The organism is Thermophilibacter mediterraneus (genome assembly GCF_900119385.1).
Classification (GTDB): Bacteria; Actinomycetota; Coriobacteriia; order Coriobacteriales; family Atopobiaceae; genus Thermophilibacter; species Thermophilibacter mediterraneus.
In genome coordinates, this window is record NZ_FPKO01000009.1 from 57,034 (window position 1) to 110,288 (window position 53,255).

Here is a 53,255-nt window from a genome sequence, read left to right on the forward strand (position 1 = left end):
GAGAAGAACACCGCGACCTTGAAGCGGATGGTGAAGCCGCCGAGCGCGGAGAAGACGTAGAGGTCGCCGCCTCGCATGGCCTCGCGGATCTGGTCGATCATGAGCTCGATGAGCGTGGGCGTGGCAAAGTAGACGATGAGGGAGCAGACGATCACGGAGACCACGATGATGGTGAGGCGGCGCCTGAACTCGCCGAGGTGGTCCATGATGGGCATGCGCGCTGGTCCGATCGGCATGGGTTAGGCCTCACTCTCGTCGTCCGCGGCGTCGTCGTCGGCGCCGCTCTCCTCGGACTGGTCGCGCCCGGCACCGTGCCCCTCGCTCTCCTCGGCGCTGCCGGCGGCGTCAGCCGCGGGGCGAGAAGGACGGCGCATCGCGTAGAGGTCCGCCGCGGAGGGCTTGCTGGGGGTCGGCTCTGGCAGGGGCTCGTCTGCCGCCGCCTCGGCTGCGGGCTCTGCGGCCTGGCCGGCCTCGGCATCGGCGTCAAGGTCCTTCTCGGCGTCCGCACCCTGCTCGGCCTCGGCAGCCGCCGCGGCCTCCCGCTCAGCAGCCTCGCGGGCGGCCTTCTCCGCGGCGAGGCGCTTCTTGCGCTCGGCGAAGGTCTCGGTCCTGCGGGCGCGGGGGGCGTCCTCCCCCTCGGGGGCGTCGATGTCGGCGTCCTCGTCGAGCTCGGCGGCGCGGTTGCGGTTGGGCTTGCTCGCGTCGGCGTTCATGGCCTGCGTCGCCGGGTCGACGATCTCGCTCTGGACGACCTGCGAGAAGCCCTCCTGGGCGTTCCTGAACTGGCGCAGGGCGCGGCCGAGCGTCCTGCCCATGCCCGGGAGCTTGTCCGGGCCAAAGATCAGGAACGCGAAGAGCAGGATGAGGAAGAGCTCTGTTCCTCCGATACCAAACAAGTTCTGTCCTTCCCTCGTGCGCTAGCGGGTCTCGTCACTGATGTTGAGCTCGTCGGTGACCCCGAGCAGGCCCAGGACGCGCGCGACGTTTCTCTGCGGGCGGGCAACCGAGAGGCGGGTGCCCTGGTCGGCGGCGCGGTGCGCCGCGCCCACGAGCACGCCGATTCCGGTGGAGTCGATGTAGGGCACCGTGGCGAGGTCGACGACGATCTCGGCGTCGCCCGCCTCGAGGCGCTGGGAGAGCTGGGAGCGAAGCTCGTCGGCGTTGGAGACGTCGACCTCCCCCTCCACGAGCACGACCGAGCGGACGGACGCGCCCTGCGGCTCGCTGGTGATGGTGATGGAAAGGCTCATGGGGTCCTCCTCGTGGGCGGGCTACTCGCCCGCGTTGGCGTCGGTGCCGGAATCGGTCGAGGCGTTGGCGTCGGTGCCGGAGTCGGTGCCGGAGTCGCTCGAGGCGCCGTCCTCGGCGCCGCTCGCGTCCTCACCGGTCGCGTCCCCGGACTCGGACGAGTCCTCCTCGCTCGCGGACTGCAGCGAGGTGATGCGCGACTGCGCCGTTGAGGCGGCGCCGTACTCGCCGTCCGCGTCCGTCTCGACCGCCTTCTGGTAGGCGGCGATTGCCTCGTCGGTGCGCCCCTGGTCCTCGTACATGTAGCCGAGGTCGAGCCATGCGGGCGCGTAGTCGGGGCTCGCGGTGGTGAGCTCGACGAGCGCGGCGATGGCCTCGTCGGTCGAGCCCTTGGAGTAGAGCACGCTCGCGCGGGACGCACGGGCGGCCGGCGAGTCCTCGAGCGCGAGGTAGCGATCGTAGTAGCCGACCGCGCGGTCAAAGAGCTCGTTGGCGTGGGTGGTGTCCTCGTCGGTGGTGCCCACGGACTTCACGCCGCTCGCCCACTGCGCGCAGTAGCGACCGAGCGCGAGCAGCGTCGCCTTGTCCTCGGGGCTCTCCTCGAGCTTGCTCTCGAGGCTCGAGACGATGTCCTGGTAGCGGCCGTCGACGTAGGCGACGTCGTGCTGGGTCTCCTCGTCCTGCGAGGACTGCGTGGACTGGAACACCGAGGCGAGCGCGCCGGCGAGCGTCGAGCCGGCAAAGATCACGATGAAGATGACGATGACGATCTTCTGGGCGCGCGAGAGCTCTCCGGGCTTGCGCGGGGGGCGCGTCTTGGACTTGCCGTTCTTGCCGCCAGACTTCGTGGACTCCGTCTGGCCCTTCTTGGAAATCGCCATCGTGCTGCACCTCTCATAGCCTGCCGTGCCCGGGCATGCGCCCGCAAATTTCTAGCATAGGCCATGCCCGCCCTCCTCGGGCGGGCATGGCACACGTGCGGCGATAATAACAGAACTTTGTCACGCGCGGGTCAGGGCGCGGCGTGCGTGGCCTAGGCGCGCTCCGCCTTGGCGAGGCGGGCGGCGACGAGCTTGACCGCCACCACGAAGACGTCGAGCGCCTGGCCGAGCTCCTCGAGCGTGGGGTAGGTGGGCGCGATGCGGATGTTGGTGTCGCGCGGGTCGCTGCCGTAGGGCCAGGGCGCGCCGGCGCCGGTGAGCTTGACGCCGAGCTCGGCGGTGAGGGCCACGATCGCCTTGGCGGAGCCCTCCGGGCCCTCGAAGCTCACGAAGTAGCCGCCGTTGGGGTCCGTCCAGGTCGCCACGTCGAGGTCGGCGAGCCCCGCGGAGAGCTTCTCCTGGACGAGGGCGAAGCGCGGGGCGACGATCTCGGCGTGCCGCCTCATGTGCTCGCGCACGCCGTCGGCGTCGCGCAGGAAGCGGACGTGGGCGAGCTGGGAGATCTTCTCGGGCGAGACGCGCATGGCCGAGAAGGACCGACGAAGCTCGGCCATGTCGTCCGGGGAGGCCGTGACCCAGGCCATGCCGGAGCTCGGGAAGGTCACCTTGGCGGTCGACGCGAACTCGTACACGAGGTTCTTCTTGCCCTGCTCGCTGAGGACGTCGAAGATGTTGAGGAGCTCGTCCCCCTCGCCGCGGAAGGTGTGGACGGCATAGGCGTTGTCCCAGTAGATGCGGAAGTCGGGGGCGGCGGGCCTGAGCGCGGCGAAGGCGCACACGACCTCGTCGGAGTAGGTCACGCCGGTGGGGTTAGCGTACTTGGGCACGCACCAGATGCCCTTGACCTGCGCGTCCTTCTCGACGTACTCGCGGACGACGTCCATGTCGGGACCGTCCTCGCGCATGGGCACGGGCACGTTCTCGATGCCGAAGCTCTCGGTCACGGTGAAGTGGCGGTCGTAGCCGGGCGCGGGGCAGAGGAACTTGACCGTGCCCTGCTGGCACCAGGGACGCTCGCCGGCGATGCCGTGGACGTAGCCGTTCTCCACGCAGTCGTACATGAGGTTGAGGCTCGAGGAGCCGATCACGGAGACGTTGGCGGGGTCGACGCCAAGAAGCTCGGCCGCGAGCGCGCGCGCCGAGGGCAGGCCGTCGGGGGCGCCGTAGTTGTCCGCGTCGACGCCCTGGTCGCTGAGGTCTGACGCGCTGGTCAGAAGGTCGAGCATGGGCTTGGAGAGCGCGGTCTGCTCGGGGCTCGGCTTGCCGCGGGCCATGTCGAGCCTGAGGTCGAGCGCCCTGAGGTCTGCCGCCTGGCGCTCGAGGTCCGCGAGCGCGGCGTCGAGCTCCGCATCGGTCATCTTCTGATAGGCGGATGTCATGGGTTCCTCCTCTGTCGGCGTGGGTCATGCACAGTATAGATGCAAATGAGCCGCCGAGTGCCAGGTGCTACCATGGGGCGGGGGCTGCCGTCGCCACGCCCCCGCGTCACGTCCGCGGCTTCCCACAAGGAGACAGCATGTACGACGACCTCGGCTACGGAGCCGTCCCGCGCTCGGAGGACTACGGCGAGCTGCAGCGCGTGGTGAACGCCGTCTTTGCGCCGGGCATCTCGTCGAGGGCCACGGCGACCAAGCTCGACGTGGTGTCCCGCGCGGAGATCTTCGACCTCTGCGAGGACCTTCGCGAGGTGGTGGAGGCCCTGCCCTCGCGCACCTACACCCGTCAGCGCCTCTGCGACCAGATCAACTCCATCCTCATCGGCCACGGGTGGGGCGCGGTGTACGGGACGGTTGAGTAGCGGGCGCGCGGGCCCCGCGCCCTTCTCGCCCGGCATGCCCCGTCAGCGACCTTCGACCCAGAAGCGACTTGCCCCCGGCACTTCTCGCCAGCGACTTCTGCGCAACGCGCAGTGAGCTGGAGAGAAGTGCCGGGGGCACCCTCAGAAGCGTATGGGGAGAGCGCGGCCTACTCGTCGGCCTCGAGCGCCTCCGCGATCTCGTCGGTGACGTTCATGGTGTGGTAGACGTTCTGGACGTCCTCCAGCTCGTCGAGACGGTCGACGAGGCGCTGAACCTTCTTGGCGTCGGCCACGGAGACGTCGGTCGGGGTGGTGGGGACCATGGTGAGCTCGGAGCCCTTGACCTCGATGCCCTGAGCCTCGAGGCCCTTCTGGACGTCCTGCATCTTGTCGTAGGCGGTCCAGACGATCCACTCGTCACCGGCGTCCTCGTAGTCCTCGCCGCCGGCCTCGGCCACGGCCATCATGAACTCGTCCTCGTCGGCGGCGTTCTCGCGGTCGGCGACCTTCTTGTCCTCGGACTTGATGACCTTCTCGACGGCGATGGAGCCCTTGCGCTCGAACTGGAACGCGACGGAGCCGGAGGTGCCGAGGCTACCGCCGGAGTGGGAGAAGGCGGAGCGCACGTCGGCGGCGGTGCGGTTCTTGTTGTCGGTCAGGCAGTCGACGTAGACGGCGACGCCGGCGGGGCCGTAGCCCTCGTAGGTGATCTCGGAGTAGTTGGCGGCGTCGGAGCCGGAACCGAAGGCCTTGTCGATGGCGGCCTTGATCTTGGCGTTGGGCATGGAGACCATGCGGGCGCGGGCAACGGCGGCCGCGAGGGTGGCGTTGTTGTCCGGGTTGGGGTCGCCGCCGAGCTTGGCCGCAACGGTGATGTTGCGGGAGAGCTTGGAGAACAGCGACGAGCGCTTGGCGTCGATGGCGGCCTTCTTGTGCTTGGTGGTTGCCCACTTAGAGTGTCCGGACATGTACATCTCCTTCTTGCCCCGCGGCGGCTGCCCCCCGCACGCGAAGCCCTCGACGATGATTCGTGGCATGAAACATGCCTACGATAGCCAAGTGACGTGACGATGTAAAGGGGCACACGACAGTTGTGGAGACGCGTCCCACTCACAGGTCGTACTTCTCCACGACGCGACGGATGGCGCGACCCCAGCCCTCCCAGATCGCAGCGAGGAAGCCCGTCGTTGCCACGCCGTGCGTGACGTCGAGCGGCAGGCTCGCAGCGCAGGCCGCGAGCGCCGCCTGCCAGGTGAGCGGCTGCACGTAGCCGAGCACGTGATAGCCGTTGAGGATGAGGCCGTACACCAGGCCGGAGGCGAGCCCCCAGCCGTAGAGGACCCAGCGCCGGTCGAGGGCGCCGCGCTCGGCGAGGATCCCGCCCACGTAGCCCACGAGGCCCCACGCGTACATCTGCCAGGGCGTCCACGGCCCCTGCCCGAAGAAGAAGTTGGAGAGCAGCGCAGCGAGCGCCCCCACCACGAAGCCGCTGCGCCTCCCGAGCGCCGCGCCCGCGACGATGGCGATCGCCGAGACGGGCTTGACGTCGGGCAGCGGCGCAAAGAGCACGCGCCCCGCCGCGGCGAGCGCGGCGAGGACCGCCGTGGGCATGAGCTGGCGAAGCGCCGGGCGCGACGACTCGAAGCTCGCGAGCACGAGAACGACGGCGAGCGCGCACACCATGAGCGTGAGGCCCGCCGTGGCACGCACCCCCGCGGCCGCGAGCGCCACCAGCGCGACGGGGACCGCCGCGAGCGCGGGCATCTCGACGGCGCCAAAGAGGCCGGCGGTCGACGGGCGTGTTTGCTTCTTTGCGTTCATGGGTACCAGTTTGCCATAGCGCACGCCGCGAGCGAGGAGGACACCATGCTGTACATCGGCAACTTCAGCTACAACGACGACTCGGACGGCAAGGACAACTACTGCCTCATGCCCTGCGTCGTGCAGGCGGAGAGCGCCGACGAGGCGATGGAGAAGTTCGCCGAGCACTTCCAGTCGATCCGCAAGAACTCGGACCTCCTCGACGGGGCGCACGAGATCTTCCTCGACTCGCTCTGCGAGCTCGAGGAGGCCCCCTCCGACCCCGTCATCTGCCAGTGGCAGAAGATCGTGCCCGCCATGGACGGCCTGTGCTCCATCACGAGCGCACTGCCCGTGGTCGACGAGGACAACGACTTCGCCAACGCCTACGGCTGGGGCGAGGAGGACGAGGACGACGAGCACGGCCACTACGACGACCTGGACGACATCGACGAGGACGCCATGTCGGAGAGCGAGCCGTTCCTGCTGTTCTAAGTGCCCCGCGGGCGGCCTCTGCCCCGGTGGCCCGGGACGGGGCTCAGCCCCACAGCCAAGACGTCGCGAAGAACTCCCCAGTGGGCTCGGTCGCGGCGATCGCGCCGTCGAACATGAGCGAGACCCGGTCGGCCACGGCGCGGACGAACCCCATGTCGTGCGTGGCGAGAAGAACCGTGGCGCCGTCGTCGCGCGCCGACGCGAGGCGCTCGGCGAGCCGCTCGCGCGCGGCTCGGTCGAGGCCCTTGGTGGGCTCGTCGAGCAGCAGCAGGCGCGGGTGCACGAGCAGCAGCTTCTCGAGCGCGAGGAGATGCTGCTGGCCGCCGGAGAGGTCGTAGGGATGACGGTCGGGCGCGTCGGCGAGGCCCATGCGCCCGAGCGCGGCGTCGACCTCCGCGCGCGCGTAGCCGCCGGTGCGCGACCACTCTGTCAGCTCGTCGAGCACGGTCTCGCGCGAGAGCAGCGCCCGAGGGGACTGGGGCAGCAGCGCCTGGGATGCCCCGAGGCGGTTGCGCACGCGCCCGCGGGCCGGGCGCAGCACCCCCGCCGCCACGGAGAGCAGCGTCGACTTGCCACAGCCGTTCGACCCCACGAGCGCGCGGACCTCGCCCTCCCCCACCTCGAGGTCGAGCTCGCGCAGAACCCAGCCCCCCTCGCGGTCGTAGCGGTACCAGACGTCGCGCGCCGAGAGCGCAGGCGCGGCGGGGACCCGTGCGTCGGCACGCGGCGCGGGTGCGGCCAGCGGACGCTCGGAAAGCCCCTCGAGCGGGACCTCGCGCACGGAGCCTCCCGAGAGCTCGAGCGCGCGCGTGGCGTACTCGACCATCGCCGCGGGGGAGTGCGTGGCGACCACGACGGTCAGGCCCAGCTCGCGATTGGCGCGGAACAGCAGGCCGAGGAAGCGCTTCTCCGCGAGGGGGTCGAGCATGCTCGTGGGCTCGTCGAGCAGCAGCAGGCGCGGGCGCATCACGAGCGCGGAGGCGAGCGCGAGAACCTGGCGCTGGCCCCCTGAGAGCTGGGCGGTGCGCGCGCGGAACCACGGCTCGATGCCCAGGAAGTTGCAGCACTCCGCCACGCGCCGGCGCATCTCCGCCTCCGGCACGCCGAGGTTCTCGAGCCCAAAGGCCAGCTCGTGCCAGACCGTGTCGCAGACGACCTGCGCGTCGGGGCTCTGGAAGACGTAGCCCACGGCGCGCGCGGAAGCGACGGGGTCGAGCGCGCGAACATCCTCGCCGTGGACGCGCACCGACCCAAAGCGCTCGCCCCCCGGCGAGATCTCCGGCTTCGCCAGGCGCAGAAGCGTTGACTTGCCCGAACCCGTCGCGCCCACGAGCAGGCAGAACTCCCCCTCCCCCACCGAGAGGCTGGCGTCGCGGAGCACGGGCGCCGAGGCGCCCGCGTACGAGAAGGACACGCGATCGTACTCAAGCGCGCCCACGCGGACCACCTCCCCCGTCGCGGGAGGACGCCAGGGAGAGCGTCGCCGGGAGCGCCGCGAGGACGGCCCACGGCAGGTAGCGCCACCAGGGGCCCAGGTCGGACATGCGCGGGTAGAACCGCCAGCCGGAGCACGTCTCCCAGGTGCACCAGGCGCAGAGGGCGAGGAGCGCGACGATGCCCGCCAGGGCGGCGGCGTCGCACCCGCGCACCCGCTCGGGCCGGTAGCAGGTGCGCGGTCGGCCGGACTCCCACCCGCGGGCGCGCATCGAGTCCGCGCGCTCGACGGAGTCCTCGAGCGACCAGGCGAGCAGCATGGTCGAGGTGCGAACAAGCTCGTCGCGCAGGCCGAGGCGCGCGCCGGCGGCGGTGCAGGCGGAGGCGGTCGCGCGCATCGTGCGGGCGCGGGAGAGCATCTGCGGCAGGAGCTGCGACGCCATCGACGCCACGAGCGGCAGCGAGCGGGCACGGCGCGGCGAGAGCGCGAGGAGGCGGTCCTGCGTGAGCACCGCCGCGGCGCCCTCGAGCCACAGGGCGACAGCCACCATGAGCGCGCCCATCGTCGCCCCGTAGGCGAGGCTCTCCGCGTACACGCTGCGCGGCCCCACCTTGAGCAGGAGCGTGGATCCGGACGCCGAGAAGAACGGGTTGGCCAGGCACACGAGCGCGAGCAGGGGGAGCTGCCAGCGCAGCCCCCGGAGCGTGGCGCGGCCGCCGCGCGCGACCAGGGAGAAGGTCAGCGCGCCCGCGAGGGAGAGCGCCACGTAGACGGGCTGCACCGACAGCATCGACAGCAGGGCCGTCCCCGCGAGGAGCGTCGCGGGGACGGCCGCATGACAAGCGTCGAAGGGTGTGGGGCGCGCGGACGCCACGTTCTTCTCGCCGCGCTACTCGGTGAACTCGGTCACGTAGGTCCAGGTGACGACGTCACCGTCGGCAACCTCGAGCTGGGAGCAGCCCACCTCTGCCATCTCTCCGTTGACCTCGAACATCCAGCCGCTCATGTCGCCGAAGTCCCCGCCCGCAAGACCGCCTATGCCCTGAACGTACATGCCGTAGTCGGAGTCCGACGCGTTGACGTCGGCCCCGGTGGCGACCAGGGCGTCGTAGACCGTGGAGCCCTCGGGCACGTCGACCTCGGTGGTGGAGGACTCGCCCTCGCCCGCGGTGGCGTCGATGGTCACCGAGACGGAGACGGTCGCCTGCTGCTCCTGCGCCGCGTCGGTGCCGGAGCTCGCGGAGCCGCCCGTGGCGGGTGCGGTGCCGCACGCGGCCAGGCCCACGGCGAGCGCGAGCGCCGCGAAGACGGCGCCGAGACGCGCGATCGGGTTCTTCTCGACAGTGCTGTTCTTCTGAGACATCGTGCCTCGCTCTCTGCCCCCAGGGGGCGTCGGGAGGGCAAGGCAGGACAGGCGGCACGCGCGGCCGCCAACCTATGAACACAGTCTTGTGCTGTTCCGGAGTCAAACCGGAATCCTTTTTTCATCTACTAGGCGTAGCAGCTCTTCGAACCGTGCCCTCGATATGCAGTTGCGGGGCCTAGTGTAGCATGCGACGGGCCTCGGGTCGGCGCGGCGGGGGCGCCGGGGCCCAGGCGGCAAAGCGGCCCCGACGGAGCCCCTGCGCCGACGGGACCGCCCAGCCGAGGGCCCGCGGGGCACAGGGAGGCCCCAGCCGAATGCCCGCCCCGCTGGGCGTCACCGAAACGGAGCATCTGACGAAAGCCCCACCGAGCGCGCCGCCGAAACGGAGCGTCTGACGAAAGCCCCACCGAGGGCGCCGCCGAAACGGAGCGTCTGACGAAAGCCCCACCGAAACGGAGCATCTGACGAAACTGGGCCTCCTGAGGGCGCGATTTTTGCAAGATGCTCCGTCTCGGCGGCGCCCTCGGTGGGGCTTTCGTCAGACGGGGGGCAGGAACGACGCCGGAGCGCGGGGACCGGGGCCGAGCGGCGTGGGACGATCGCGCCTACATCCCCAGCAGGCGGTGGATCTCGGGCCGCAGGAGCTCGGCGAGAAGCGCGAAGCCCTCGTCGCTCAGGTGCAGGCCGTCGCGATAGAGGCGCACGTCGGCGTCGCCCCGCTCGTCGAGAAACGCGTCGAAGACGTCGAGGAACGCCACACGCCCGTCGCGGATGAGCTCGCGCTCCTGGGGCAAGATCATGCGCAGCAGGTCGTTGCTGCGCCCGCAGGGCTTGGCGCGGTATCCGTCGAGCTCCTCCACGCACGGCAGCGGGCTCCACAGCAAAACGCGCGCCTCCGGCAGGTTGCCCAGGACGAGGTCCACGAGGTCGCGCACGTTGCAGGCGACGTCGCGCGGGCTTGCCATCACGGTGTTGCCCAGGTCGTTGGTGCCCACCATCAGGACCACGAGGCGCGGGCGGCGCTTGATGACGGCCTCGTCGGCCATCCAGAGCAGCTCCTGCGAGACGGAGCCGGCGATGCCGCAGTTGTGCCTGACAGCCAGCTCGGGAAAGTGGAGGTCGACGGGGAAGAGCTCGGTGAGAGAGTCGCCGAGGAAGACCACGCCCCCTCCCTCGGCGTCCCTGCCGCTCCGAACGATCTCGAGCATGCGCTCGAGCTGGCGCTCTCGCAGCTGAAAGAAGCGGGGGTTGTAGGTCATGCTCTCCCTCATGGGACCTCCATGTTCACGGGGCGGGGGCGCCGATGCGCCGCGCACCATTGTCGCACGAAGCGGGGCTGCCGCGAGCGGGTGGGGCGGGCGCGCTCGCCCGTCCGCTCACGGCCGTCGGGTCTAGTTCTCTCAAATGTGGGTAAACGAGGCTCATTTACCCCCTCGACCGAATCGAGCCCCCATGTCCAGCGCACCGCGCACCCCACGCCTCGCGGCCCTCGCCCTCGTCCTTCTCGCCCTCGTCCTCTCCGTCCTCGCCCCGGCGCCCGCTCGCGCCGAGCCAATCCTCAAGCTCACCGACCCGGGCACCTCGCAGGGCTGGGTCGACCTCTTTGGCGACGGGTCCGGCCCGCTCTCCTACTCGACCGGGCAGTCCGGGCGCATCTGGGTAGACAAGTCCGTCTACGGCAGCTCCGAGGAGGCGCGAGCCGCGGGCCTGCCCGCCTCCCTCGAGGACGAGGAGCACGGCTTTCTCGTGGGCCTCTCCGCCCTCTCGAGCGCCGCGTCCTTCCGCCACGAGGGCGGGCCCGCCCACGACGTCGCCATCGTGGTCCCGCTCAACCGCCTGCTCGTTGACAGGACCTACGACGGGCGCGCCCAGGCGGCGCACCTCGCCGACGCCCTCAACGCAGCGATATCGCGCCTCATGGCCGAGAACGCCGACGGGGCGACGCCCACCCGCGTGAGCGTGGTCGGCTACAGCTCCGACGTGACGACGCTCATGCCGCTCGCGTCGTACGTGCCCGACGACCAGGGGCGCTACGTACGCTTTGTCCCGGCGACCGCCTCCTCCCCCGCCGCGCTCGAGGTGGTGGCGAGCCCCTCCGACCCGCACGTCGAGACCCGGAGCGGCTCCTTCGGTTCCGGCCTCTACCTGCAGCGGGCGGCGTACGTGGCGGGAGAGTCCCTCGTGGAGGCCGCCGACGACGCGGGCGCGTCGGGGCGTGCGCCCGTGATGGCGCTCGTGTCCCTCGAGGCGCCGTCGATGGCGAGCGCCCAGATCGACGAGCCGAGCGCCTACACGGGTGACCCGACGGGCTTCCTCGGCCCGCTGCCGGGCTCGCACGAGACCGGGTACGGCACGGACGCGCCGCTCGCGACGATGCTCACCGTGCGCCTCGAGGCCCGGCGCGTGGCAGCGGCGTGGGAGGGGGCCAGCGCGCACGGCGACCTCGAGCTCTACACCACCGGGCTCGACACCACGGACATGGCGGCCTACCTGCTCGAGACCGCGAGCGCCCAGGAGTCGATGACGCTCGAGGACACGGTCGCCGGCCAGCGGGTCGACCTGGCGCAGAACCTGCGCGATGCCGCCCGCGCCTACGGCGAGGCTGCCGCCGCGGGCGAGAGGGGCGTGTCGCTCGACCTCGTGGGGTCGAGCGGATCGGGCCTCGTGAGCGAGAGCGTGACGCTTCCCGTCGTGGACGGCCTCGTCTCCGCGGACGACGGCTACGCACTCTCCTCCGTCGACGAGTACCTCTCCGCCCGCAGCGCGCGGGCGCTCTCCTGGGCGCTCGACACCGTGGTCGACCGCATGCTCGACGTCGAGTACGACGCCCCCGCCTCGGGCGGGGAGGGATCGGAGCTGCCCGGCGGGAGCCGCGTGAGCGTGAGCGACCGCGTGGGGGCCGGCATGCTCGTCGGCCGCGTGGACGGCATCGCATACGGTGACGAGCTGCTCGACGGCGCGCTCGCCGCGCGTGCCGTCCAGATCAGCCTCGACAACCCCGTCCACATCGAGGCGACGCACGAGTTCGCCTACCTCATCAGCGCCGTGAACGCCCGCTACCACCTTGGCGGCGCCGCGTACGGCCTCTTCTACGACGCCCTCCTCGACCGCCAGATCTACTACGACGGCGAGACGTCCTTCTCCAACCGCGCCTCGTGGTACGTCGACGCCGACCACGGCATGGTCGCAGGCGACGGCCTCCCCTACCGCTTCGCCCGCGCCGACGAGGTGAACGCCATCGCCAACGGCACCTGGGAGCAGGACGAGGGCGTGCGCCCGCGCGTCGAGGCGTCGCGCGACGCCGGGGCCTCCGCCGTGTGCGAGACCTACTTCTACATCGGCAACCTCGAGAACCAGTACACGGGCGGGGACGCGGCGCTCTACGACTTCGTGGTCATGGTCGAGACCGACCTCGACACCGGACGGCAGACGCTTTTGCTCTCCGCGCCCGTCGAGGCCGTGCCTGCCCGCCTCGCGAGCGTGACCGTCCACGAGGACGGCTCCGCGACGATGGCGCTCGGGGACAGCGGGGACACCCGCCCCGTGCGCCTCGTCTACGAGGTGCGGCCCACCGCCCCCGTCGAGGCGCTCCTCGAGCGCATCGAGGCGGGCGGGACCGTGAGCGACGAGGAGCTCGCGCGGGCCGCGGGCGCGGGCGTCGCCCAGACGGCGTCGGGCGGGCGGCTGCTCTACGCGAGCGCCTTCGACGGCTCCGGCGCGCAGGCCGAGGCCGGCGCGAGCGCCTCGGCCTGGGTCGCCCCCGGCAACTCCTACTACTCATTCGCGCACGACGCGCCGCTCTTCTCGCTCAAGGGCGACCAGACGCTCCCCGCGTCGGGTCTCCCCGCGGCAGATCAGCTCGAGCCGCTCACGACCGAGCCCGTCGCCGGCGCGACCTACTACTACGCCAAGGTGATCTACGACGCCGCCCTCACCGCGCCCGGCGCGGAGGTGCCCGCTGAGCAGCGCACCGTCTACCTGCCCTACGTTGCCCCGAGCGAGCAGGAGGGGCGCCTCGCCATGGGCCGGGACGGCCAGTGGCTCGCACTCGCCGGCACGCCCAAGCACCTCGTCCCCATCGAGCTCGGATCTCACGAGAAGGACGTCAACGTCACGGGCAGCGCCCCGTACTCCGAGCGCCTGGGCATCGAGCAGACGCGAGACGACGGAATCCGCCTCCGGGCGCGACTGGGAAACAACGGCCTGCTCGTCCTGCCCCCGCAGGCAGGAAGCGCGGGGCTCGTAGTGGAGAAGAGCCTCGACGGCGGGGGGCACGCGCTCACGGACGCCGAGCGCTCCCGCGCGTTCGCCTTTGACGTCACGCTCGCACGGGCGGACGGCACGCCGCTCGACGCCCCCGTCCTGGTGACGGGGCCGTCCGGCGAGGCCGAGCTCGTCACGCCCGAGGACGGCCGCATCGCGCTCTCGCTGGCGGACGGCCAGTCCGCGCGGGTCTCGGGGGTGCCGGCGGGCACGCTCTTCTCGGTGAGCGAGCGGGCCGTCCCCGGGTTCTCGCCCTCCGTCGAGGTCGAGGGCGCGGACGGCGCGTCATCCTCCGGCGGCGCGGCGGCGGGCACGCTCGCGACCGGGACCACCACGGTTCGCTTCACCAACACGCGCATTGCCTACGGGAGCCTCTCCGTGGAGAAGCGCGTTGCCGGGGGCGACCACCAGCGCGCGTTCGAGTTCACGGTGACGCTCACCGACGGCGAGGGCGGAGAGCCGCTCTCCGGCGAGGTGACCTACGAGGTCGACGGGACCGGGAGGACCGCGACCCTCGACGCGGGCGGCTCGTTCGCCGACTCGCTCTCGGACGCTCAGCGGCTCACCATCGACGGGCTGCCCCAGGGGACCGCCTTCGAGGTGCGCGAGAAGGACTATACGGCCGAGGGCTACCTCACGATCGCCTCGGGCGATCGGGGCGTCATCGGCGACGAGCCGGCAATCGCGGCCTTCACCAACGTGAGCACGTCCGGCGCGCTCGGCATCGCCAAGGCGGTCGCCGGCAACGCGACGGACCCAGGGGCGACGTTCGACTTCATCGTGCGGGTGGACGGGCTCTCGAGCGGGCGCGCGTACGACATGACGCGCTACCGCAGCGACGGAACGGCGCAGGCAAAGGAGTCCGTCGTCTTCGACGACGACGGGTCGGCAACCGTCGACGGCCTACGAGGCGGTGAGGGCGTCCTCATCGAGGGGCTGCCCGAGGGGGCGGAGTACACCGTCACCGAGCAGGGGGCCGAGGACTACGTGACCTACTCGGGCACCGCCGATGACGTCGCAGGCGGCAGGGAGTCGAAGTCCTGCTCGGGCACCGTCGCGGGAGGCGGCGCCGTGAGCGCGGCCTACTTCCTCAACGTGCGCGACCTTCACGGCTCGCTCGAGATAGAGAGCCTGGTCAAGGGAGACGCGGCGCTGGACGAGGCCGCGGCGGGCAGGTCCTTCTCGTATACCGTCGAGGCAGCGACGCAGAACGGCTCGCCCGTGACCGGAGAGGTCGCCTATGTGCTCGGCGACGGCGCGGCGGGGACTGCCACGTTCGTGAACGGGCAGGCAACGGTCAGCGTGCCGGCAGGTGGGAGCCTGACCTTCGAGCGCTTCCCGGCAGGAGTCGTCCGCGTGACGCAGGCAGACGCCTCCGCGCAGGGCTACGTCACCACGCCGGACCTCTCCCAGGACGGCACGGTCGCCGGAGGGGCGCTCACCACGCTGACCTTCACCAACGAGAAGAGCTACGTGGCAGCCACGTGGACGCCCGACGCCAGCTCGACGCTCGTGGGCCGCGCACAGGCCACGGGCGAGTTCACCTACCAGCTCGCGAGGCGCGGCGACGGCGCAATCGTGGCGAGCGCCGCGAGCGTCTCGTCGCCTGACGGGGTGGCGTCGCCGCTCCCCTTCCCCGAGCTGACGCTCGACCGACCGGGGACGCACGAGTTCCTGATGAGCCAGGTGCTCCCGGAGAGCCCGGAGGCAGGCGTGAGCTACGACCGCCGCAGCTTTGCGCTCGAGGTCGACGTCACCGTCGACGCGCTCGGGCACCTCTCCGCAGGAGAGACGCGGGTCGCGCTGCTCGGTGACGACGGGGAGGAACCTGTCGCCGAGGCCGCCTTCGTCAACCGCGTGACCGGGGACGGCGGCGGCACGACCGACCCGGGCGATCCCGGCGACCCGGGCGATCCCGGCGACCCGGGCGACCCTGGAGACCCGGGCGACCCTGGAGACCCCGGCGACCCGGGCGACCCCGGCGATCCGGGCGACCCCGGCGACCCCGGCGATTCGGGTGACCACGGCGATTCGGAAGACCCGGGCAACTCGGGCACGGACGACGGCTCGACCGGCTCCTCCGGATCCGAGCAGCAGACGAGCGGAGGCACCGAGACGGTTCCGTTCACCTCCGACGCGTCGGTGCGGCCCGAGGTGCTTCTCGCCCTCGCGCTGCTCGGCGTCGCCATGATCGTCGCCGCCCGAGCCCTGAGGCGTCGGGCGTGAGGAAAGGGATGATCACGCCGAGACAGCATGACACCGTCGACCGAGAGGAACGCCCAGATGACCACGACACCCTTTGACGCGCGCATCGCCGCGCTCGACGCCGGCGCGCTGCCCGCGCTCTCGTGCGGAAAGGTCGACCTCGGCATCGCCAGGCTTCACTTCGAGCTGGGTGCCAACGCGCTCTCGCGACTGGGCGTTCGAGCGGTAGCCTGCGGCTCGGCAGGCCCGTCGCGTCCCAAGACCTAGAAGCCCGCCTCGATCTCGTGGATGCGCCCGTAGAGCCAGCGGTTGGTGGGCACGAGGATGCCGTGCCGCTCGGCGAGCCGGATGACGGTGCCCGCGAACTCCTCCACCTCGGTCGGCTTGCGGTTGACGCGGTCCTGCGCCATGGACGGCAGGCCGTCCGGGTCGAGCGACGCCACGAGGCCGGCCATCTGCGCGAGGTCTGCCTCCGTGACGTCCACGCCCTCGGCGCGCGCCACGGCCAGCGCCTCGCGCATCGCGGCCACGAAGCACCGGTTCTGCTCGCCGCCCGGCTCGCTCGCCGAGCCGTACGTGCCGCCATAGGCCATGCAGGTCTGGTTTATCCCGACGTTGAGCATGAGCTTCACCCACATGCGGCGGCGGATGTCGGCCTCCACCACGTGCGGGATGCCGGCGCGCCCGTAGAGGTCGGCGACGTCGCCCACCACGCCCGGCTCGGTCCCCTGCGCGGCACCGAAGCGGATCTCGCCGGGATGCGTGTAGGTCATCTCGCCGCCGATGAAGACGGCGTCCATGCCCTGCGCGACCGAGAGCACGGTGCGCCCCCAGCCAAAGCGCTCGGCGACGCGCTCCTCGCTCGTGACGCCGTTGAGCAGCGAGGCGATCGCCGTGCGCGGCCCCACGAGCCGCTCCATGGTGTCGAGCGCCCGGTCGAGCCCGGTCGCCTTGGTGGCGAGAATGACCAGGTCGACGGGGCCGGCCTCGCTCGCGGGCAGGGTGCGCACGCGCAGCGGCTCCCCGTTGACGGTGGGCACCTCCCCCGCGTGCCGGGCAAAGCGCTCGTCGTCCATCACGAACTCGACGGCGCCCGGCCCGAGGCTCTTCTCGGCGATGGAGCCGTAGAGCATCCCCACCGCGCCGCGCCCGATGATGGCCACGCTCTCGATTGCCATGCGCACCTCCCTGCCCCGCCATTCTTCTCGCTGAAATTGTAGCGCGCAGAGGGCCCGTGACCCGACGGGCTAGTGGGACCCGCCCACGACCTTGAGGCCCACCACGCAGCCGACGAGCCCCGCGAGCAGCAAGACCTTGGCCCACGAGAAGGGCTCCGCACCGGTGACGATGCCGTAGGCCACCGTAATCGCCGCTCCGATGCCCACCCATACGGCGTATGCGGTCCCGATGGGGATGGTGCGGACGGCATGGCTGAGGCCGATCATGCTCGCGGCGAGCGCCGCCACGAAGACGACCGAGGGCAGGAGCCTGGTGAATCCCTCGGCGCGGTCGAGTGCCAGGGCCCACACCGCCTCGAGCATCCCGGAGCACACGAGCACGACCCAGTCCATATAAGCCTCCCTCGGTAGATGCGCCGTCTTTGCGTTCCTGGTACGGCTGCCCTCGTCAGGGGCCCGGTGGGCCACAGGGCAGTGTAGCACGTCGCGAGCGGCGAGATGACGACCAGGGGGCGCGGGCCGTCCAACAGCCTATCCTGGCCTCAAATCATCCGGCATTTCTCAGTCCGTCTTTCATAATCGATGAAGTGAATCACTTTTGCCGAATATAAAAGACGAATTTGATATAGTTTTGTCGACTATAGAAGACAAGATGGATGAGGCGAGGTGCCATGAATCGAGAGGCGCTCAAGCGCATCATCTTCGACCGGCATGAGGTCATCCGCAACGCGCAAGTCGTTCCTCGCCGCTACTCGCTCGACCCCCAGGCAAACTACGTCATCACGGGCCTGCGACGCGCGGGAAAGTCGACCCTGCTCTATGGAGTGGCGCAGGGTCTTGTGGAGAGCGGTGTCGCGTGGGAGCGCATCATCTACGTCAACTTTGAGGACGAACGACTCGTAGGCTTCACCTCCGACGACTTTCAGGACATCCTGCTCGCTCAGAGCGAACTCAGCGACGAGCGAGGCTACTACTTCTTTGACGAGATTCAGATCGTCGCCAACTGGGAGAAGTTTGCCCGCCGCCTCGCAGACGCGGGCGAGCGCGTGTATATCACGGGCAGCAGCGCCACGATGCTTGGCCGGCAGGTCTCCTCGACGCTGGGGGGCAGGTACTTCACGCTGCACGTGACGCCCTACCGCTTCGACGAGTATCTCGATGCTCGTGGACAGGCTCACGAGGGGGGCGCGCTCTACGCAACGCGGGACGTCGGGCGCATCTCGCGTCACTTCGACGCCTTCTACCAGCAGGGAGGATTTCCCGAGTCGCTGCGCTACGCCTCCCCGCGCGAGTACGTCGAGAACGTCTACCAGAAGGTGCTCCTCGGCGACATCGCAGCCCGCTACAACGTGCGCAACGTCGACGCGCTGCGCGTGCTCATGAAGAAGGTCGCCGAGACAGTCCGCACGGGCGTATCGTTCTCCACGCTTCACAACGCCCTGAAGGGCATCGGGTACGGTATCTCCAAAGACACTGTCATCTCATATGTTGGCTACGCGAGAGAGGCATACCTCCTCTTCAGCATCACCAACGCAACCGCAAAGTTCGTTGAGCGAGAGGGGTCACCCAAGTACTACTTCTCGGACAACGGCCTTCTGAACCTGTTCCTCTTCGACCGGGAGACGGCCCTGCTTGAAAACGAGATAGCGGTTGCGCTCTACGACCGATTTGGCGAGGAGCTTCACTACGCAAAGTCCTCGCGAACGGGCGTTGACGTTGACTTCTACGTCCCCGAGGCCGGTCTTGCCGTCCAGGTTGCCTACTCGATCGCCGGCGAGGCGCGTGAGCGCGAGGTGAGCAACCTCATCCGGTTGGCGCGCGCAGACGATACGACCAAGCGGCTTGTCATTGTGACCAAGGAGGAAGAGGGGATCCTTGAGCAAGACGGGGCGCGCGTGGAGGTGGTGCCCGCCTGGAGGTTCCTGCTGAACGAGCGCGCGCAGGCGTAGATCTGTGGATTCGCTCGGGAGTCGGAGGACGACCGCATCTTGGGCAGATTTCCCTCAGGAATACTAGATGTGGTATCCCCGACCCGAAAGGATCGTCGTGCTTCTGAGCCTTCTCGCAATCGTCGTTGGTTTTGGCCTGCTCGTGGGCGGAGCCAACCTCCTCGTGGACGGCGCCTGCCGCCTCGCAGCGCGCTTCGGCATGCCCGAGCGCGTGGCCGGCCTCACCGTCGTCGCCATCGGAACCTCCCTGCCCGAGCTCGTCGTGAGCATCACCTCGGCCGCGGCGGGCCACGCCGACATGGCCTTCGGCAACGTGGTCGGCAGCTGCCTCGCCAACCTGCTGCTCATCCTCGGCCTCTCCGCCGTCATCGCCCCCGTCGCGCTCTCGCGCGGCACCATCCGCTTCGAGATACCGGTGGGCGTGGCGGCCTGCGCGCTGCTCGCGCTGCTCGCCAACACCGGCGGCGAGGTCACCCAGCTCGAGGGCGTCGTGCTGCTCGTGGCGTTCGCCGCGTTTCTCGTGCGAACCACGCAGATGGGCCTCAGGGAGGGCGCGGACGAGAAGGACGCGGGGCCGGAGGCCGACGGGGCGGAGGCCCCCGCGAAGAAGCCGAGCGTCGCGGTGGCGCTCTGGCTCGTCGTCGTGGGCGCGGTCATGCTCAAGGTGGGCGCCGACCTCGTGGTGGACAACGCCACGCTCGTCGCCAGCGCCGCCGGCATCTCCGAGCGCGTCATCGGCATCACCGTGGTGGCGCTCGGCACCTGCCTGCCCGAGCTCGTCACGAGCGTCGTCGCGGCACTGCGCGGCAACTCCGACATCGCCGTGGGCAACGTCACCGGCTCCAACATCGCCAACCTGCTGCTCGTCATGGGCGGCCCGGCGCTCGTCTCGTCGATTCCCTACGACGCGGCGTACAACCTCGACCTCGCGCTCGTCGCCGTGTTCTCGCTCGCGCTCGTGGGCTTTGCCTACGTGGGGCGCCGGCACGAGATGAGCCGCGTGAACGGCGTGATCTTCGTGGTGCTCTACGCCGCCTACATCGCGGCGTCCGTGCTGAGGTAGCGCGGGCCCGGAGACGCCCCTCCCTCACGCCGTGAGCAGTATCGTCGCCCCGAGGGCGATGTAGACGAGGCCGGAGACCACCGAGGTCACGCGCCCCGCGCGCGGGCTCGTCGTGAGCAGGCGCGAGAAGGGCGACGCCACGGCCACGATCACCACGGTCCAGAGCGTTGAGAGCGCCACGTAGGTGAGCCCGAGCGCCAGGAACGGCAGCGGTCCGAAGCCGTTGGGAGTGGCCACGAACTGGGGCAGCAGCGCGAGGAAGAACAGGATGATCTTGGGGTTGAGCACGTTGGTCAGCACGCCCTGGGCATAGACGCGCAGGGCCGAGGCGGCCGGCGCCCCCTCGTCCTTCTCGCCCACCGAGAGGGACGAGCCGCCGGAGAGGATGCTCCGCACGCCCATCACCGCGAGGTACGCTGCGCCCGCGACCTTGATCGCGCCGAACGCGACCGGTGAGGCCGCAAGCACGAGCGAGAGCCCTGCCGCCACGAGGACCGTGTGAACCACGAGGCCCGTGTTGATGCCGAGCGCGCTCGCCAGCCCCTCGCGACGTCCCCCCGCCATCGTGCGCGTGAAAATGTAGACGGTGTCGATGCCCGGCGTGAGGCACAGCGCCGCCGCGGACGCGACGAAGCCCCCGTATCCGACGATGCCCAGCACCCTGCGGCCCCGAGCCTAGAGGACCTTGGAGAGGAAGCTCTGCGTGCGCGGGTTCCGGGGGTTGCCGAAGACCTCCGACGGGGTTCCCTGCTCCTGGATGACGCCCTCGTCGACGAAGCAGACGCGGTCGGCGACCTCGCGCGCGAAGCCCATCTCGTGCGTGACGATCACCATGGTCATGCCCTGCTCGGCAAGCTCGCGCATGACGTCGAGGACCTCGCCGACCATCTCGGGGTCGAGCGCGGAGGTGGGCTCGTCGAAGAGCATGATGTCGGGGTTCATGGCCAGGGCGCGGGCGATGGCCACGCGCTGCTGCTGGCCGCCGGAGAGCGAGCGCGGCATGGCGTCCGCCTTCTCGGAGAGGCCCACGCGCGCGAGCAGGCGCTCGGCCTCGGCGGAGGCCTCCTCCTTGCTCATGAGCTTGAGCTCGACCGGCGCGTACATGATGTTCTGGCGCACGCTGTAGTGCGGGAAGAGGTTGAACTGCTGGAACACCATGCCCACGTGCTGGCGAATCTTGTCGACGTTGGCCTTGGGGCCCGTGATGGACTGGCCGTCGATGAGAATCTCGCCGGAGGTCGCCTCCTCGAGGCGGTTGATGCAGCGCAGGAACGTGGACTTGCCGGAGCCGGACGGGCCGATCACGCAGACGACCTCGCCGGCGTGGATGTCGATGTCGATGCCGCGCAGGACGTGGTTCTCGCCGAAGTCCTTGGTGAGGCCGGCGACGTGGATCTTGACCTCCGCGCTGTTCTGCTTCTTGCTGGCCATTACTTGCGCATCCTTTTCTCGAGCTGGGACGAGACGACCATGAGCACGCTGGTGATCACCAGGAAGATGACCGCCACCCAGGTGTAGGTGGCGAAGGTGTCCATCGTGCGGCCAACGTACACGCGCGCCTGGTTCATGATCTCCGGCAGGCCGATGGCATACATGATCGTGGAGTCCTTGAGCGTGATGATGCACTGGTTCACGAGGCTCGGCAGGCAGATGCGCACGGCCTGGGGCAGGATGATCTTACGCATGGTGGTGGCGTGGCCCACGCCGAGCGAGCGCGAGGCCTCCATCTGCCCCTTGTCAACGGACTGGACGGCGCCTCGGAAGATCTCGGAGATGTAGGCCCCGGCGTTGAGGATCAGCGTGACGATGCTCGCCGTGATCACGTCGATGCGGAAGTCCGGGAAGAAGAGCACCTGAATCAGCTGGGGCACCGCGAAGTAGAGGTAGAACGCCTGGACCAGCATCGGGGTGCCGCGGATGATCCAGATGTAGAACTTTGCCACGCCGCGAAGCACCTTGATGCGCGAGAGGTTCATCAGGCAGGTGAACACGCCGAGGACCATGGCGACGACAAGGGAGACGACGGTCACGTAGACCGTCGTCTGCAGGCCGTTCCAGAGCAGCGGCCACGCCGCCGACAGCGTGTCGATAAGGCTCGCAGGATCCATAACGCTCCTTAACTCAGGGCGCTGCGCGGCACCGTTGCAGCGCCGCGCAGCGCCAAATTACCCTCTTTCCCGGAGCGTCTAGGCCTCGAGATACGCGGCGACGATCTCGTCGTACTCCCCGCTCTCGCGGATGTTGGCGAGGCCGGCGTTGAACATCTCGAGCAGGTCGGCGTTCTGGCCCTTGAGCACGGCGAAGGCGTAGGGGGTGGCGAACTCCTCCTCCTCGGTGGCGATCACGGTGAGCCCGTTGCCCTGCGCCACGCCGTAGGCCATGACGGGGTAGTCCTCGAAGCAGGCGGCGGAGTTGCCGGTGAGGACGTCCTGGTACATCATGTCGGAGTCGGTGAAGTAGGTGATGGTGAGCCCGTACTCCTCGGCGATGGACTCGGCCCAGCTAGCGCTCTGCGTGGCCGTCTTGCAGGCGACGGTCTGGCCGCGAAGGTCCTCGAGGCTCTGGTAGTCCCCGCCGTCGCGCGCGGCCGCGCAGACGTAGGAGTCGTAGTAGGGGTCAGAGAAGTCGTAGCTCTCCTGACGCTCCTCGGTGATGGACATGCCGGCGATGACGCCGTCGGCCTGGTTGGACTCGAGGGCGGCGCAGGCGGCCTCGAAGCCGAGGGAGTTGACGTCATAGGCAAAGCCCTGGTCGGCGGCGACGGCGGCGAGGATGTCCATGTCGATGCCCACGAACTCGCCCGCCTCGTTGGTGAACTCGAACGGCGCGAAGGTGGTGTCGGTGGCGATGATGTAGGTCGTGCCCGAGGTGTCGTCGGAGGCGGCGCTGGCGTCATCGGTGGTGCCGGAGTCAGCGGAGTTGCAGGCCACGAGGCCCAGGACGGAGACGGCGCCACCAGCGATGCCGAGGAACGTGCGACGAGAGACGGAAGCGGACATGGCAACTCCTCCTTTGGAAAATGCTCGCAACGAAAAAGGGCCCCGCGCCTGCGAGGCCGCTCCTGTACTGTAGCTGAGCGTTATTTCGGTTCCTTTAACACTTTGCAGCAAAGTCCCACAGCGAACCGGGCTCCACTCCGGAGCGCGGCCGCTGGGGCCCGCGACGCCCTCCACCACGCAGCGCTCGGTGATGGCCGCGCCCTCGCCTCTCAGGGGTAGGGCAGACGTCAGTGGGCTCCGGGCAACCGAAGCCCAGAGCACGTGAAGAAGCTGTCCAGATCGGGAGGGTCCGCAGCCACGCTAGTCTGACGACCTGACCGGCACCCAGACCTCGCTGTAGGCGGTGCCGTCGGCGCGGACGCGGCAGAACGAGAACATCCTGAACCCGTCGAGCTCGTAGGGGGCCGTCGCGAGCCACGTGCCGTAGATGTCCGCCGTCGCCTGCTGCATGGCCTCGGGGAAGGGGCCGTCGCTCGGGAAGACCGCCCACGTGCCAGCCGCCGCCTCGAGCGTCGCGAGCCCCGCGCCGACCTCGGCCGCGGGACGCGTGGTGAGCACGCCAATCAGGTGCGTGAGCTCGCCCTCCTCGCGCTGGAAGTCGGTGTCGGAGTCCCACGAGACGTTCACCACCTCGCGCGGGTCGAGGTCCATGAGGCGACGCATCTCCGCGCGCTGCGTCTCAGTGATGCCCTCGGCGAGCCGCGCGATCGCCGGGTTCTCGCCCTCGTACTGCAGGGGCACCCGCGCCGACACGCCCGCGAAGCGAAACGTCGGCATGTCCACGATTCGGTACTCCACGGAACCTCCCTTGCCCCACATGCTGGCCTCCCATGGTAGCGCTTGAGGCCGCCGGGTCTTCTCGCCCGCGTCGCCTTTGTCTCCGTTCATCGGAGTATGCAAAGTTTACTTGTCATAGAATGCAAAGCGTACTATGCTTATCTTGCAAAGCGCGCTTGTCATTTTTGCAGCCGTCGACCGAGGAGGCGATGCCGTGCGAACGAGGATCAAGGAGCTGCGTCGGGAGCGGAGGCTCTCCCAGGCCGAGCTTGCCGACGCCGTGGGCACCACGCGCCAGACCATCACCTCCATCGAGGTGGGCAGGTACACGGCCTCACTGCCGCTCGCCCACAAGATCGCCCGCTACTTCGGGCTCACCATCGAGGAGGTCTTTGACTTTTCCGAGATAGACGAGGAGCTGTGATTCACATGAGCAAGCTTGACACCCTGCGCCGCGGCCTCGACCTCTTCCCCGGCGAGAAGGACCCCGCGCCCGGACGCTCCCTCGACGCCATGCGCGCGGACGCACGGCGCCGCCTGGGCCGCGAGAGCGCCTCGGTGGCCGTCATCTGCGCCTCGATCGTCGCCCTGAGCGTCCTCGCGGTGACCGAGAGCCTGCCTGCCCTGCGCGGCAGCACGCTCTCGTCCAGCTTCCTGGGCGGCGTCCTCATGGGCCTCTTCTGCGTCGCGGGCGTCGTCAGCGTCCGCCAGGTCGCGGCGCTCAGGCGCGCGCTCGCAGACGAGCGGGAGCTCCGCCGCTACTATGCGCGCGAGAACGACGAGCTCACGGCCCACATGGAGCGCGAGGTGGCACGAACGTTCGTGCGGGCCATCCCCGCCCTCGCCGTGGTGGCGATCTTCGCTGGGGCGCTCGTGAGCTTCGAGGCGATGGCGGCCGTGGCGGCGACGCTCGTCTTCCTCTCGCTGGCGCTGCTCGCCGTCAAGCTCTCGTACCGGGCGCGCTTCCGCGCGGAGGCCGAGACCGAGTAGCGCGCCCTGCCCGCTGCCGGCCGCTGCCGGCCGCACAATTCCGGAAATGTGCGCCAGCGGACGAGCGTCGGGGGACAAAAGCCCTGTTGGAGGTTCTTCTCGCTTAAGAAAACGCCGTCGTAGCAGGCCGCATTTCGCACAGTTCCGGAATTGTTCGGCCGGCAGCGGGCGACGTCTGGAACCCTTCAACCGAGAAGCACAAGCCGGGTTCGCACGCTCGATGCCGGCAGGAGGCCAAAGGAAGGGCCCGCTCCGTCGCCTCGTCCCGCGCAACGAAGCGTTGCTTGGAGCGGGGCCTCCGTGCGGCGATACTGGTGCCAGCAACCAAGCCGAAGGGAGGCCTCATGGCCATCAAGGACGTGCTGCCCCGCCTGCGCCGCGAGCGCGGGCTCACGCAGGAGGAGCTGGCTCGCAGGCTCTACATCACCCGCCAGGCCGTGAGCCGCTGGGAGCGCGGAGAGACCACGCCGGGGATCGACATGACCAAGCTCATCGCGCGCGAGCTCGACGTCCCCGTGACCGAGCTGCTGGAGATGCCCGAGCACTACTGCCAGAGCTGCGGCATGATGTTCACCGGACCCGACCAGCTCGGGCACGACGCGGACGGCGCCGAGAACCCCGACTTCTGCCGCTGGTGCTACGACGGCGGCTCCTACACCTACGAGACCACGATGGACGAGATGATCGAGGACTGCGCGCCGCGCATGGCCGAGGCGATGGGCTGGACCGTGGACGAGAGCGCGTCGCTTCTGGGCGCGGTGCTGCCCACCCTCGAGCGCTGGCGCGACGCGTAGGGCAACGGGGCGAGAAGGACGTCGGGTCGTCTACGCGCCGGCAAAGTAGGGGCACACGCCCGCAAGGCACGCGCCGTTGCGGCCGGAGACCGCGCAGCGCGGCTCGGAGGCGGCAGGCGCGAGCTCCACGCCGAGCAGGCGCTCGAACCACGGGACCGCACCGCGCACGGCGATGCGGGCGTCGCGCTTGCAGCAGCGCGGGGCACCCGCCTCCGCGATCGCTCGCAGCAGGTCGGAGACCATGAGCTGGCACTCGCTCCAGCCCTCGGGCTTAAGCGGGGCGTTCTCCAGCAGGATCGCGAGCGCCATGCCGCACGACGCCGCCGCGCCGCACACGCCCCAGCGCGCGCACGCCGCGCCAGGAACCGCTCCCGAGCGCGCCCGGAGCTCTGCGAGCTGCGCGGGCAGGTCCCCCTCCCCACGTGCGTTGCGAACGCAGGTAACGAGCGCTGCCCCCACCAGATAGTGATGCACAGGCCCGAAGGCGTCGCACTCCGGCGCCGCCATGAGCTCCTCGAGGAGGTCGGCGGGGCTCAGCGCGTCGCTCTTCTCGCAGGTTCTTGTCGCCCAGGCGTACGCCTCCTGCTGGTCGCTCATTGCGCCCCTCCATATCGATGATTATCAATATATAGGAGAGTGTATACTCTGCATCGACGTTTATCAATCTGTTGGGCAGGGAGAGCGCGAAGGGAGCCACCATGGGCGTCACGTTGGGGGATACCGACAATCGCGATGGGCTCGCCACGGACGCGCTCAAGGCGCTCGCGGACGAGAGGCGCCTCGCCGTCCTGCGCATGCTCTCCCAGGCCAACGAGCTCTGCGCCTGTAGGCTGCTCGAGCGCCTCGACATCAGCCAGCCCACGCTCTCCCACCACATGGCGCTGCTCGTCTCCGCGGGCCTCGTCAGCGCGGAGCGCCACGGCCGCTGGACGCACTACCGCCTCCGCCGCGAGCGCGTGGCGCAGCTCGCCGCCGCGCTCGGCGGGCTCTGCGGCGCAGGGGCGGCAGGGCAGGACGAGACCGAGCCCGCCGCCGCGCGCAAGACCCTCTACCTCGTCGGCGGCCCGATGGGCGTCGGCAAGTCGACCGTGTGCCGCGAGCTCAACCGCATGCTGCCGCGCTCGGTCCTTCTCGACGGGGACTGGTGCTGGCAGGCGGACCCCTTCCAGGTCACGCCCGAGACAAAGGCGCTGGTGCTCGACAACGTCTGCCACGCGCTCGGCAACTTCCTGCGCTGCGGCGCCTACGAGAACGTGGTCTTTGGGTGGGTGATGCACGAGCGGGCGATCGTCGAGGAGATTCTCGCGCGCCTGCCGATCGCCGAGTGCGGGGCGCGGGTGCGCTGGGTCTCGCTCGTGGCGAGCGAGGAGGAGCTGCGCGGACGCATCGAGCGGGACGTGGACGCCGGGCTGCGCGAGGCGGACGCGGTGAAGCGCGCCCTCGCCTACCTGCCGCTCTACCGGGAGCTCGGCTCCGAGCTCGTGGACACCACCGGGCGCTCGCCCCGCGAGGTGGCGGAGCTCGTCACGGGCGTCGCGCACAAGGGCCGCTAGGCGCCCGGCGCCATGCGCTCGTCCGCCCACCACCCCGGCACCAGCTCGCCGAGCCGGACCACGCGTCGCGACTCGTAGTCAAGAAGCACCTCGACCTCCCGCGCCTCGGGGTCGAGCTGCATCATGAGCTCCCGGCACGCGCCGGGCGGCGAGGTAGAGGCGGTCCCACGCGTCGTCGTAGCACGCGAGCGCCCGCGCCTCCAGCGCGCGCACGAAGCGGTCCTTGCCGTCGCAGTAGCCCTCGATGTCGTACGGAAAGCGCCGCGCGAGGGAGCGCTTGAGGGCAGCGTACTCGTCACGCGCGCCCTCGTGAGAGCGCAGGTAGTCGCAGAGCGCCAGGTGACGGGCGACATTCTCCCGGTCGCCCGCGTCAAAGACGTGGACCTGGTGCGTACGCTCGTCGCCGCCCTTGCGAAAGTAGCGCCGCCCCGGGATGCCGAACTCGCCGAGGCACTCGTAGCCCAGCTCGCGCATGCGCGGCTCCGCGGCGTCGACCTCCTCGAGGCTGCGCGCCGCCACGAGCACGTCCACGACCGGCTTGGCGGCAAGGCCCGGCACCGACGTGCTCCCGATGTGCCATATCGCGAGCGCCGCCTCGCCGAGCGCGCCGCAAAGCCGGTCGCGCTCCTCCCGAAAGCGCTGCGGCCAGGACGGGTCGTAGTCAACGACGGTGACGTGCTGGGGCATGGGGGCATCGCTCCTCTCGCGTCGCGCGCGGCTTGGATTGGCGTGTTCCGCAGATGGTAGCGCTTTCGTCGCACGACATCCAAAACGACGCGACCCATTGTGGCTACATATTGTACAATGTAGCTACAATAGGAGGTGCAAGGAGGTGCACCATGAGCGAGCCTGTCGGCGTGCGCGAGGCAAAGAACCGGTTCAGCGAGCTGACCACGGAGGTCAACGCGTCCGGCGTGCCCCTGACCGTGCTGAGGAACAACCGGCCCTGGGTCGTCATCTACCCTGCCGACGAGGCGGCGGCGAGCCGTCGCGAGCGGCTCGAGCGCTTCCGACGGCTCACGCAGGCCATCGAGGCCGATGCGGCGACCGAGCCAGCGTGGGACCCCTCCGTCTCCGACCGGGACCTTCTCAATGCGGAGCGGGCGAGCCGCTTTGACTAGGATCGTCCTCGACACCAATATCGTGCTCGACTATCTGAGCGCCACGAGGCCTCGTCACCTCGATGCCGTCGACCTGCTGGAAAGCCTCCTGTCGTCAGGGGACGTCAGGGCGGTCGTTCCCGCCGGCAGCATCAAAGACGCCTACTACATCCTCTGCCGGCATTACCGCAACGAGAAGATCGTGCGCTCACGGATCGACGACTTCAGGAGGCTCGTCGACGTCGCCGAGCTCACGGTTCCCGTGCTCGACGCGGCGTTCTCCTCCGACGAGCCCGACCTCGAGGACGCCATCGTGCGCTCGACGGCCGAGCTGCTGGGGGCGAAGGCCATCGTCACACGCGACGCCACCGCCTACGCCCGCTCGTCGGTGCCCAGCATGGACGCGCGGACGTACTGCTCGCAGCAACCGTAGACAGCCCCTTCCCGGACGCCCCGCGTCGCCGTCCCGCGCGCTACACTGGGCCCACGTCCACACCACGGAAGGAGGCACCATGCCGCGCACGCCCATCGCAAGGATGTCGCTCGCCAAGGTCTACCCGCTGCTCGTCCAGAAGGCCGAGCGCAAAGGGCGGACGCGCGAGGAGGTCGACGAGGTGACCTGCTGGCTCACCGGCTACGACGTCGCCGGCCTGGAGCGCCAGATCGCCGCGGGAGTGGACTACGAGACGTTCTTCTCGGAGGCGCCCGCGCTCAACCCCAACAGGACGCTCATCACCGGCAAGGTCTGCGGCGTAGACGTTGCCGCCATCTCCGACCCCGTGGAGCAGAACGCCCGCTACCTCGACAAGCTCGTCGACGAGCTCGCCCGCGGGCGCGCCATGGAGAAGATCCTGCGCTCGTAGCCGACGCATGCGTTTCCGCAGGTAGATGCCCACTCGACTAACGGTCGATTGACGTGTGGGAGGCCGCGGCGCAGCATCGTGGTCACGTTCCGACCCAGGAGGGAGACCACATGGCAGACGACCCAAAGCCGAGCGAGCCGAAGGTCCCGCAGCTCGACGCCGCCACCCTCGGCTCCTTTGTCGCCCGCGTCCGCGCCGAGCGCGGGCTCACGCAGCGACAGCTCGCCGAGCGCCTCTACGTCAGCGACAAGACCGTGAGCAAGTGGGAGCGTGGGCTCAGCCTGCCGAGCGTCCCTTTGCTCATGCCGCTCGCCGACGCGCTCGGCCTCTCCATCTCCGAGCTCATGGCCTGCGAGGAAGCGCCGCACGAGGAGCGCCTGGGGCGCGCGGAGGCCGACCGGCTCATCGCCGCCTCGCTCGACCTCTCGGGCGCGACGCTCACCGGGCGGCAGCGGGCGCTGCGGTGCGCCGCCTTTGCGGCGACGGTCACCGTCTGGGGCCTGCTCACCGCGCGCGTGGTCTTCTCGCGTGAGCTGGACCAGCTCCTCTCGGGCCTCGCCGACCCGGCCGTCGCCGGAGGCCTCCTCATGCTCGTGGCGCTGGCGTGGTTCTCGTTCTTCTGCCACGAGACCCTGCCCGGATACTACGACGAGAACCGCATCTCCTTCGTGACGCAGGGCCCCTTCCGCATGAACCTCGGCTGCCTCATGCGCGTCCACAACGGCAACTGGCCCGCCATCTGCCGCGCGGCCCGCTGGTCGGCCGCAGCGGCGGCGGTCCTGCTGCCGGCGCTCGAGCTTGCGCTGGGAGACGTCCTGCCCAACACCACGGTCGGGCTTCTCGGCTGCGCGGTCTTCTTCGTGCCGATCCTCGTGGCGGGCAAGCTGAACGAGTAGCGAGGGGGGCGCGTCCTGCCATAGCCCGAGCCAGGCGCACGGTATTGCGCCCCAAAGCGTGCGTTTGACTCGTACTTTAGAGGCGGCGCGCCAATAGTCCGAGCCAAGCGCACGCTTTGGCGAGAAGAACCGTGCGTCTGGCTCGGACTACCGTCCGGCGTCCAGGTCCTTCTCCATGAGGAAGTTCGTGAGTCGCACGCCTGCGCGCACGACGACGTTCTCGTGCAGCACGACGTAGCCCCGGCGCTCGAAGAACGGACGAGCCGTGATGGACGCGAGGGTGCGGATGGCCCGCGCGCCCCGCTCGCGCGCCTCGCGCTCGAGCGCCCCCGCGATGAGGCGTGCCGCGCCCCGACCCCGGTAATCCTTGTGCACGTAGAGCATGTCGAGAAGGTCCGCGCCCTCGAGGCTGCCAAAGCCCACGAGGGCGCTGCCGTCCCAGGCGCCGAGCGCGCCCTGTTCGAGCAGCCGGGCGGCCATGCGGCGCACCGGCTCGGCCCCGCCAGGTGCCCATGCCTCGAGCTGCTCGGGCGCGTAGTCTCGCGCGTTCACCGCGTGCACCGTCTCGTGGAAGAGCTCCGCCGCCGCGGGCGCGTCGCAGGAGGAGAGCGGCGCCAGCCGAAGCGCGGGGCGGGCGGTCCTCTCGCACATGAAGCCCCTCCTGCCGGCTACGCCAGGTAGGACTCGAGCGCGGCGATCAGAAACTCCGTCGCGCCCTCGCCCGCCGCCGTGTCGTAGCACGCGCGGAAGCGCTCGTCCGCGAGGTACATCTGCGCGAGGCCCTGGTGCGCCTCGCGCGAGTAGCGGCCCTCGCCCCAATGCAGGGCGATCCAGCGCGCGTGCATGCGCGCAAGCTCGCGGGCCGGTTCGCCCGCCGGGTCACCCGTCGCCATCGCGACGCGCAGCTGCTCCCGGATGGCCCGCTCGAGCTGGCCCTTCTCGTCCCACTCGTCGCGGGAGAGCGAGGCCAGCCGCTCGTTTGCGGCGTCCACCGCATCGTCCCCGTGGCGCGCTCGCGCCTCGCGGCCATACGCGCGCTCGTTCTCCTCGATCGCGTGACGCTTGAGCGCCTCGAAGGCGTCGTGCTCGCTCATGTTCCCTATCCTTTCCACCGCAGCCAGGGCTGCCTCAGTGTGAGCTATCGCTCCCTCCAGTTCTGCCTTCCGCGCGCGCAGGACCAGGAGATGCTCCAAGAGCGTGTCGCGCAGCTCAGAACCCGAGTCGCCAAGCAGGTGGCGAATCGTTGCCAGGGGCAGGTCGCACGAACGCATGGCGAGAATCGCAGCGAGCCGCCGGGCATCGCGCGACGTATAGACGCGATACCCCGACCGTGTGCGCGCCGGAGCAAGAAGTCCCAGCTCCTCATAGTGTCGCAGCGTCCGTGCGCTCACGCCCGAGAGATTGGCCAGTTCCCCCACCGTGTATCGGACGTTGCGCACCATGCCTTCGCTCATGCTCTCGTTGCACCTCCTAGGGACATTGTGAAGCCTGACGCAACGGAAAGGTCAAGCGAGAAGTGCAAAGGGGAATTATAGGGATACATGCGAAACCGTATATCTCTGTTTGCAATTGGGTATACTTTATTCGAAGTTATTTGATTGCAAGGAGTCACCATGTCGGTATCAACTGTACCTCTTGGCAATCGCGTTGACGCCAACCTCAAGCGCGCCTTCGACGCAACCGCGGAGGAGCTCGGGCTCTCGCCCACCTCAGCGCTCACCGTCTTCATGAAGCGCTTTGTCGAGGAGGGCGGCTTCCCCTTCGCCGTTCGTAAGCGCATGCCCACCGAGGCGGAGTACGCCGCCGAGATGGACGCTCGCTATCGCGCGATGCGCAACGGCAGCGAGCAGACGCACGACCTCGTGGAGGCATAGATGCCCTACCTCTGGGATGACCAGGCGTGGGCCGACTACCAGTACTGGCTGACACAGGACAAGAAGACCCTGCGACGCATCAACGCGCTGCTCAAGGACATCGCAAGAACCGGTGGAACGGAGCGCGGCATCGGGAAGAGCGAGCTGCTCAGGCACTCAGCAGAGGGCCTGAGCAGCGTCCGTATAGACGCAAAGAATCGGCTAACCTACAAGGTCGAGGACGGAGTCGTGCGCGTGGTCTCGTGCCGCGGGCACTACGAGGACCGCTAGGCCGGCGCGTCACGCGTCCTTGCGCGCCACCGCGACGCAGGCCGTGACGCCCACGCGGTGCCAGCTCACCCGGCTGAACCACGTTCCCAGAATGTCACGCATCTCAGACTCGGAGTAGATGCGCACGTCACCCTCGCGCGAGCGCGGCATCCACGCGTTCATGAGCGCCCGGGCCGGAGCGGGCTGCCAGACGTCGCCCAGCACGAGCGCGCCTCCCGCCACGAGCACCCGCCACGCTTGGAACGCAGCCCTTTCCGGATCCGGGTAGTGGTGGAACGAGTCGTTGCAGACCACCACGTCAAAGGCGCCGTCATGGAAGGGCAGGCGCTCCGCGTCGCCGAGAAGGACCTCGGCTCGTCCCGCCAGCCGCGCGCGGGCCACCTCGACCATGCGCGGCGAGAGGTCCACTCCCGTGAGCCCGCACCCCAGGATAGCGTCGAGCAGGCGCTCCGCGAGCGCGCCCGTCCCGCAGCCGAGGTCGAGCACGCGCGGGGCCGGCATGCCCGCCACAGCGCGCACCGCCTCGCCAACAACGTGCTGGTAGAGGCGTCGGGCATGGTCGCCCTCCATGCCCTCGTCGTAGGTTGCGGCCTGCGCGTCGAACGCGGCGCGCGTACGGACGCGCAGAAGCTCGGCGTTCTTCTCGTCCATTCCCGTCTCCTTTTGTTGAGCAATGTTCAATACAACGTCTCGAAAAGAGCCCCGGACCAAGCCGGGGCGGTTTTCCTATCTCGAGGCCGCGGCGAGCGCGTCCCCCGCACGAAACTCGGCGAGAAGCGCGCGCAGGTAGCGGCGCGCCGCGGCAATCGCGGCCTCGTCCGGCATGCCCGGGCCGCTCGCAAGCCCCACGCACCCGTAGACCATGATGGCCGCGAGCTGGTTCGCATCCGCTGCGGGCGCCCCCCGCTCCGCCGCATCGAGCTCGAGCGCGGCTCGCAGGTGCGGCCGCACCGCCTCGCACATGGCGAGCGAGAGACGATCGTGCAGCGCGCCCGCGCCCTCGGCGTGAAAGAACTCGGCATAGGGATAGCCGTCGTGGGCAGCCCCCGCCTCGAGCGCGCGCTCGAGCCTCTCGTCGAGCGAGGGCCCCCGCTCGTCAAGGACCTCGCACACATGCTCCGCACAGCGGCGCGCGTAGTCCTCGATCGCGGCGGAGAAGAGCGCCTGCTTGGAGTCGAAGTAGTGGTACGCGAGGCCGGGCGCGACACCCGCGGCCCGCGCCACCGCGCGCACGGACACGTTGTCGTAGCCCTGCTCGGCGAAGAGCCGCATCGCGCACGCCAGCAGCTCGCGCCTGCGCTCCTCGGGCTCCTTCACGGTCCTTGTCATGCGCGCCACCTCCCAGCTTCGGAGGCTAACACGCTATTGAACATTAGTCAATAGCGTGGCGATACCGCCTAGCCCGAGCCTTGCGAACAGTTCCGACCAAGAAAGCGTGCGTCTGGCTCGGGCTTGGCGTTCTTCTCGGCTTTGTCCGAGCCTAACGCACGCTCTCTTGCCCCAGAGCGTGCGTCTGGCTCGGAATACGCTCCCGCAACGCCCTTGTCCCTTTCTCTAAACCTATCGTATACTAGGTTTTAGCGACAACGGGACACCACGGAAGGCAGTATGGGACGACCGGCCGGGCCAACGCGCGACACCAAGCGCCTCATCTGCGAGCGCGCCCTCGAGGTGTTTGCCGAGAAGGGCTACGCCGCGGCAACGATGCGCGACGTCGCGGCCGCGGTGGGCATGCGCGACGCCTCCCTCTACAGCCACTACCCCAGCAAGCAGGCCATCTTCGACGCGGCGGTGGAACACCAGCTCGATCGCCTCACGCAGGCGCTGCGCTCCCGGCGCGCCCTCGCCCACCCCACCGACGACGCGAGCGCCTACCTCGCGGACGGTCCCGCGCTCACCGAGGTGGTTCTCGCCAGCTACGAGCCCCTCTTCGCAGACGCCGGCATCGTGCGCCTGCGCCACGTGCTCGAGGGTGCGCGCCATGCGGACCCGCGCTGCGACGAGCTCTACCGCACCGTCTTCGTCGAGCGCCCGCTCGAGCTGCAGCGCGCGATCTTCTCGCGCCTCGTCGACGCCGGCCTCTTCTCCCCCTGCGACGTCGACCTCGCGGCCCGGCAGTTCCACGGCCCCGTGTTCCTCGCGCTCTGCGAGGACGCGCCCTGGCCGGAGGCGCGCCGCCTCGTCGAGCGCCACCTCGTGGCGTTTCTCGCCCAGCATCGAGCGAAGGAGTGAGCATGAGCACCGCCGTCGTCTACTGCTCGCAGACCGGGTTCACCGAGAGGTACGCCCGCTGGCTCGCCGACTCCGTCGGCTGCGAGCCCATCCCGTTTGCCGAGCGCGGGTCCGCCGCCGTCGAGGCCGCCGACACCGTGGTGCTTCTGGGCTGGTTCCACGCGGGGGGCCTCAAGGGGGCGCGCTGGCTGCGCTCCCTCATGGACGCCCGGCCCGAGCGCCGCTACGTCGTGGTCGGCGTGGGGGCCTACCCCATGCCGAGCGACGAGTGGCCCAGGAGCGAGACCGACGCCGCCTTCGAGCACGCCTTCCCGCACGAGCGTTACCCCCACCTCGCGCGCTTCTACTGCCAGGGCGGCTTTGACTTCGACCGCCTGTGCGCCGTTGACAAGCTGGCCATGCGCGCCTTCTTCCGCATGCAGGCCAAGGCGGCAAAGACCGACCCGCGCGCCGCCTTCGCGCTCGACGCCATGCGAGAGGGCTTCGACGGGACGCGGCGCGAGTACCTCGAGCCGGTGCTCGACCACCTGCGGGGCTGAGACGTTACTCCCCCGCTCCCCCGCGCGCACGCAGCTCGCTCGGGAGGCCGTCCGTGTCGAAGGGGCGCGGGGCCGGCGCGTCCTTCTCGCCCCTAAAGAGCACCTCAACCCGCTCCGGCGAGAAGAACCTCCTCGCGCGGCCCGCGATCGTCGCGCGCGCCGTGCCCGAGAGCGGGCGGAACTCCGTGACCGTCACGCGGCGCCCCTCGCGCCTCCAGCGCGCACGCGCGCGGCCCCGGTAGAGGACCGTCGCGAAGACGATGCCCGCCCGGTTGGTGACGCGCGGCAGGTCCCGCTCGTCGATGAGGCGGGAGCGGTCGCGATAGCCCAGCACGAGCTGGTCGAAGGGCGCGAGAAGGACGCAGCCGGGCACGCGCGCCTCCGACGGCGAGGGCAGCTCGCCGAGGTAGGCCAGCTCGACTCCCCCGCAGGTCAGCTTGCGCAGCGGCAGCGCCGATCGCCGGGCCAGCTCGGCCACCTCCGAGACGCGGTACCCCAGGAATGAGGCACAGTCCTGCAGCGTGGCGGGACCGTAGCGCTCGAAGTAGCGGCCGACGAGCTCGGCGCGCGCCTCATCGCGCGGCCGCCAGTCGACGGGCTCGGGAGGAACGGAGAAGCGCCTGTCCGTCCCCGGCTCGTAGACGAGCTCCCCGCGGTCGCACATCTCCTTGAGCAGCCCGCCCCAGCCGTTGAACACGCGCGCGAGCAGCCACTCCGACATTCCCGCCGCGCGGCACGCCTCCTTGAGCTCCTCGCGCCCGCGCGGGCCGGACGACACCTCGGCACGGATGACGTCTGCCCAGCGCGCCGCCTCGTCGGCCGGGATGCCCCAGCCGCCCCAGAGGTCGGCGAGCGGGCCGCGGTTGTCGCGGGCGGAGAGGTGCAGGCCCAGCTCGCGTGCCGGAACCACGTGAATGGTCCCCCGGTGCGACCAGATCTTGACCAGGCCGCGCCCCCAGCCCTCCGGCGTGAAGTCGGCCGCGCGGGCGCGCAGGGCGTCGCGCGGGCCGGTGGGGAACTGCGCCTGGAGTCCCAGCAGGTCGGAGGCCACCTGCGCGCACGACGCGTCGCGGCGCAGCAGGTGCTGGCGCTCCAGCGTGACGCCCAGGAGCTCGGCGCGGGTGAGCGCCGGGCCGGTGGGCGCGGTCACGGGGCCACCCCGTCGTCGCGGTCGGGACGGCGCATGAAGAGCAGCGGGTAGGGACGGCCATCGTCGTCGACGGGGGTGCGACGGTACGCGGAGAAGCCCAGGTGCTCGTAGAAGCCGACGGCCTGCGCGTTCTGCTCGTTGACGGAGACCTCCCGCGCGCCGAGCAGGCAGACGGCGCGCTCCATGAGGAGGCGCCCCACGCCGCGCCCGCGCGAGGCGGGGTCCACGAAGAGCATCTCGACGAACGCGTCGCCCATGCCGAGAAACCCCACCGGCACGCCCGCGCGGCTCGCCACGAGCAGGCGGGGAACCCCGTCGACGGCCCCCGGGACGACGGGCGCCATCCGCTCGACCTCGCCCGGCAGCAGAAAGCCGTGCGTTGCGCGCACGGAGCGCTCCCACACGCCCACGAGCGAGCGCACGAGCGCGGCGGGACGCTCGGAGACCTCGTCGACGACCAGGCCCTCGCGCTCCAGGGCGAGAAGCGCCCGCTTGCGCCAGACCCCGCCGGCGTATCCCGTGAGGCTCCCGTCAGAGCCGAGCACGCGATGGCACCCCACGATCACCGAGACGGGGTTGCGGCCCACCGCCGACCCCACGGCGCGCGCCGAGGTGGGGCGACCGAGGCTCGCGCCGACGCGCGACGCGAGCTCGCCGTAGGTGACGGTGCGTCCGTACGGCACCTCGCGCAGGGCGGCCCAGACGCAGCGCTGGAAGGGCGTCCCCGCGAGCAGGAGCTCCGGCGGCCCCACGTCCTTCTCGCCTGCGAAGTACGCGCGGAGCCAGGTGCGCGCGACGTCGAAGACGGGCAGGTCGTCGAGGGGACTCGCGTCCGGCGAGAGCCCCGCGGCGGCGTGGCGCTGGCCCGCGAACCACAGGCCGGTGAGCGCGCGACCGTCGCTCGCGAGCAGCACCTCGCCCAGCGGGGTATCGTATGCGGTCGTGTGGCGCATGGGCATCCCTCCCTCGTTGCCGCCCATGGTAGCGCTTGCGGGCCCCGCGGCGCGCGCACCTGGCTCCGCGCGTACTTCGCAGGCGAGAAGGACGTGGGGCCGCCGGAGCTCCTGCTCGCGGGGTCGACGGCGGTCCAGCGCCAGCGTCACCCCCACGAGCGCCATCGCCACGAGCGAGAGCGCCGCGCCCACGAGGCCCACGAGCGGCATCCCCGGCCCCGAGACCACCGCGCCGCCCACCGCCGTCCCAAACGCAATCCCGCAGTTGAACGACATCGGCTCGAGCGAGCTCGCCAGTGTGAGCGCCTTGGGGTGGCGCCGACGCGCCACGCGCATGAACAGGCTGATGCACGGCACCGAGACCACGTACATCGTGACGCCGAGGAGCAGCACCGCCACAAGGGCGGCGGGCATGGACGGCCCCGCCAGGTAGAGCGCGAGCAGCAGGGTCGCCTGCGCCGGGAAGCTCGCCAGGAGCGCGCGCATGCCAAACCGGGCGTCCGCCCAGCCGGAGAGCAGGTTCGAGAGGAAGCACGCCGCGCCGTATCCCATGAGCGCGGCGCTCGCCCCGAGTGGGCTCATGCCCAGCACGTCCTCGAGGTAGGGGGTGATGTAGCCGTAGAACACGTAGACCGAGCCCACGCCAAAGACAAAGATCGCCATGCCCGTGAGCACCTGCGGCTCGCCGAGAAGCGCCGCCTGCTCGCGCATGGTGGCGGGCTCGTCGGTGGCCCCGGAGCGCGGCAGCACCAGCAGCAGCGCGGCGCTCACCAGCACCGCGAGCGCCAGGGCGACGAGCATGGCGGCGTGCCACCCCAGGGCGTCCGCCACGATCTTTCCCGCAGAGGTCGCCACGACCATGGCCACGGAGAACGCCGCGTAGACCACCGAGATCGTCATGGAGGTGCGCTCGACCCCCACGAGCTCGGGGATGAAGGTCACGCCCACCGCGAGCAGCGCGCCCGAGACCATCCCCAGAAGGACGCGCGAGCCGAGAAGGACCTCGAAGCTCGGCGCGAACCCCATGGCGGCGTTTGCGAGCACGAAGACGACCGAGTAGGCGGCGAGCAGCTGAAAGCGCCTGAGGCGCCCCGTCGCTATCGCGAGCACGGGCGTGCAGACGGCATAGGCGACCGAGAACAGGCTGATGAGCTCGCCCACCCGGGCAAGGCTCACGCCGAAGGCCTCGGCGAGCTCGGGCTCGATGCCGATGACCACGAACTCCGAGCACCCGAGCGAAAAGCCGAGGACGACGAGGAGCGCCACGCAGGCGCCCGTGCGGGCGCGAGAGAGGGCGGGCAAGGGGGAGGTGGTCGGCGAGGCGTCGCTCATGGTCACCTTTCTGAGGGGGTGGGACGGCCGACGGGCATTGTGCCACATCTCGCGGCACGCGGGCGCGGGGCTGGGCTGGGCTGGCGCGCACTCGACGCGATTGCGCGCATCCCCGTCGAATGCGCGCTCCCTCCCCCGCCTGGGCGCGCACTCGACGGGCTTCTCGTCCGCGCGGACAGGAGTGACGCCGAGTGCGCGGTGGGCGGAGCGCACTCGACGGGCTTCTCGTCCGCGCGGACAGGAACTGGGCCGAGTGCGCGTTGTGCGGCGCGCACTCGACGGACTTCATGTCCGCGCGGACAGGAACGGCGCCGAATGCGCGGCGGTCGGCGCGCACTCGACGGGCTTCTCGTCCGCGCCTCGGCGCACGGCCCCGCGCCTCGGCGCACGGCCCCGCGCGCCTACTGCGGGAGGTCCGCGCGGCGGCGCAGCTCGCGCATGAGGTTGTCGTTTCCGATCACCGACACCGCCGCGTCACCGTCGGTCGGGGCGTCGATGAAGACGCCGTCCATCGAGGCGGCGCAGTTGTGCATGGTCGCCTGCCCGAAGCCGCCCTCGAGGCGGCGCACGTCGCGCACGTGGTCGTACGGGATGATCGTGCGACTCCACCCGAAGACGATCTCCAGGCGGTCGGGGTAGAGCTCCACGCGATTTCGCACCACCACGGGCCACAGCACGAAGGCGCCCACGACCAGCAACGCCGCCGGCACGAGCGGGGTCATTCCCGGCTGGAGCGCGAGCACCGCGACGGCCGCGCACAGCGCACCCGAGAGCGCCCCGTACCACGGCGCCACCCGTCCGCGAAAGACCAGCTCCGGATTGCCCTTGTAGATGCGCATGCCCCACCGCCCCTCTCAGCTGACCCGAGCATAGCAGAGCAGCGCGACGCGAGCGGGTCGGCGCCTCGGGGGGCAAGGCTATCTCCGCGGACAGGTCGGCACCTCGGGGGGCGAGGCTACCCCTGCGAGCGCACCAGGCGCGCGGCCGCCGCGCGCGGGCTCCAGCCCTTGAGCGTCATGAGGGCGACGAAGGCCCCCAGCACCACGAGGCTCAGCGCGAGCAGCGCCACCGGGAAGAGCCAGAAGCCGAGGCTCTGCCCCACCACGCCGAACAGCGGCGCGAGGGCGAGCGAGCCCACGTACGACGCCGCCATCTGCACGCCAATCACCGACTGCGAGAGCTCTCGGCCGAACAGCCTCGGCGTGAGGTGCAGCATGTTGGGATAGAGCGGGCTGTTGCCAAAGCCCACGAGGAAGAGGCCGACCGAGGCGGCTCCGACGGGCAGCGGCGCAAGCAGCACGAGCACGGCCGCAAAGGTGACGAGCTGCCCCAGCCCCACGAGCTGCTTGCTCGAGAGGCGGTTGGCGAGCACGCCGGAGAGGAAGCGCCCCAGCGTCACGCCCACGTAGTAGACGGTCACCGTGCCGGCCGCCTCCCCCGCCCCCATGCCGCGCGCGTTCACGAGGTAGCTCGTGCCCCAGGTGTTGCAGATTCCCTCGATGGCGACGGACGCCAGGAACACGAGGCAGGCCAGGCGCACGTCACGCCGGCGGACGAGCGCGAGCGGGCTCTCGGTGCGGGGCTCCGCGTCCTTCTCGCCCCGCTCCTCGTCGGCCCTGGCGACCTTCCCCCAGAGCGGCAGGATCGCAATGGTGAGCAGCGCGATCGCCGCCTGGCAGATAGTCGCGCCAAGGTAGCCCTCGCGCCACGTGCCCGCGGAGAGCGCGAAGGACATGATGAACGGGCTGACGGTCACGCCCACGCCATAGGCGCAGTGCAGGAAGTTCATGTGCGTGGCGCGATAGTGCAGCGCAACGTAGTTGTTGAGCGCCGTGTCGATGGCCCCGGCCCCGAGACCCAGCGGGACGGCGAGCAGGCACAGCCACAGCAGACTCGGCGCGAGCGAGAAGCCCAGGAGGGCCGCAGCGGTGAGGACCGTGGAGGCGGCGGTCACCCTGCCGGTCCCGAAGCGGTTGATGACGGCGGCCGAGCTCAGGCTGGAGACGATGGTCCCGCACGAGATGATCATCGTGACGACGCTGCCCAGCGAGACCGGGAGCCCCAGGTCGGCGTACATGGCCGGCCACGCGGCGCCGAAGAGCGAGTCGGGTATGCCAAGGCCCACGAAGGCCACGTAGATGACGACGAGAAGGACGATGGTCATGGTGCTCCTCCGCACCCCGGCGACGTGCGCGACACCAGGGTGGAAACGTTTCCAAACACTTCCCGCCACCATGATAGTCGTTTTCCGGGCGCGCGCCCTTGCGAAACCACCGCAACCGTGGAAAAGGGACAGGCACTTTTCCACGGTTCTTGCCCGCATCCGATGAGCCTTGCGAAACCGTAAGGAACTTCGATGGCTCCGGTGCGCGCCGCGGGGAACAATGGGCACAGTGACCGCGACAGGCGACAGAAGACGAGAAGAACGGTCGACATGAACCTCATCAGGCGATTCCTCTCCGGGTACACCGACAACTTCCTCATGGCGGTCGCGCTGTGGCCGCTGGCTTCGGTGGTGCTCACGCTGCCGATCCTGGCATGGCTCTACCACCGCGACGGGCGCCTTCGCTTCGCCTCGGCGGTCTCGACGTACCTCGCGGTGCTCTACGTGCTCGGCCTGGGCTGCTTCACGCTCTGGCCGCTGCCGAGCGGGGACTCCGGGCTCGGCATCACCTACGGCGTCCCCTGGCAGCTCGACCCGCTGGCCTTCGTCGGAGACTTCGCGCGCGAGGGCGTGAGCACGCTGCCGCAGATCGCCTTCAACGTGGTGCTCTTCATGCCGCTCGGCTTTATCGCGGGACGCCTCCTGCGCTGGGGGCCCTGGCGCTCCGTCGCCGCGGGGCTGGCGGCGTCGCTCGTCATCGAGGTCGCCCAGGGCACGGGGCTCTTCGGCGTCTACCCCTACGCCTACCGCACCGCCGACGTGGACGACCTCATCTACAACACCCTCGGCGCGGCGCTGGGCTGGGCGTGCGCAGCGGCGCTCGCCCGCGTGCTGCCGCCGGGGGCGCTCGCCGAGGAGGGCGAGGTCACGCACGATCCCGGGTTCGTCCGCAGGTGCGTGGCGCTCTGGCTGGACACGCTGGTCGTGGGGCTGGCGTCGCTCGCCGCCGGCGGCGTGGCCGGCATCCTCCTCGGGGCGGCGGGCGCCCCGGACGGGATGAGGCAGCAGGTCATGGAGCTCGCGCTCTACGTCGCGTTCGCCTGGGTGGAGGTCGTGGTGCCCTGGCGCCGCGGCGGGTCGACCCCCGGAGGCGCCTTCGTGCGCATGAGCTGCGAGACGAGGGAGCGCACGGGGACGCGGCGGCTGGCGTTCTATGCCGCGCGCACCGTGGTGCTGGGAGGCGCGTACCTCTTCTTCCCGCTGGCGTGGCCGCTGCTCGCGCTCTTCTACCTCGTCGCTCGCAAGATGCCCTACGACCTCGTATGAGTCAAAAGGGACAGTCACTTTTGACTCACTTCGAGAAGAACGACGCGTCGGCGGGGCGGTACGGGCGCAGCCGCGCGGGGTCGACCGCGGTGTGGGCATGCCCCGGGACGTCGAACCACTTGACGGTGTGGCCCGCCCCGTGACTGCAGAAGACGGAGTCGGGCGTGTTGGGGAGGTCCGCCTCGGGGTCGTATGCCGCCGCCGCGACGACCTCGTCGGCGTCGTGGCACGCCCGGTAGCCGGCGAGCTCGAGCGAGACCCGCCCGCGACCCCCCGTGTAGCGCGCGACCTCGAGCGCGTACTCCCCCACCTCGGATGCCGGGACCTCGCCGGTAACGCGCGCCGTCTCGCCCGCCGCGACCGGGGGCTCGAAGACGGCCGCCATGCGCGTGAGGTCGGTGAGCGCGCGGCCCACTCGCTCGACGGGCACCGTCAGGCGAAAGCGGTACCAGGGCTCGAGCAGCAGGCACTCCCCGCGCTCCCGCGCGACCATGAGCGCCTGTCGCACGGCGCGGTACGTCGCCTGGCGAAAGTCCCCGCCCTCGGTGTGCTTGGGGTGAGCCCGACCCGAGAGGAGCGTGATGCGCGCGTCGGTGAGCGGCGCGCCGACGAGCGTCCCCAGATGGTCGCGCTCCATCGCGTTGGTGAGGATGAGGCGCTGCCAGTTGAGGTCGAGGTCGTCCGTAGAGCAGCGCGTGCCGAACTCGACCCCCGAGCCGCGCGGAAGCGGTTCGACGAGCACGCGCGCCTCCGCGTAGTGGCGCAGCGGCTCGAAGTGACCCACGCCCTCAACGGGCGCGGTCACGGTCTCCTTGTAGAGGATGCCGCCGGGCCCGAAGCCGACGTCGAAGCCATGGCGGGAGCGCAGCAGCTCGCGCACCACGTCCTGCTGAACCTCGCCCATGAGCTGGACGTGAACCTCCTGGAGACGCTCGTGCCAGGTCACGCCGAGCATGGGGTCCTCGTCGGCGAGCTCGCGCAGCGCGCGCACGAGGGCGGGGACGTCCGTGCCGGGCTCGGGCACCACCTGGTAGGAGAGCACCGGCGCGAGCACGGGGCGATCGGCGGCGGGCTCCGCGCCCAGGGCGCTGCCGGGGATGACGTGCGAGAGGCCCGTGACGGCGCAGATGCGCCCCGCGGGAACCTCGGTCACGGTCTCGAAGCTCGCGCCCTGGTAGACGCGCACCTCGTTGATCTTCTCGCTCCAGGGCACCCCACGCTCGCTGCCCGAGAGCTGCGCCTTGGCGCGCAGCACGCCTCCGGTGACCTTCACCCACGCGAGGCGCTCGCCGCGCGCCCCGCGCGAGACCCGGTAGACGCGCGCGGCGAACTCGTCCGGCCACGCACGGTCCGGGAGCAGCGACACGAGGGCGTCGAGGAGCTCGCTCACCCCCTCGCCGCGCGGGGCGGCCCCGAAGAGCACGGGGAAGACCGCGCGCTCCCCGACCAGGCGCGCGAGCGTCCCGGGCTCGAGCGTCCCGCTGTCGAGGTACTCGTCCAGGGCTGCCTCGTCGCTCGCGGCGGCCTCCTCCGTGGCGGCGCCGTCGCCAGCGAGCAGCGCGTCGGCGTCGAGGCAGCCCGGCGAGAGCCGCGCGGAGAGATCGGCGAGCAGCGCCCCTCGCCCCGGGTTCTCGAGGTCGCACTTGCTCACGAAGACGACGGTCGGAACGGCATGGCGCTCGAGCAGGTCCCAGAGCGTCTCGGTGTGGCCCTGGACTCCGTCGTTGGCCCCCACCACCAGGACGGCGGCGTCGAGCGCGGCAACGGTTCGCTCGGCCTCGGCGGAGAAGTCCACGTGACCCGGGGCGTCCACGAGCGTGAGGCGCGCGCCGCCCCACTCGAGCGACGCCGTCGCCGAGAAGATCGTGATGCCGCGCTCGCGCTCCATCGCATCGGTGTCGAGGTGGGTGCTCCCGTCGTCCACGCTCCCGGGAGCGCGAATGGCCCCCGACGCCGCGAGCATCGCCTCCGCGAGCGTGGTCTTGCCCGCGTCCACGTGCGCCAGAAGGCCCACGACCGCCTGCCTCATGCAACCCCCATCCCACGCTGCCGTCCCCGACATCTTACGGCAAGCGAACGCGGCCCTCGCGACGCAGACCGGAAGGTGCTTCTCGCCCCCTCGTTCTTCTCGTCCGGCCTCCCGCGCCTGCCGCGCCCGCCCCCATGCCGCACAATTTTGAGATTGTGCGGCGCAGAGAGCGCAGCGGGGGGATTCTCTGTCCGCAAGTAATTCAATAGCTGGGAAAACGCTCCGAGACACCCCCAACGAGCAGCCCAATTCCGGAATTGTGCAGACAGCAGGGCCGTACCCCCGTCCGCACCCCGCCGCCTGACACGCTACGACGCCGGGGCAGGTCGGCCTTGACCGGCGCTCGATCCGGGCGCATACTGGCGCCATCGGCCGAGCGGGGAATGGGCCCCGCAGCGCGGGTGGCGCCGCCATCGGACCGGAGAGAGGCACGGGAAGCGTGGGCATTCGCTAGACATCCTCAACCAAGAAACCCCGATGTGCAAAAGTGCCTGTCCCTTTTGCACGGAGAAGAGATGTCTATGCAACTGATGCTCTCTGGCGTCACCTACGCCTATCCCTCGGCGCTCGCGCCCATCATCGACAACGTGACCATCACCTTCGCGCAAGGCTGGACCGCCCTCCTGGGTGACAACGGCTGCGGCAAGACCACGCTCGCCAAGATTGCGTGCGGCCTCATCGAGCCCGACGCCGGCTCCGTCACGCGCGGCCTCGTCTGCGCCTACGTGGCGCAGGACGCCGACGAGCCGCCAGAGGGTCTCGCGGACTTCGCGCTCGACTACGGCCGAGCCGCCCGGGAGCTCCGCAAGGCCTTCCGCATCGAGGACGACATGCCCTGGCGCTTCGACGAGCTCTCCTTCGGCGAGCGCAAGAAGCTGCAGGTGGCCGTCGCCCTCTGGGGTCGCCCCGACGTGCTCGTTGCAGACGAGCCAACCAACCACCTTGACGCGGACGCCCGCGAGCAGCTGGGCGCGGCGCTCGAGCGCTTCCGCGGCATCGGGATTCTCGTGAGCCACGACCGCGACCTCGTGGACCTTCTCGCCGAGCGGTGCGCGTCCTTTGAGCCAGACGGGGTCGTGGTGCGTCCGGGCGGCTACAGCGCGGCGCACGGCCAGGCGGAGCTCGAGCGCGCGACGGCCGTCGCGGAGCGCGCGAGCGCCAGGCGCGAGCTGATGCGCCTCTCCGCCGAGAAGGACGCTCGGGCCCACGAGGCCGCCCGCGCCGACGCGCGGCGCAGCAAGCGGAACCTGGACCCACGCGACCGCGACGCGCGCGGCAAGATCGACCTCGCCATCTTCACCGGCAAGGACGGGCAGGCGGGCCGCCTCTCGTCCCAGATGGACGCACGGGTGGCCGCCGCACGGGAGCGCCTGGCCGCAGCGCGCGTGGCCAAGCGCTACGACGGCGACCTGTGGGTCGACGCCGAGCCGGCGCGCCGTCGCACGGTGCTGCACGTACCGGCCGCGACCATCCCCTGCGGGCCCGAGGGGACCCTCGAGGTCCCCGAGCTCTGGGTGGGCAACGCCGACCACGTGGGCGTGGTCGGGCCCAACGGCGCCGGGAAGTCGACGCTGCTCGCGCACCTGCGCGTCCTTCTCGCCCGGGCGGAGGACGCCGGGAGGGGCCTGGAGGTGCTCGACGTCCCGCAGGAGCTGCCCGCGGAGGCCCGCGACGCGATGGTGGCTCGAGTGAGCTCGCTCTCCCCCGCCGAGCGCGGGCGCGTGCTCTCCACGGTGGCGCAGCTCAACTCCGACCCGGACCGCATCCTCGAGGGCGGCCGCACGAGTCCCGGCGAGCTGCGCAAGCTCATGCTGGCGGAGGGCATCCTGCGCCACCCCGCGCTCATCGTCATGGACGAGCCCACCAACCACCTGGACCTGCACTCGACCGAGGCACTCGAGCGCGCGCTCGCCGCCTACCCCGGCGCGCTCGTGCTGGTGAGCCACGACCGGCGGTTCCTCTCCGCATGCACCTCGCGCACCTGGGAGGTCCGCGACGGCCGCGTGCGCGAGGCGTGAGCAAAAAGGGGACGGGTCCACTCTCTCAGAGTTTTTGGGACAGGTCTGGGGTGCCAAGCCATGGCGCGGGGTCCGACCTGTCCCGCTTCTCTCAGAGAAAGCAGACCCGTCCCCTTTTCCCTTTGTATCAGTCACGCCTCCAGATGATGAAGCTGTAGAGCGCGACCACGCCCACGCCGCCCAGCAGAAGCACCAGCAGTGCAATCGTGGCAAGCTCCGGCGCCAAGGGCGAGAGGAGCGCCATCGCGATGGTCCCCAGGCCCACCGCCACGAAGACCGGGCCCGCAAAGCGGTGCGTACGGCGCCAGTTGTCCGGGTCGGCCAGGGTCCACGGCAGGCGGATGCCAAAGGTGTAGTTGGGCTCGATGCGCGGGCAGACCACGCCGAGGCCCACCATGAGCGCCCCGATTCCGCCGAACGCGAACAGGCTCACGAACGACCCCGACTCCGGAACCACACCAAGCGCCGTGAGCGGGGTGAGCCAGGCAAACGCCAGCATGAAGAGGACGAAGGCCGCAGAGAATCCCTGGTAGATGCCCTTAAATCGGGTGAACGTCTCGCCGCGCGGGTCCAGGTGCGGCACGGCGAACATCAGCGCCAGCACCAGAAACGGCAGCACAACGCCCAGAAAGATCGTGGACTCCTTGGAGCCCCAGCCGTTGACCGCGCCGTCCGCGCCCCAGTGCACGGGGACGGTCTGGGGCATGGCGGGCAGCGCCCACAGCAGGTAGACGAGCGCATTCACCACACACAGGCCGAGCAGCGCCGCCCACAGCGCGCGGTCGCGGCGCTCGAGGGTCATTCCGGACATGGCTGCCTCCTCCGACGGGGCCACAAGCTTTGACCCCGACGGTATACCCCTATTGGAGACGGGCATCAATCCGTCTGCCCGTCACGCCGCCGGCCGTCGTTGCGGTACCGTCCGCCGAAGCTCAGCCACCCGCGCCACGAGAAGAACGCGATTTCTGCGGCCGTTATCACCACGCACGCCACCGCCACCGCCGCGTAGCCCCACGGCGCGTCGAGAAGCGCCATGTGCGGGAAGTTCATCCCGTACCACCCGGTGACGAGGGTGAGCGGCATGACGATGGTGGTCACCACGGTCAGCCACTGCATGACCTGGTTCTGCCGCACGTCGATGGACTCCTGATAGAGGCTCTGAACCTGCAGGCCGTAGTCCTGGAGCGACTCCAGGCGCGCGGAGAGGCGGCCCAGCAGCCGCGAGAGCGAGCGCAGGCGCACGCGGTCAGCAGGGGCCACCAGGCCCGAGTCATCCTCCGCAAGCTCGCTCGCAAGGTCGGACATACCCTGATAGAACGTGTCGAGCCCGAGCATCTGGCGCGTGCCCGCCATCATTGCGCGACGGTCTGGGCGCTGGTGCCCCTCGAGAACCTGCTGCTCCACCAGCTCGAGCTCCTCGCGCATCCTCGAGAGACGCGCCGGGTGGTCTCCCAGCAGCTCTCGCAGGAGCGCGCAGAGCGCCCCGGCGGGACCGTCGACGGGCGCACGGCACTCCACGGCACGGCCGAGCGCCGGCGCGCAGGTGTTCCCATCGTCGATGAGCGCCAGCTCGGACGCCGTGAGGATGAAGCCAAAGCGGCGACGTCCGCTCGACGTGACCACGAGGCCCGCCGCACCTGTGGGCGTTCGCTCCAGGAAGGGAATCGCAGCGTGCTCCAGCTGCGCGAGCACCTCGCGCTGCACGTGCGAGAGCGGACGCGCCCTTGCCTCCTCGAGGCGCAGGAGGGAGACCACGTGCCCACCGTCCTTCTCGCCCGTCGCAAGGTGCCCGTTCGCGATGTGCCAGGACCGCGCCATCCCGCACCTCCCATGCCGATGCCAACGTTTCCCCGATGAGGGTTCTACCCGTTGGCGTGTGAGACAATAGCCTCGTTGGACGGCAATCAAAGGAGGCGGCCATGGACTGGATCATGGAGCGCGACCGGGTGCAGGTTCTCGACGAGGCATGGAACGTGCTGGCAGAGGTCACCTTCCCGCAGGTGGAGCCCGGCATCGTGGAGATCGACCACACCTTCGTGGACGAGTCGCTGCGCGGGCGGGGCGTCGCGGGGGAGCTTCTGGGTCGCGCCGTCGCGAGCATCGCCGCGAGCGGCCTCTACGCGCGCCCCACGTGCTCGTACGCCGTCAGCTGGTTCGAGAAGCACCCGGAGCACGCGGCCCTTCTCGCGTAAGTGGGACAGCGGGGACGGAGCGGTGACAGCGCCCCCGTCCCCGGTGTCCCAGGCTATGCCTGCGGGTAGGAGGCGTCGTCCACGGGCTCGAGCCACTCGTTGGAGCAGCCCTCGCCCGGGGCCTCGAAGGCGATGTGGCTGAACCAGCTGTCGGCGGCGGCGCCATGCCAGTGCTTCACGCCGGCGGGGATCACCACCACGTCGCCGGGGACGAGCATCCGCGGCTCCTTGCCCCACTCCTGGTACCAGCCGCGCCCATCGGTCACGATGAGGATCTGCCCGCCGCCCTTGGTGGCGTGGTGGACGTGCCAGTTGTTGCGGCAGCCCGGCTCGAAGGTCACGTTGGCGAGGCCCACGCCGCACTCGGCGGCGCTCGTGAGCGGGTTGAGGTAGGAGTTACCGATGAAGTACTGGGCGAAGGCCTCGTTCGGGGCGCCCTTGCCGAACATGGGGACGAAGTCGTTCTTCTCGCTCATCGCTGTTCCTCTCTCTTGTGGGCGGGACGAGTCTGTTTCGTCTCTGTAAACCCCACAGGTAGTCTCTCTTGCATCAATTTGCACTTAATTTATTTATTACAATCGAAGGAAAGTTCAGACCACCTGTGAGGTTTGCAGGGCCGCGGGGTTTGCGGGGCCGCAGGGTTTGCGGGGCCGCGAGGTTTGCGGGGCCGTGAGGGCTGCGAGGGTCAGCGCGCGGCCGCCGCGTCGTCGATGCAGGAAAGCGCGTTCAGGCTGCGCGGGTAGCCGATGTAGGGCAGCATCTGCGAGACCACGCGGTACATGAAATCCTTGGTGCGCCCGAGGTTCATGTTGCCGCCCGCGTGGGCCGTCGCCTGCGGCTCGCAGCCGCCCTGGGCCGCGATGTAGCAGAACGTGACCATCTCGCGGTCAAGGTCGGAGAGGCCGCCGCGCGTGTAGTAGTCGCCGAAGCAGTTCTCGGCGAGCCAGCGGTTGACGTGCGCGCGCTCCGCGGGGCCGCTCTCCCAGCTCTTGCGCATGCCCTCGCCGAAGTAGTCGACCTGCTTCTGGTTGCCGGCGTCGCGGCGCGTCTCGAGCGTGGTGGTCGCCTGGGGCGCAAGCGGCAGCTCCACGCCGCGCGCGGCGAGAAGCTCGTTCGCCGCGTCCAAGAACGGCCGCACCCTCCCGATGCCCAGGTAGGCGCACGCCTGGTAGACGACCTCCCTCAGCTCGACCGGCGTGATGCCCGCGTCGAGCGCCTCCGCGGCCATGAGGCGAAACTCGTCCAGCCCCTGGCAGCCGAGAAGGGCGGCGAGCACCGCGAGGTAGCGCTCGCGGGACGGAAGCTCGGCCGCGCCCTCTCCGGGCACCTCCTCGCCCGCGAAGTACGCGAAGCGCTCGGCGAACTCGGGGTCGGTCCGCTCGAGCCCCGCGACTCCCTGATAGCCTGCCATGGTTCTTCTCCTTTCCCGTCCGCCGGGCGACGCCGCCTCGCGGGCCGCCCGCAGGCGACGCTACTTTGCGTTGGGATTCGCGGTGCCCGCGAGCGGCTTCTCTCCGGGGCGCGCCGCCGGACCCACGAGCTCATGTGCCGTGTAGGGCTCCTCGAGGTAGGCAACCTCCTCGCCCGTGAGCTCCACGTCGAGTGCTGCCACGGCGTCGTCCACGCGCTCGGGCCTGGAGCAGCCCACGATCGGCGCGGTCACGCCGCGCGCCCAGTGCCAGGCCAGAGCCACGCTCGCCATGGGGACGCCGCGGCGCTCGGCCACCTCGGCCACGCGGGAGACGATCGGCATGTCCTGGGCCTCGGCGGCGTCGTACTTGTTGCGCATGGTGGCGTCAGTGGTGCTACGCGCGCTCGCGGAGTTCCAGGTGGGACGGCACAGGTGGCCAGAGGCCATGGGGCTGTAGGGCGTGAGCGCCACGTCGTACTGGCGGCACACCGGTATCATCTCGCGCTCGTCCTCGCGGTAGAGCAGGTTGTAGTGGTTCTGCATGCTCGTGAAGGGCGTCCAGCCGTTCTTCTCGGCCACGAGCTGCATGTTGTGGAACTGGTAGGCGTACATCGCGCTCGCGCCGAGCGCACGGACCTTGCCCGCGCGCACGAGGCCGTCGAGGGCCTCCATGGTCTCCTCCATGGGCGTGGCGTAGTCGAAGCGGTGGATGATGTAGAGGTCGAGGTAGTCGGTGCCCAGGCGGCGGAGGGTGCCGTCGATCTCGCGCTCGATCGCCTCGCGCGAGAGCCCTCCCTCGTTGAAGAAGACCTTGCTCGCGAGCACCACCTCGTCGCGGGGCACGGCGAGCTCTCGCAGCGCCGCCCCGATGTACTCCTCGCTCGTGCCGTGCGCGTAGCAGTTGGCCGTGTCGATGAAGTTCACGCCCAGCTCGAGCGCGCGGGCGATCACGGCGCGCGTCTCGTCCGGGCCGATGGTCCACTGGTGGAAGTCGGTCGAGGGGGCTCCGAAGCTCATGCCGCCCAGGCATAGGCGCGGAATCTTGATGCCGGAGTGTCCGAGTGTCGTGTAGCGCATGGTTGCCTCCTAGTCCGTGGTCGCCTGGTCGTTCTCGGTCGCGCCGCGCGGGGCGTCCCCGACGGTGCCGTCCGGATCGCCCGCGAGAGAGACGCGGGCCTCGAGCCTGCCGTCGAGGGAGCGAAGCGCGTCGAGCGGGCCCTCGACGCGACCGATGGTGAGCTGGTCGCCGTAGCGAAGCGAGTTGCGCTCGTCGTCGAAGAAAATCGCGAGCCAGTCGCCCGACGGGTTGTAGTTGACGTCACCGTCGGTCCAGCCCCGGTGAACGAGCGCGGGATCGGCGGGAAGCGAGAAGGGCAGCGCGCCACAGCACCCCACGGTCGAGGCGCACATGCGCAGGTCGAGCGGCAGGCGCTGCGCGAGCGCGCGGGCGGCCGCCGTGTCGTTGAGCGAGGCTGGCACGGCGAGCTCTCCCAGCCGAAGCTCGATTCGCGCCCCCATCGCCACCTCCCAGCCGGTCCCAATCGCCTGAATCCAGTTTGTGCCTGCGCACGGGAAAACACAATTGCTTATACTCTATATCGTGATATGAGTTTCTCTTATACGTTTTGAGCCGTCCGGGAGGAGCCATGGAGCTCAGGGCCCTGCGGTACTACCTCGCCGTCTGCGAGTGGGGCACCATGTCGCGCGCCGCCGAGGAGCTGCACGTCACGCAGCCGGCGCTCTCGCGCCAGATCGCCGCGCTCGAGCGGGAGCTCGGCTGCGAGCTGCTCGAGCGCCACAGCCGCAGCGTGCGTCCCACCGAGAAGGGCCTCTACCTGCGAAGGCGCGCCCAGGAGATCGTGGGCCTGGCAGACCAGACCTCGGCGGACTTCTCGCACGGGGACGACATCGTGGCAGGCGACATCCACATCGGCGCGGGGGAGAGCGCGAGCATGCGCCTCATCGCCCAGCGCGTGCGCGCCTTCCGGCGGCTCTACCCCGACGTGCGCTTCCACCTGCACAGCGCCGTCGCCACCGACCTCATGGAGCGCCTCGAGCACGGACTCGACGACCTCGTGGTGCTCATGTCCTACCCCAACGACGAGCGGTGCTCCCATCTGAGGCTGCCGCTCAGCGACGCATGGGGCGTCGCCATGCGCGCGGACGACCCCCTCGCGTCGCGCGAGGTGATCACGCCCGCCGACCTCGCCGAGGGGCCGCTCATCATGCCCGAGCGCTCGTGGGCGGGCGAGCGCCTCGCGGGGCCGCTCGGCGCCTGGTTCGGAGACGACGGGGAGGCAATCGAGGTCGCGGCGACCTACAACCTCTCCTTCAACGCCACGCTGCTCGTCCAGGAGGGCGTGGGGCGCATGCTCACCCTCGAGGGGCTCACGCCCTCCGGGCCGGGCAGCGGTCTCGCCTTCCGCCTGCTCTACCCTCCCGCGGTCTCCATCATCGACGTGGTGTGGAAGCGCGGCGCGACGCCCTCGCGCGCGGTGAGCCTGTTCCTCGAGAGCCTCCGGGAGGGCTGATGGCGAGGTCCTGCGCCGCGCCGGGCGACAGCCCGCGCCGCGCGCACGGAATCAGCGCTCGGAGCGTGCGCGAGGCTCGGGGCAGCCGCCCGCCCCGCCGATGGCCCGCGCCGCGCGCACGGTTCTTCTCGCCAAAGCGTGCGCGAGAGGCGGAGCAAGCAGCCCGCGCGGGCGTGCGAAAGGGACCGTGCGAAAGGGAAGTCACTTTCGCACGCGCGCCGGGCACACGGCCCACCCGCGCCGGGCGTGCAAAAGTGACTGTCCCTTTTGCACGCCCACGCGGGAGCGCCCCCGGCTCGCCGGACTCGGCGAGCGGCGCATCCGTCACGTCGAGCCCCTCGGGTGGGTAGAAGACCTTCTCGTTATCCGAGAAGTCATCGACCTCCAGCGTGAGCGGCAGCTGGGCGAGAAGCCCCTCGGCCGCCGCGCTGTTGTTGAGCTCGTAGGTGATCACCGCGTCCCCGCAGGTCACGGTCATGAGCAGCTCACCCACCGTGCCCACCTCCTCGTCACTCTCGTCCGTCACGTCCGCGGGGGCGTCCGCCGACGCCACCGCGCGACCCTGCGCCGCCGACCCCATGTCCTTCTCGCCCGCAAAGCAGCCGCCCAGAAGCGCTCCGGCCCCCAGCGCGACCGCCGCGGCGAGGAAGTCGCGGCGGCTCAGGCCCATCATGCCCGCGCCTCCCTGGCAAAGTCCGCGCACGGCCCGATGACGTCGCCGGTGCGCAGGTAGCTGTAGGTGGGAAACTCAAAGAGGACGGGCTTGACGCGCGCGTAGTCGATCTTGCCCACCTCGGTGAGGTCGGACTCGTCCACGTAGGTGCCGTCGATCGTGCAGACGAAGGTCTCGAAGCCCGGCGTCTCGTAGGTGTCCACGACCGTGCACGCCACCGAGACCGGCGCCTCGCTGACGAGCGGCGCGCCGTTCTCCGCCGCCTCCCACGCAAAGAGGTCCGCCTTGCTCCGCTTGGCGCCCGAGACCGCGCCGGCCACGGCGACGCGCGGCAGCATGTCCTCGCTCGCCAGGTTCACCGAGAGGCGCCCGGCCTCCTTGATGCGGCCGTTGATGAAGTGCGCCGAGGCCAGGCTCACCGTCACGCGGTCGTGGCCGATGATGCCCACGTGCGCGACGAGCGTCCAGGTGGGCTCGTCGCCGTTCATGGCGCCGACCACGGTAACCGGCATGGGGTAGAGCGCGAGCGCGCTGCCGATGTTCTTGCGCATGGCATCTCCTATCTTTAAGTCGTTGCATCTGAGAGCCGGTTACCGGATGCTTTGGTGCAATGCAGACTCTGGCGGGCAGGGACGCCGACATGGCAGTTGGGGCGCCGCGCGCGACCCCGCAGGGGAGAGTGGCGTCCCGCCCCACCCGGGCATTTCCGCGGATCAGCTGGATGAGGGGCCATGCGCCACCTCGGATCTCTTCTAGGAGGCTGCGGTCCCGGGTGACGCGGGCAGGCGGCCCGCCGCCCTGCGGCGGAGAGGAGGGGCGGACATGGTGTACGCCGGTGTGGACATCGCCAAGGTGGACCACGTGATAGGGGCCGTGGACGAGCGCGGCGAGGAGCAGGGCAAGCGGAT

At 70.2% G+C, this 53,255-nt stretch carries 61 protein-coding genes, 1 pseudogene and 1 riboswitch (2 of these 63 only partly in view); of the genes and pseudogenes, 23 read left to right on the forward strand and 39 right to left on the reverse strand.

Translation table 11 applies throughout. The annotated features are described in order from the left end of the window. From tatC to BQ7106_RS04970, 5 genes are all read right to left on the reverse strand, one after another. Positions 1–236, reverse strand: the 5' end (the start) of a protein-coding gene (gene tatC / locus BQ7106_RS04950; RefSeq protein WP_072372256.1) for a twin-arginine translocase subunit TatC. It extends 553 nt beyond the left edge of the window; 236 of the gene's 789 nt are visible here — the first part of the coding sequence; it begins with the start codon at positions 234–236; its stop codon lies beyond the left edge, outside the window. 3 nt (positions 237–239) lie between these two features. Further along, a complete protein-coding gene (locus tag BQ7106_RS11350; protein ID WP_072372258.1) occupies positions 240–896 on the reverse strand; it encodes a twin-arginine translocase TatA/TatE family subunit in 657 nt (218 codons plus the stop codon). 21 nt (positions 897–917) lie between these two features. Then, positions 918–1,250, reverse strand: coding sequence for an STAS domain-containing protein (locus BQ7106_RS04960; protein ID WP_072372260.1), 333 nt, complete (start codon positions 1,248–1,250; stop codon positions 918–920). 21 nt (positions 1,251–1,271) lie between these two features. Beyond that, positions 1,272–2,129, reverse strand: coding sequence for a tetratricopeptide repeat protein (locus BQ7106_RS04965; RefSeq protein WP_072372262.1), 858 nt, complete (start codon positions 2,127–2,129; stop codon positions 1,272–1,274). Between the two features lie 152 nt (positions 2,130–2,281). Then, on the reverse strand, positions 2,282–3,568 hold the full coding sequence (locus tag BQ7106_RS04970; protein WP_072372264.1) for an aspartate aminotransferase type Ic: 1,287 nt from the start codon (positions 3,566–3,568) through the stop codon (positions 2,282–2,284). A 137-nt stretch (positions 3,569–3,705) separates the two neighbouring features. Between BQ7106_RS04970 and BQ7106_RS04975 the strand changes: the two genes are divergently transcribed. Then, positions 3,706–3,987 carry a hypothetical protein gene (locus tag BQ7106_RS04975; RefSeq protein ID WP_072372268.1) on the forward strand — a complete coding sequence of 94 codons (282 nt, stop codon included), beginning with the start codon at positions 3,706–3,708 and terminating at the stop codon, positions 3,985–3,987. A 167-nt stretch (positions 3,988–4,154) separates the two neighbouring features. Here the strand turns inward: BQ7106_RS04975 and BQ7106_RS04980 are convergent, their stop codons facing one another. Next, on the reverse strand, positions 4,155–4,955 hold the full coding sequence (locus BQ7106_RS04980) for a YebC/PmpR family DNA-binding transcriptional regulator (protein WP_072372359.1): 801 nt from the start codon (positions 4,953–4,955) through the stop codon (positions 4,155–4,157). A 142-nt stretch (positions 4,956–5,097) separates the two neighbouring features. Beyond that, entirely contained in the window at positions 5,098–5,808 is a 711-nt protein-coding gene (locus BQ7106_RS04985) for an ECF transporter S component (protein ID WP_072372364.1), read from the reverse strand. 45 nt (positions 5,809–5,853) lie between these two features. Here BQ7106_RS04985 and BQ7106_RS04990 point away from each other — a divergent pair, with 45 nt between their 5' ends. Then, positions 5,854–6,282, forward strand: a complete 429-nt coding sequence (locus BQ7106_RS04990; RefSeq protein WP_072372367.1) for a hypothetical protein — start codon at positions 5,854–5,856, stop codon at positions 6,280–6,282. A gap of 43 nt (positions 6,283–6,325) precedes the next feature. Here BQ7106_RS04990 and BQ7106_RS04995 read toward each other — a convergent pair whose 3' ends face one another. The 4 genes from BQ7106_RS04995 to BQ7106_RS05010 form a co-directional block, all read right to left on the reverse strand. Beyond that, positions 6,326–7,720 (reverse strand): ABC transporter ATP-binding protein, encoded by a 1,395-nt coding sequence (locus BQ7106_RS04995; protein WP_072372372.1) that lies wholly within the window; start codon positions 7,718–7,720, stop codon positions 6,326–6,328. Then, positions 7,707–8,591 carry an energy-coupling factor transporter transmembrane component T family protein gene (locus tag BQ7106_RS05000; RefSeq protein WP_072372375.1) on the reverse strand — a complete coding sequence of 295 codons (885 nt, stop codon included), beginning with the start codon at positions 8,589–8,591 and terminating at the stop codon, positions 7,707–7,709. The genes BQ7106_RS04995 and BQ7106_RS05000 overlap by 14 nt, the downstream gene beginning before the upstream one ends. A 15-nt stretch (positions 8,592–8,606) precedes the next feature. Beyond that, positions 8,607–9,080 (reverse strand): DUF4430 domain-containing protein, encoded by a 474-nt coding sequence (locus BQ7106_RS05005; protein WP_072372378.1) that lies wholly within the window; start codon positions 9,078–9,080, stop codon positions 8,607–8,609. A 608-nt stretch (positions 9,081–9,688) separates the two neighbouring features. Further along, entirely contained in the window at positions 9,689–10,354 is a 666-nt protein-coding gene (locus BQ7106_RS05010) for an SGNH/GDSL hydrolase family protein (RefSeq protein ID WP_072372381.1), read from the reverse strand. 181 nt (positions 10,355–10,535) lie between these two features. Between BQ7106_RS05010 and BQ7106_RS11150 the strand changes: the two genes are divergently transcribed. Together BQ7106_RS11150 and BQ7106_RS05020 are read left to right on the forward strand one after the other, a co-directional pair. After that, positions 10,536–15,572, forward strand: a complete 5,037-nt coding sequence (locus BQ7106_RS11150; protein WP_072372384.1) for a DUF7601 domain-containing protein — start codon at positions 10,536–10,538, stop codon at positions 15,570–15,572. A gap of 57 nt (positions 15,573–15,629) precedes the next feature. Next, positions 15,630–15,818, forward strand: coding sequence for a hypothetical protein (locus BQ7106_RS05020; RefSeq protein ID WP_072372387.1), 189 nt, complete (start codon positions 15,630–15,632; stop codon positions 15,816–15,818). Here BQ7106_RS05020 and BQ7106_RS05025 read toward each other — a convergent pair. Further along, complete coding sequence (locus tag BQ7106_RS05025) at positions 15,815–16,729, reverse strand: ketopantoate reductase family protein (protein ID WP_072372390.1); 915 nt, start codon at positions 16,727–16,729, stop codon at positions 15,815–15,817. The genes BQ7106_RS05020 and BQ7106_RS05025 overlap by 4 nt on opposite strands. A gap of 69 nt (positions 16,730–16,798) precedes the next feature. Further along, positions 16,799–17,122 (reverse strand): DMT family transporter, encoded by a 324-nt coding sequence (locus BQ7106_RS05030; RefSeq protein ID WP_072372393.1) that lies wholly within the window; start codon positions 17,120–17,122, stop codon positions 16,799–16,801. A 17-nt stretch (positions 17,123–17,139) separates the two neighbouring features. Next, a riboswitch (guanidine-III (ykkC-III) riboswitch) is annotated at positions 17,140–17,200 on the reverse strand. A gap of 200 nt (positions 17,201–17,400) precedes the next feature. On the opposite strand from BQ7106_RS05030, the gene BQ7106_RS05035 reads away from it, so the two are divergent. After that, positions 17,401–18,678: an ATP-binding protein gene (locus BQ7106_RS05035; protein WP_072372396.1), complete on the forward strand. Its 1,278-nt coding sequence runs from the start codon at positions 17,401–17,403 to the stop codon at positions 18,676–18,678. 67 nt (positions 18,679–18,745) lie between these two features. Then, positions 18,746–19,741 carry a calcium/sodium antiporter gene (locus BQ7106_RS05040; RefSeq protein ID WP_240307442.1) on the forward strand — a complete coding sequence of 332 codons (996 nt, stop codon included), beginning with the start codon at positions 18,746–18,748 and terminating at the stop codon, positions 19,739–19,741. A gap of 24 nt (positions 19,742–19,765) precedes the next feature. Here BQ7106_RS05040 and BQ7106_RS05045 read toward each other — a convergent pair whose 3' ends face one another. The 5 genes from BQ7106_RS05045 to BQ7106_RS05060 form a co-directional block, all read right to left on the reverse strand. Continuing rightward, positions 19,766–20,401, reverse strand: coding sequence for a LysE family translocator (locus tag BQ7106_RS05045; RefSeq protein ID WP_072372399.1), 636 nt, complete (start codon positions 20,399–20,401; stop codon positions 19,766–19,768). 15 nt (positions 20,402–20,416) lie between these two features. Next, complete coding sequence (locus BQ7106_RS05050; RefSeq protein WP_072372402.1) at positions 20,417–21,172, reverse strand: amino acid ABC transporter ATP-binding protein; 756 nt, start codon at positions 21,170–21,172, stop codon at positions 20,417–20,419. Then, positions 21,172–21,849, reverse strand: a complete 678-nt coding sequence (locus BQ7106_RS10635) for an amino acid ABC transporter permease (protein WP_083526915.1) — start codon at positions 21,847–21,849, stop codon at positions 21,172–21,174. Before BQ7106_RS10635 ends, BQ7106_RS05050 begins: the two co-directional genes overlap by 1 nt. 78 nt (positions 21,850–21,927) lie before the next feature. Next, complete coding sequence (locus tag BQ7106_RS10640; RefSeq protein WP_083526916.1) at positions 21,928–22,740, reverse strand: transporter substrate-binding domain-containing protein; 813 nt, start codon at positions 22,738–22,740, stop codon at positions 21,928–21,930. 300 nt (positions 22,741–23,040) lie between these two features. Continuing rightward, positions 23,041–23,538 (reverse strand): GyrI-like domain-containing protein, encoded by a 498-nt coding sequence (locus BQ7106_RS05060; protein WP_159431266.1) that lies wholly within the window; start codon positions 23,536–23,538, stop codon positions 23,041–23,043. A gap of 193 nt (positions 23,539–23,731) precedes the next feature. Between BQ7106_RS05060 and BQ7106_RS05065 the strand changes: the two genes are divergently transcribed. From BQ7106_RS05065 to BQ7106_RS05075, 3 genes are all read left to right on the forward strand, one after another. Then, positions 23,732–23,941 (forward strand): helix-turn-helix transcriptional regulator, encoded by a 210-nt coding sequence (locus BQ7106_RS05065; RefSeq protein WP_072372408.1) that lies wholly within the window; start codon positions 23,732–23,734, stop codon positions 23,939–23,941. 5 nt (positions 23,942–23,946) lie between these two features. Further along, positions 23,947–24,507, forward strand: coding sequence for a hypothetical protein (locus BQ7106_RS05070; RefSeq protein ID WP_129583804.1), 561 nt, complete (start codon positions 23,947–23,949; stop codon positions 24,505–24,507). A gap of 344 nt (positions 24,508–24,851) precedes the next feature. After that, positions 24,852–25,301, forward strand: a complete 450-nt coding sequence (locus tag BQ7106_RS05075) for a zinc ribbon domain-containing protein (RefSeq protein ID WP_072372415.1) — start codon at positions 24,852–24,854, stop codon at positions 25,299–25,301. 30 nt (positions 25,302–25,331) lie between these two features. Here the strand turns inward: BQ7106_RS05075 and BQ7106_RS05080 are convergent, their stop codons facing one another. Beyond that, entirely contained in the window at positions 25,332–25,898 is a 567-nt protein-coding gene (locus BQ7106_RS05080; RefSeq protein WP_072372417.1) for a DUF5714 domain-containing protein, read from the reverse strand. Between the two features lie 101 nt (positions 25,899–25,999). Here BQ7106_RS05080 and BQ7106_RS10645 point away from each other — a divergent pair, with 101 nt between their 5' ends. Then, positions 26,000–26,854: a metalloregulator ArsR/SmtB family transcription factor gene (locus BQ7106_RS10645; RefSeq protein ID WP_083526918.1), complete on the forward strand. Its 855-nt coding sequence runs from the start codon at positions 26,000–26,002 to the stop codon at positions 26,852–26,854. On the opposite strand, the gene BQ7106_RS11355 is transcribed toward BQ7106_RS10645, so the two are convergent. Both BQ7106_RS11355 and BQ7106_RS05095 read right to left on the reverse strand, forming a co-directional pair. Continuing rightward, complete coding sequence (locus BQ7106_RS11355; RefSeq protein WP_275886719.1) at positions 26,851–26,976, reverse strand: hypothetical protein; 126 nt, start codon at positions 26,974–26,976, stop codon at positions 26,851–26,853. The genes BQ7106_RS10645 and BQ7106_RS11355 overlap by 4 nt on opposite strands. Beyond that, a complete protein-coding gene (locus BQ7106_RS05095) occupies positions 26,933–27,541 on the reverse strand; it encodes a GrpB family protein (RefSeq protein ID WP_205407676.1) in 609 nt (202 codons plus the stop codon). The genes BQ7106_RS11355 and BQ7106_RS05095 overlap by 44 nt, the downstream gene beginning before the upstream one ends. Positions 27,542–27,693: 152 nt before the next feature. Here BQ7106_RS05095 and BQ7106_RS05100 point away from each other — a divergent pair, with 152 nt between their 5' ends. The 4 genes from BQ7106_RS05100 to BQ7106_RS05115 all read left to right on the forward strand — a co-directional run bounded on the left by BQ7106_RS05100 (position 27,694) and on the right by BQ7106_RS05115 (position 29,713). Beyond that, positions 27,694–27,975 (forward strand): type II toxin-antitoxin system Phd/YefM family antitoxin, encoded by a 282-nt coding sequence (locus BQ7106_RS05100; protein WP_072372419.1) that lies wholly within the window; start codon positions 27,694–27,696, stop codon positions 27,973–27,975. Further along, positions 27,968–28,387: a type II toxin-antitoxin system VapC family toxin gene (locus tag BQ7106_RS05105; RefSeq protein ID WP_072372421.1), complete on the forward strand. Its 420-nt coding sequence runs from the start codon at positions 27,968–27,970 to the stop codon at positions 28,385–28,387. The genes BQ7106_RS05100 and BQ7106_RS05105 overlap by 8 nt, the downstream gene beginning before the upstream one ends. Before the next feature lie 79 nt (positions 28,388–28,466). After that, positions 28,467–28,817 (forward strand): DUF2200 domain-containing protein, encoded by a 351-nt coding sequence (locus BQ7106_RS05110; protein WP_072372423.1) that lies wholly within the window; start codon positions 28,467–28,469, stop codon positions 28,815–28,817. Positions 28,818–28,927: 110 nt separating this feature from the next. Next, positions 28,928–29,713, forward strand: a complete 786-nt coding sequence (locus BQ7106_RS05115; protein WP_072372426.1) for a helix-turn-helix domain-containing protein — start codon at positions 28,928–28,930, stop codon at positions 29,711–29,713. A 147-nt stretch (positions 29,714–29,860) separates the two neighbouring features. On the opposite strand, the gene BQ7106_RS05120 is transcribed toward BQ7106_RS05115, so the two are convergent. The 3 genes and pseudogenes from BQ7106_RS05120 to BQ7106_RS11280 all read right to left on the reverse strand — a co-directional run. Then, positions 29,861–30,364 (reverse strand): GNAT family N-acetyltransferase, encoded by a 504-nt coding sequence (locus BQ7106_RS05120; RefSeq protein ID WP_072372429.1) that lies wholly within the window; start codon positions 30,362–30,364, stop codon positions 29,861–29,863. Positions 30,365–30,381: 17 nt separating this feature from the next. Continuing rightward, positions 30,382–30,807 carry a TipAS antibiotic-recognition domain-containing protein gene (locus BQ7106_RS11275; protein ID WP_240307486.1) on the reverse strand — a complete coding sequence of 142 codons (426 nt, stop codon included), beginning with the start codon at positions 30,805–30,807 and terminating at the stop codon, positions 30,382–30,384. A gap of 144 nt (positions 30,808–30,951) precedes the next feature. Continuing rightward, positions 30,952–31,167: pseudogene (locus BQ7106_RS11280) on the reverse strand (MerR family transcriptional regulator); the annotation flags it as partial. Positions 31,168–31,326: 159 nt separating this feature from the next. Here BQ7106_RS11280 and BQ7106_RS05130 point away from each other — a divergent pair. Beyond that, complete coding sequence (locus tag BQ7106_RS05130; protein ID WP_072372432.1) at positions 31,327–31,587, forward strand: type II toxin-antitoxin system RelB/DinJ family antitoxin; 261 nt, start codon at positions 31,327–31,329, stop codon at positions 31,585–31,587. Further along, the gene (locus BQ7106_RS05135) at positions 31,588–31,857 is read left to right on the forward strand and encodes a Txe/YoeB family addiction module toxin (protein WP_072372435.1); all 270 of its coding nucleotides are present in this window, start codon (positions 31,588–31,590) and stop codon (positions 31,855–31,857) included. Between the two features lie 9 nt (positions 31,858–31,866). Here BQ7106_RS05135 and BQ7106_RS05140 read toward each other — a convergent pair whose 3' ends face one another. Both BQ7106_RS05140 and BQ7106_RS05145 read right to left on the reverse strand, forming a co-directional pair. Then, a complete protein-coding gene (locus BQ7106_RS05140; RefSeq protein WP_072372438.1) occupies positions 31,867–32,508 on the reverse strand; it encodes a class I SAM-dependent methyltransferase in 642 nt (213 codons plus the stop codon). Positions 32,509–32,583: 75 nt separating this feature from the next. Further along, a complete protein-coding gene (locus BQ7106_RS05145; protein WP_072372441.1) occupies positions 32,584–33,186 on the reverse strand; it encodes a TetR/AcrR family transcriptional regulator in 603 nt (200 codons plus the stop codon). A 279-nt stretch (positions 33,187–33,465) separates the two neighbouring features. Here BQ7106_RS05145 and BQ7106_RS05150 point away from each other — a divergent pair, with 279 nt between their 5' ends. Beyond that, positions 33,466–34,089 carry a TetR/AcrR family transcriptional regulator gene (locus BQ7106_RS05150; protein ID WP_072372444.1) on the forward strand — a complete coding sequence of 208 codons (624 nt, stop codon included), beginning with the start codon at positions 33,466–33,468 and terminating at the stop codon, positions 34,087–34,089. A gap of 2 nt (positions 34,090–34,091) precedes the next feature. After that, positions 34,092–34,628 carry a flavodoxin domain-containing protein gene (locus tag BQ7106_RS05155; RefSeq protein ID WP_072372447.1) on the forward strand — a complete coding sequence of 179 codons (537 nt, stop codon included), beginning with the start codon at positions 34,092–34,094 and terminating at the stop codon, positions 34,626–34,628. Positions 34,629–34,632: 4 nt separating this feature from the next. Here the strand turns inward: BQ7106_RS05155 and BQ7106_RS05160 are convergent, their stop codons facing one another. The 4 genes from BQ7106_RS05160 to BQ7106_RS05175 all read right to left on the reverse strand — a co-directional run bounded on the left by BQ7106_RS05160 (position 34,633) and on the right by BQ7106_RS05175 (position 40,227). Further along, positions 34,633–35,778, reverse strand: a complete 1,146-nt coding sequence (locus BQ7106_RS05160; protein WP_072372450.1) for a winged helix DNA-binding domain-containing protein — start codon at positions 35,776–35,778, stop codon at positions 34,633–34,635. Then, positions 35,775–38,063 carry an MFS transporter gene (locus BQ7106_RS11285; protein WP_072372453.1) on the reverse strand — a complete coding sequence of 763 codons (2,289 nt, stop codon included), beginning with the start codon at positions 38,061–38,063 and terminating at the stop codon, positions 35,775–35,777. Before BQ7106_RS11285 ends, BQ7106_RS05160 begins: the two co-directional genes overlap by 4 nt. A 401-nt stretch (positions 38,064–38,464) precedes the next feature. Further along, positions 38,465–38,902 carry a hypothetical protein gene (locus BQ7106_RS05170; protein WP_072372456.1) on the reverse strand — a complete coding sequence of 146 codons (438 nt, stop codon included), beginning with the start codon at positions 38,900–38,902 and terminating at the stop codon, positions 38,465–38,467. 116 nt (positions 38,903–39,018) lie between these two features. Continuing rightward, complete coding sequence (locus tag BQ7106_RS05175; RefSeq protein ID WP_072372461.1) at positions 39,019–40,227, reverse strand: MFS transporter; 1,209 nt, start codon at positions 40,225–40,227, stop codon at positions 39,019–39,021. Positions 40,228–40,497: 270 nt separating this feature from the next. On the opposite strand from BQ7106_RS05175, the gene BQ7106_RS05180 reads away from it, so the two are divergent. Further along, positions 40,498–41,493 (forward strand): VanZ family protein, encoded by a 996-nt coding sequence (locus BQ7106_RS05180; protein WP_072372464.1) that lies wholly within the window; start codon positions 40,498–40,500, stop codon positions 41,491–41,493. A gap of 25 nt (positions 41,494–41,518) precedes the next feature. Here BQ7106_RS05180 and BQ7106_RS05185 read toward each other — a convergent pair whose 3' ends face one another. Next, complete coding sequence (locus BQ7106_RS05185) at positions 41,519–43,522, reverse strand: elongation factor G (protein ID WP_072372467.1); 2,004 nt, start codon at positions 43,520–43,522, stop codon at positions 41,519–41,521. A gap of 515 nt (positions 43,523–44,037) precedes the next feature. On the opposite strand from BQ7106_RS05185, the gene BQ7106_RS05190 reads away from it, so the two are divergent. Beyond that, complete coding sequence (locus BQ7106_RS05190) at positions 44,038–45,540, forward strand: ATP-binding cassette domain-containing protein (RefSeq protein ID WP_240307443.1); 1,503 nt, start codon at positions 44,038–44,040, stop codon at positions 45,538–45,540. Positions 45,541–45,667: 127 nt separating this feature from the next. On the opposite strand, the gene BQ7106_RS05195 is transcribed toward BQ7106_RS05190, so the two are convergent. Beyond that, positions 45,668–46,351: an SdpI family protein gene (locus BQ7106_RS05195; protein ID WP_159431267.1), complete on the reverse strand. Its 684-nt coding sequence runs from the start codon at positions 46,349–46,351 to the stop codon at positions 45,668–45,670. A 65-nt stretch (positions 46,352–46,416) separates the two neighbouring features. After that, positions 46,417–47,358, reverse strand: a complete 942-nt coding sequence (locus BQ7106_RS05200; RefSeq protein ID WP_072372473.1) for a CorA family divalent cation transporter — start codon at positions 47,356–47,358, stop codon at positions 46,417–46,419. Positions 47,359–47,459: 101 nt separating this feature from the next. On the opposite strand from BQ7106_RS05200, the gene BQ7106_RS05205 reads away from it, so the two are divergent. Further along, on the forward strand, positions 47,460–47,732 hold the full coding sequence (locus tag BQ7106_RS05205; protein ID WP_072372476.1) for a GNAT family N-acetyltransferase: 273 nt from the start codon (positions 47,460–47,462) through the stop codon (positions 47,730–47,732). A 53-nt stretch (positions 47,733–47,785) separates the two neighbouring features. Here BQ7106_RS05205 and BQ7106_RS05210 read toward each other — a convergent pair whose 3' ends face one another. The 4 genes from BQ7106_RS05210 to BQ7106_RS05225 form a co-directional block, all read right to left on the reverse strand. Continuing rightward, positions 47,786–48,208, reverse strand: a complete 423-nt coding sequence (locus BQ7106_RS05210) for a cupin domain-containing protein (RefSeq protein ID WP_072372479.1) — start codon at positions 48,206–48,208, stop codon at positions 47,786–47,788. 209 nt (positions 48,209–48,417) lie between these two features. Continuing rightward, entirely contained in the window at positions 48,418–49,143 is a 726-nt protein-coding gene (locus tag BQ7106_RS05215) for a carboxymuconolactone decarboxylase family protein (RefSeq protein ID WP_072372482.1), read from the reverse strand. A gap of 60 nt (positions 49,144–49,203) precedes the next feature. After that, a complete protein-coding gene (locus BQ7106_RS05220) occupies positions 49,204–50,220 on the reverse strand; it encodes an aldo/keto reductase (protein WP_072372485.1) in 1,017 nt (338 codons plus the stop codon). 9 nt (positions 50,221–50,229) lie between these two features. Next, the gene (locus BQ7106_RS05225) at positions 50,230–50,661 is read right to left on the reverse strand and encodes a cyclophilin-like fold protein (protein WP_072372488.1); all 432 of its coding nucleotides are present in this window, start codon (positions 50,659–50,661) and stop codon (positions 50,230–50,232) included. A gap of 128 nt (positions 50,662–50,789) precedes the next feature. Between BQ7106_RS05225 and BQ7106_RS05230 the strand changes: the two genes are divergently transcribed. After that, complete coding sequence (locus BQ7106_RS05230) at positions 50,790–51,674, forward strand: LysR family transcriptional regulator (protein WP_072372491.1); 885 nt, start codon at positions 50,790–50,792, stop codon at positions 51,672–51,674. Here the strand turns inward: BQ7106_RS05230 and BQ7106_RS05235 are convergent. Then, a complete protein-coding gene (locus tag BQ7106_RS05235) occupies positions 51,595–52,347 on the reverse strand; it encodes a cyclophilin-like fold protein (protein ID WP_072372494.1) in 753 nt (250 codons plus the stop codon). The genes BQ7106_RS05230 and BQ7106_RS05235 overlap by 80 nt on opposite strands. Further along, positions 52,344–52,898, reverse strand: a complete 555-nt coding sequence (locus BQ7106_RS05240) for a flavin reductase family protein (protein WP_072372498.1) — start codon at positions 52,896–52,898, stop codon at positions 52,344–52,346. Before BQ7106_RS05240 ends, BQ7106_RS05235 begins: the two co-directional genes overlap by 4 nt. Before the next feature lie 271 nt (positions 52,899–53,169). Between BQ7106_RS05240 and BQ7106_RS05245 the strand changes: the two genes are divergently transcribed. Further along, positions 53,170–53,255, forward strand: the 5' portion of a protein-coding gene (locus tag BQ7106_RS05245) for an IS110 family RNA-guided transposase (protein WP_072372501.1). 1,174 nt of this gene lie beyond the right edge of the window; the window shows 86 of its 1,260 coding nt (coding positions 1–86); its start codon is at positions 53,170–53,172; the stop codon falls past the right edge of the window.

Coding starts and splice junctions, on each gene's coding strand:
- BQ7106_RS04960 (WP_072372260.1), bottom strand. CDS start 1,250: ATGAGCCTTTCCATCACCATCACCAGCGAGCCGCAGGGCGCGTCCGTC.
- BQ7106_RS04965 (WP_072372262.1), bottom strand. CDS start 2,129: ATGGCGATTTCCAAGAAGGGCCAGACGGAGTCCACGAAGTCTGGCGGC.
- BQ7106_RS04970 (WP_072372264.1), bottom strand. CDS start 3,568: ATGACATCCGCCTATCAGAAGATGACCGATGCGGAGCTCGACGCCGCG.
- BQ7106_RS04975 (WP_072372268.1), top strand. CDS start 3,706: ATGTACGACGACCTCGGCTACGGAGCCGTCCCGCGCTCGGAGGACTAC.
- BQ7106_RS04980 (WP_072372359.1), bottom strand. CDS start 4,955: ATGTCCGGACACTCTAAGTGGGCAACCACCAAGCACAAGAAGGCCGCC.
- BQ7106_RS04985 (WP_072372364.1), bottom strand. CDS start 5,808: ATGAACGCAAAGAAGCAAACACGCCCGTCGACCGCCGGCCTCTTTGGC.
- BQ7106_RS04990 (WP_072372367.1), top strand. CDS start 5,854: ATGCTGTACATCGGCAACTTCAGCTACAACGACGACTCGGACGGCAAG.
- BQ7106_RS05005 (WP_072372378.1), bottom strand. CDS start 9,080: ATGTCTCAGAAGAACAGCACTGTCGAGAAGAACCCGATCGCGCGTCTC.
- BQ7106_RS05010 (WP_072372381.1), bottom strand. CDS start 10,354: ATGAGGGAGAGCATGACCTACAACCCCCGCTTCTTTCAGCTGCGAGAG.
- BQ7106_RS11150 (WP_072372384.1), top strand. CDS start 10,536: ATGTCCAGCGCACCGCGCACCCCACGCCTCGCGGCCCTCGCCCTCGTC.
- BQ7106_RS05020 (WP_072372387.1), top strand. CDS start 15,630: ATGACCACGACACCCTTTGACGCGCGCATCGCCGCGCTCGACGCCGGC.
- BQ7106_RS05025 (WP_072372390.1), bottom strand. CDS start 16,729: ATGGCAATCGAGAGCGTGGCCATCATCGGGCGCGGCGCGGTGGGGATG.
- BQ7106_RS05030 (WP_072372393.1), bottom strand. CDS start 17,122: ATGGACTGGGTCGTGCTCGTGTGCTCCGGGATGCTCGAGGCGGTGTGG.
- BQ7106_RS05035 (WP_072372396.1), top strand. CDS start 17,401: ATGAATCGAGAGGCGCTCAAGCGCATCATCTTCGACCGGCATGAGGTC.
- BQ7106_RS05040 (WP_240307442.1), top strand. CDS start 18,746: ATGTGGTATCCCCGACCCGAAAGGATCGTCGTGCTTCTGAGCCTTCTC.
- BQ7106_RS05050 (WP_072372402.1), bottom strand. CDS start 21,172: ATGGCCAGCAAGAAGCAGAACAGCGCGGAGGTCAAGATCCACGTCGCC.
- BQ7106_RS10635 (WP_083526915.1), bottom strand. CDS start 21,849: ATGGATCCTGCGAGCCTTATCGACACGCTGTCGGCGGCGTGGCCGCTG.
- BQ7106_RS10640 (WP_083526916.1), bottom strand. CDS start 22,740: ATGTCCGCTTCCGTCTCTCGTCGCACGTTCCTCGGCATCGCTGGTGGC.
- BQ7106_RS05070 (WP_129583804.1), top strand. CDS start 23,947: ATGAGCAAGCTTGACACCCTGCGCCGCGGCCTCGACCTCTTCCCCGGC.
- BQ7106_RS05075 (WP_072372415.1), top strand. CDS start 24,852: ATGGCCATCAAGGACGTGCTGCCCCGCCTGCGCCGCGAGCGCGGGCTC.
- BQ7106_RS05080 (WP_072372417.1), bottom strand. CDS start 25,898: ATGAGCGACCAGCAGGAGGCGTACGCCTGGGCGACAAGAACCTGCGAG.
- BQ7106_RS10645 (WP_083526918.1), top strand. CDS start 26,000: ATGGGCGTCACGTTGGGGGATACCGACAATCGCGATGGGCTCGCCACG.
- BQ7106_RS11355 (WP_275886719.1), bottom strand. CDS start 26,976: ATGCAGCTCGACCCCGAGGCGCGGGAGGTCGAGGTGCTTCTTGACTAC.
- BQ7106_RS05095 (WP_205407676.1), bottom strand. CDS start 27,541: ATGCCCCAGCACGTCACCGTCGTTGACTACGACCCGTCCTGGCCGCAG.
- BQ7106_RS05100 (WP_072372419.1), top strand. CDS start 27,694: ATGAGCGAGCCTGTCGGCGTGCGCGAGGCAAAGAACCGGTTCAGCGAG.
- BQ7106_RS05110 (WP_072372423.1), top strand. CDS start 28,467: ATGCCGCGCACGCCCATCGCAAGGATGTCGCTCGCCAAGGTCTACCCG.
- BQ7106_RS05115 (WP_072372426.1), top strand. CDS start 28,928: ATGGCAGACGACCCAAAGCCGAGCGAGCCGAAGGTCCCGCAGCTCGAC.
- BQ7106_RS05120 (WP_072372429.1), bottom strand. CDS start 30,364: ATGTGCGAGAGGACCGCCCGCCCCGCGCTTCGGCTGGCGCCGCTCTCC.
- BQ7106_RS11275 (WP_240307486.1), bottom strand. CDS start 30,807: ATGAGCGAGCACGACGCCTTCGAGGCGCTCAAGCGTCACGCGATCGAG.
- BQ7106_RS05130 (WP_072372432.1), top strand. CDS start 31,327: ATGTCGGTATCAACTGTACCTCTTGGCAATCGCGTTGACGCCAACCTC.
- BQ7106_RS05135 (WP_072372435.1), top strand. CDS start 31,588: ATGCCCTACCTCTGGGATGACCAGGCGTGGGCCGACTACCAGTACTGG.
- BQ7106_RS05140 (WP_072372438.1), bottom strand. CDS start 32,508: ATGGACGAGAAGAACGCCGAGCTTCTGCGCGTCCGTACGCGCGCCGCG.
- BQ7106_RS05145 (WP_072372441.1), bottom strand. CDS start 33,186: ATGACAAGGACCGTGAAGGAGCCCGAGGAGCGCAGGCGCGAGCTGCTG.
- BQ7106_RS05150 (WP_072372444.1), top strand. CDS start 33,466: ATGGGACGACCGGCCGGGCCAACGCGCGACACCAAGCGCCTCATCTGC.
- BQ7106_RS05155 (WP_072372447.1), top strand. CDS start 34,092: ATGAGCACCGCCGTCGTCTACTGCTCGCAGACCGGGTTCACCGAGAGG.
- BQ7106_RS11285 (WP_072372453.1), bottom strand. CDS start 38,063: ATGAGCGACGCCTCGCCGACCACCTCCCCCTTGCCCGCCCTCTCTCGC.
- BQ7106_RS05170 (WP_072372456.1), bottom strand. CDS start 38,902: ATGCGCATCTACAAGGGCAATCCGGAGCTGGTCTTTCGCGGACGGGTG.
- BQ7106_RS05175 (WP_072372461.1), bottom strand. CDS start 40,227: ATGACCATCGTCCTTCTCGTCGTCATCTACGTGGCCTTCGTGGGCCTT.
- BQ7106_RS05180 (WP_072372464.1), top strand. CDS start 40,498: ATGAACCTCATCAGGCGATTCCTCTCCGGGTACACCGACAACTTCCTC.
- BQ7106_RS05185 (WP_072372467.1), bottom strand. CDS start 43,522: ATGAGGCAGGCGGTCGTGGGCCTTCTGGCGCACGTGGACGCGGGCAAG.
- BQ7106_RS05190 (WP_240307443.1), top strand. CDS start 44,038: ATGTCTATGCAACTGATGCTCTCTGGCGTCACCTACGCCTATCCCTCG.
- BQ7106_RS05195 (WP_159431267.1), bottom strand. CDS start 46,351: ATGTCCGGAATGACCCTCGAGCGCCGCGACCGCGCGCTGTGGGCGGCG.
- BQ7106_RS05200 (WP_072372473.1), bottom strand. CDS start 47,358: ATGGCGCGGTCCTGGCACATCGCGAACGGGCACCTTGCGACGGGCGAG.
- BQ7106_RS05205 (WP_072372476.1), top strand. CDS start 47,460: ATGGACTGGATCATGGAGCGCGACCGGGTGCAGGTTCTCGACGAGGCA.
- BQ7106_RS05210 (WP_072372479.1), bottom strand. CDS start 48,208: ATGAGCGAGAAGAACGACTTCGTCCCCATGTTCGGCAAGGGCGCCCCG.
- BQ7106_RS05215 (WP_072372482.1), bottom strand. CDS start 49,143: ATGGCAGGCTATCAGGGAGTCGCGGGGCTCGAGCGGACCGACCCCGAG.
- BQ7106_RS05220 (WP_072372485.1), bottom strand. CDS start 50,220: ATGCGCTACACGACACTCGGACACTCCGGCATCAAGATTCCGCGCCTA.
- BQ7106_RS05225 (WP_072372488.1), bottom strand. CDS start 50,661: ATGGGGGCGCGAATCGAGCTTCGGCTGGGAGAGCTCGCCGTGCCAGCC.
- BQ7106_RS05230 (WP_072372491.1), top strand. CDS start 50,790: ATGGAGCTCAGGGCCCTGCGGTACTACCTCGCCGTCTGCGAGTGGGGC.
- BQ7106_RS05235 (WP_072372494.1), bottom strand. CDS start 52,347: ATGATGGGCCTGAGCCGCCGCGACTTCCTCGCCGCGGCGGTCGCGCTG.
- BQ7106_RS05240 (WP_072372498.1), bottom strand. CDS start 52,898: ATGCGCAAGAACATCGGCAGCGCGCTCGCGCTCTACCCCATGCCGGTT.